We start from the raw sequence: 55,653 nt of genomic DNA, 5'->3' as shown, positions 1-55,653 counted from the left end.
AGCGGCCACCACATCGTCCACCGAGGCCGCCGCAACCTTTGCAATGCCCGCCACGTCGTCCAACAGGGCCAACAGACCACTCATCGCGCTTCCTTTCCATTCATCTGTTCGATCGGACCCTACCTGATCCAACGGCTAGCGCAAGCGTTAGCGCAATCGGCGCAGGTTTGCGCTAACACCTTAAAAATATGCCATTTTTGCCCTTTTGAGATTCAATATTCGCGGCTATATGGCCTGCAACGCAAGCGCATTTTTGGAGACGTCGGATGACCATCAAGGTCGGTATCAATGGTTTTGGCCGCATCGGCCGCTGTACTCTGTCGCACATCGCCGCATCGGCGCGCAACGACATCGAAGTGATCAAGGTCAACGCCACCGGCCCGCTGGAAACCTCGGCGCATCTGTTGAAATACGACAGCATCCATGGACGTTTCCCACGCGACGTCTCGGTCGAAGGCAACACCATGGATCTGGGTCGCGGCCCGATGGAGATGTTCTCAACCTACGATATGAACGAGCTGGACTGGGAAGGCTGCGATGTCGTTCTGGAATGCACCGGTAAATTCAACGACGGCCTGAAAGCCAAAACCCATCTTGAGCGCGGCGCTGGTAAGGTTCTGCTGTCGGCTCCCGGCAAAAATGTCGACAAGACCATCGTATTTGGTGTGAACCACAACAGCCTGACCGCAAACGACAATATGGTGTCGAACGGTTCTTGCACCACCAACTGCCTTGCTCCGCTTGCCAAGGTTCTGGACGAAGGTATCGGCATCGAGCATGGCATCATGACCACGATTCACGCCTATACCGGCGACCAACCGACGCTGGACCGTCGCCACAGCGATCTTTATCGCGCCCGCGCTGCCGCCATGTCGATGATCCCGACGTCCACTGGCGCCGCTGCAGCACTGGGAGAGGTTCTGCCGAACCTCAAAGGGCGCCTGGACGGCTCGGCCATCCGCGTGCCCACTCCAAACGTCTCGGCCGTTGATCTATCATTCCGCGCCTCGCGCGACGTCACTGTCGAAGAAGTTAACGCCATCGTCGAAGAGGCAGCGAAAGGCCCGATGCAGCGCGTTCTAGGGTATGAGCCTGCGCCGCTGGTTTCGACCGATTTTAACCATACCGAAGAAAGCTCGATCTTCGCGCCGGATCAGACCCGTGTGGTCGACAACCGTATGGTGCGCGTGCTGGCGTGGTATGACAACGAATGGGGATTCTCGGTGCGTATGGCGGATGTCGCCGTCGCGATGGGCCGCCTTAACTGACCCTTTGGACATAGCTTGTACCTTTATGCCCGCTCAGGTTATCTGAGCGGGCATTTTCGTTCAGGGCGCAGAAATGACAAATCAAATCGCCATCTGGCTTGGAATCCTAATTCTGGGCGGTCTGATGCTGGACGTGGCACTATTCGGCACCGAACACCTGCTGTTCCTGGGCAAGAAGCTCTACGATTTCCTGGATTGGCTCGCCTTCTGGCGCTGACAGAGGTTTTTCTTGACTTTCGCGCCAATCTGGCTTTGTTAGCGCTAACCATCTATGGACCATGTTCTGACGGAGCGCATTATGACACTCAAGCTGGCAATCAATGGATTTGGACGGATCGGGCGCGGCGTTCTTCGGGCCGTCATGGAATCCGGACGTACTGATGTTGAAATCATCGCAATCAACGATCTGGCAAAGCCCGAAATGAACGCACATCTGTTCGAGTTCGACAGTGTGCATGGACGCTATTCCAAACCCGTAAGTCTGACTGATGCAGGTCTGGATGTGGGTGCTGGGCCCATCCGGCTGACCAGCGAGCGTGATCCCGAAGCACTGGACTGGTCTGATGTGGATGTGGTTCTGGAATGCACCGGTGTTTTCCGGACCCGTGAAGCAGCTGAGCGGCACCTGAAAAACGGATCAAAGAAAGTATTGATCTCGGCCCCTGCCCGTGGCGACGGCGGCGTGAAGACAGTCGTGTTCGGCGTGAACGATCATGAGCTAACCGCCGACGATATCGTTGTTTCCAATGCCTCCTGCACCACCAACTGCCTGTCGCCGGTCGCGGCGGCTTTGGACGCAGGACTGGGCATCAAACACGGCAACATGACCACAGTTCATGCATACACGGCCAGCCAACCGGTTCACGACACTGCGGGTAAAGACCCCTACCTGTCGCGCGCAGCAGCACTGTCGATGATTCCCACGACAACCGGCGCGGCGTCTGCAGTGGGTCTGGTATTGCCGCAGCTTGCTGGTAAGTTGACCGGGCAAGCCATTCGTGTCCCCACGCCCAATGTCTCAGTCGTTGATCTGGTTGCTGAGGTTTCGCGACCGACGGCCGAAGAAGAGGTCAATGCCCTCTTTGTAGAAGCCGCCGCCAAAATCCCCGGTGTGCTGGCGGCCGAGAATCGCCCCTTGATCTCGATCGATTTCAACCACGACTCGCATAGCTCGACGGTTTCACTGGCTGAAACCAAAGTAACTGACGGCACATTGGTTCGTGTGCTTGCATGGTACGACAACGAATGGGGCTTCTCGAACCGGATGCTGGACACAGCCGCCGCGATGGGCGCGCTATCCTAACCGCTCTTTCAAGGCGGAATTGACGCGGGGCGTGACGAATTTTGACACGTCCCCGTTCAATCTGGCGATTTCTTTGACCAGTTTCGACGCAATGGCTTGATGCCGTGCCTCTGCCATCAAGAACACGGTCTCAATCGAGTCGTCCAACGCGCGATTCATCCCAACCATCTGGAATTCATACTCGAAATCCGCAACCGCACGCAGTCCGCGCACGATGATCTGAGCGCCTACATCGCGGGCGCAATCGATCAGCAGGTTTTCAAACGGATGCGCGACAATCTCAGTGCCGGTCTGCTCGGTCAGATGGGCGCATTCGGCCTCGATCATCGCAACACGCTCTTCCAAAGAAAACAGTGGGCCCTTGTCCCGGTTGATAGCAACACCAATGACGAGCTTATCCACCAGCGCAGCCGCGCGGCGAATAATGTCTATATGACCCATGGTGATAGGGTCGAAAGTACCGGGATATAATCCAACCCGCATTGGGCTCTCCAGCGCAACAATATTTCTGCGCAAGCAAACATAACTTTGCCGCAGGTGCAAGAGGCTGAAACAGCCCCCGCGTTCAGTGCCCCATGATCATGCCTTCAAGCGCGTCTTTTTCCATAGCAAGTTCAGCCAGTTGCGCCTTGACCGCATCACCCAGCGTAACGATGCCGACCAGTTTGCCATCTTCCAATACAGGCATGTGGCGAAATCGTCCTTCGGTCATCTGGGACAGGATAGACTCGACCGTATCCTGCTGGCTGGCGGTCACAAGTTGCTTGGTCATATAGTTGCTAACGGGTTTATCCAAGCATCCGCTGCCGCTGGCAGCCAACTCGCGAACAATGTCTCGTTCGGATAAAATGCCCGCTGCCGTCTGCCCCCCATCCTCGGAAATGACCACAGTACCAATCCGCTTTTCCGCAAGAATCTTGGCAGCCTGAGAAACGGATGCCGTTGGCTCGACCGTCTCCACACCGCCGCTGGCCTTTGATTTGAGAATGGCCTGTACAAGCATAAGCGAAAACCTCCGGAATTACGTACTGTTTTCCAAAGCGTTGCCGGAATGTGTGAATGTGTCAAGGTGAAGCTTCGCGCTCAAGCCGCGCTACTTCGTCCCGTATTCCGCGCGTCAACGCCTCGGCAAAGCGGTTCAACCGCTCATTGCGCTGATCGCCCTGATGGCGGACCAGATAGAACCCCCGGGTCAGACTGACCTGATCCGTCAGGATTTTCTGCAATCCCCGATGGAACGGCAATGTGAAATCATGTGCAACGCAGACCCCTGTTCCCAGCGAAACTTGTCGCAGCTGAACGGAAACAGAGTTTGATGCAAGCGCGACACGTTCAACACCAATGTCGTTGAGATAGTCCAGCTCGCGGTCGAAAATCATGTCCGGAATATAGCCTATCATCCGATGCCCTTTTAGATCTTCGATGGATCGAATTTCGGCGTGACGACTCAGGTATTCCTTCGTTGCGACCATATGCAGCCGATAGTCGGATATCTTCTGCACCAGCAGTTTCCCTGCGGTGGGCGCACTGACTGTTACCGCCATGTCGGCCTCTCGCCGGGATAGGTTGATGATGCGCGGCAACGCCAGGATCTGAATGTCGAGATCGGGATTCGCATCGCTGATCTTGGCACAGACCTGCGGCAAAAGGTAATTGGCACTTCCATCCGGTGCTCCAATTCTGATCTGACCACTCAACGACTTGGCGGAACCTGACATAACACCGGTCGCAGCGCGCATAGCCTCTTCTGCCTGCAGCCCATGCTCCATGAGACGCTGCCCCGCAGTCGTCAACACATAGCCCTGCTGTGATTTCGTGAACAAGACCGCGTCCAATGCCGCTTCGAGCCGCGCGATTCTGCGCCCGACTGTCGCCGGGTCTATCTTGAGAACCCGCCCCGCCCCTGAAAGGCTTTCATCGCGCGCGACCGCCAGGAAAACCCGCAAATCATCCCAATTCGGCGTCATGCTCTACCCTTTGCATTTTTGCAAAACTGATTTGAAATATTGCCTCTGTTCAGGTGATTTTCGCAAGTCTATTCTTCGCGCAACTTAATCCGGAGGAGTTTGCAATGCAGAACCTGACCCATTTCACCAACGGCGAAAATATCGCTGGCACATCTGGCCGCTTTGACAATGTATTCAACCCAGCAACGGGTGAAGTGCAGTACCAATGCCCGATGGCCAGTGTCGCCGAGACCACCGCTGCGATCGAAGACGCTGCAGCAGCTCAGGTCGCTTGGGGCGCAACCAACCCGCAGAAGCGCGCGCGCGTTATGATGGCGATGGTTGGCTTGATGAACCGCGACATGGACAAGCTGGCCGAGGCTCTCAGCCGGGAACATGGCAAGACCATTCCCGATGCGAAGGGTGACTTGCAGCGTGGTCTGGAAGTGATAGAATACTGCATCGGCGCGCCACAGATGCTGAAAGGTGAGTTCACCGACAGCGCGGGCCCGGGCATCGATATGTATTCGATGCGTCAGCCACTGGGCGTGGTCGCTTCGATCATGCCATTCAACTTCCCCGCAATGATGCCGCTTTGGCACGTTGGCCCGGCACTGGCCTGCGGCAACGCAGTTGTTCTGAAACCGTCCGAGCGCGACCCTTCTGTTCCATTGATGCTGGCAGAGCTGTTTGTCGAAGCTGGTCTGCCCAAGGGCGTGTTCCAAGTCGTAAACGGTGACAAAGAGGCCGTGGACACCCTGCTGGACAGCGAAATCATTCAGGGCGTGTCGTTCGTGGGTTCAACTCCGATTGCGCAATACATCTATGCTCGTGCAACCGCCAACGGCAAACGGGCGCAGTGTTTCGGTGGTGCCAAGAACCACATGATCGTTATGCCTGACGCCGATCTGGATCAGGCTGCTGATGCGCTGGTCGGTGCAGGTTTCGGCGCGGCTGGCGAACGCTGCATGGCAATCTCGGTGGCCGTGCCTGTGGGCGAAGAAACCGCAGACGCACTGATCGAAAAGCTGATCCCTCGCGTGGAGAAGCTGAAAGTTGGCCCCTACACAGCGGGCGACGACGTAGACATGGGGCCAGTTGTTACTGCCGCCGCGAAAGAGCGTATCCTTGGCCTGATCAACTCGGGTGTTGAGCAAGGCGCTAAGCTGGTTGTCGACAACCGCGACTTCAGCCTGCAGGGCTATGAGGACGGCTTCTTTGTCGGCCCGCACCTGTTCGACAACGTCACACCCGAGATGGATATCTACAAGCAAGAGATCTTTGGCCCGGTCCTGTCAACCGTACGCGCGGGTTCTTATGAAGAGGCGCTGAAGCTGGCGATGGATCATGAATACGGCAACGGCACTGCGATCTTCACCCGCGACGGTGATACGGCGCGTGACTTTGCCAGCCGTGTGAACATCGGCATGGTCGGCATCAACGTTCCGATCCCGGTTCCGCTGGCCTACCACACTTTTGGCGGCTGGAAGAAATCGATGTTCGGCGACCTGAACCAGCACGGTCCGGACAGCTTCAAGTTCTACACCCGCACCAAAACAGTGACATCGCGCTGGCCGTCGGGCATCAAGGAAGGTGGCGAGTTCAACTTCAAAGCGATGGACTGATCATTCAGCTTACAAATCAGGAAACCCGGCCCTACATGGGTCGGGTTTTTTCGTGCATGCGCCAGTTGCTGCCTGATCGCGTACCTCACAAGAAATTCAGAGGTCGCCCTCTGGAAAAAGCAGGCATTCACTAATATTTTATCGGTAATTCAACTATCCGAACAGCTCATAACTCCCTGGAGGCAACCTTGTCCCAAAATCGTTTTACCCGTCGTCACGCCCTTTTGGGCGCTGCATCGCTGATTGCGGCCCCTGCTATCGTGCGTGCTCAAAGCACTGATGCTTTCCCACAGACCGAGGAAGCAATCAGCACGCAGCTTCCAGTACGTCGTAACGTTTCATCGTTCTCGCAACAGAATTGGCAGGATCACTTTGACGAGTTGGGCGTCGGCGCATTGTTGGCCGATATCACCAGCCGGGCTGTTCATTACTGGGGGCCGGATGGAACCTACAAGCTGTACCCCAGTTCTGTCCCGATGAGCGAAGAGCTGACCAAGCGCGGCTATACCAAAGTCACACGCAAGGCGGAGAACCCAAGCTGGACACCAACCCCATCAATGCGCGAGCGCGATCCCTCGTTGCCAATTCGCATGGAGGGTGGTGAACCTGGAAACCCATTGGGAACTCGCGCTATGTATCTTGGCTGGCCTGCCTACCTGGTTCACGGCACCTATGATACCCGCAAGATTGGACGTCAGAGCTCGTCCGGCTGTATCGGTCTTTATAACCAGCACGTTGAAGAGCTGTATCCGCTGGTAAAGGTCGGTACTCAGGTACGTTTGGTCTAAACGGCGAGTTTATACACGAAACACAAAAAAGCCCCGTCCATCAGGAACGGGGCTTTTGTTTTCGTGAAGGTGGTAGATTTATTCGGGAATGATCACTTCGTCGACAACGTGAATGACGCCGTTGCTGGCTTCGATGTCGGCCTGCACAACTTTGGCACCATTAACTTTCACGCCATTTTTTGCGTTCACGCTTAGTCGGTCGCCTTGCACGGTCAAAACCTTCGCGCGCTTCCCTGCAATGTCGCCGGACATCACTTTGGCTGGCACGACATGGTAGGTCAGGATCGACACCAACTGGTCCTTGTTTTCTGGCAGAAGTAGGGTTTCAACGGTGCCTTCAGGCAGAGCTGCAAAAGCTTCATCCGTGGGTGCAAAGACGGTGAAGGGCCCATCGCCTTTCAGCGTATCGACCAGGCCTGCGGCCTGAACGGCAGCAACCAGGGTGTTGAAAGACCCGGCGGCAACTGCGGTATCTACGATATCAGCGGCCTGTGCCTTGACGGGCAGTGCAAGTGCAAATGCGGCAGCAGCGCCCATGAATGTGCGGCGGAACATGGCTGTTAACTCCTCTCCAGCTTGTTATGGAAAGGGTTACGGGCCTGGGTTCGAACCGGATCACACAGAAATCAATTTTCTTTGAGCTGAACCCAGATGCTCTGCGCACGGCCCTCTTCTAGAAACGGCAGCGCTGCGACGGCGTCGGGGCGATCCTGCTGCAGGTAATATCCGGGCCAAAGCATTGAATAGAAACCGGATTGCAGCAAGGCGTGCAACATGTACTGCTCACCCCATCCTGGGCAGTCATAGAAGAACCGTTTGGGATATTCATAAGGCAGAAAAACATCGTGGACATGAATGACAACGCCGGGTTTCAGCGCCGGAATGATCCGACAGAATAGATGGGCGACATCGTTGCTCATCCGAACCACATGGCTTGAATCGATGAACAGAACATCCCCAGCCTCAAGCTGATCGAACAGCGCGGGATCTACTTCTTCCAGTCGCTTCTGCTCAAACTGATCGACGACCTGGGCGATATCTGCGCGCGGGTACGGATCAATTGCCGTGATCGTCGTATCCAAACCACCATCTATGATCGCCTGCCGCGTCACGCGGGTAGAGTTCCCGCAGCCGACCTCGATCACGCGCTTGGGCTGAAAGCGGCGGATCATCAGGTAAAGCGCATCCGCATCCGGGCTATCGTAATATCCATTGCCGGTGTGATACCCAGTCTGATTTCGCGCCGGGTCCTTCAAAGCTGCAAGCGCATCGGCATGGCGCGTATACTCTTCGACAAGTTGCGCGATATCGAATCCGTCCATTCCCGGCGACAGGGCATAAGCGGGCCTGGTCAATCCCCCTGCCCGTTCGAACGCTTCCAGCCGCGCCCGTTCATCCTGTTCCGTAACCTTGTCGATCAGCTTAACGCCCAACTCATCCAGGGCGGCATTGATCTGCGGAAATTTTCTGGGTTTCACGAGGACGGCTCCACATTGCGTTGCGCCCGCTCTTTACCCGTGCACGCAGGACTTCCGCAAGAACCGACAGGCCAAACCCTTGGCAAAACGCTAATTTCCGTATTCACTAACGTGAATTGACCAACGAGGGCCGCCATGCAGCAGGAATTTACGATCGGCATTGAAGAGGAATACCTGCTGGTCGATCAAGACAGCCTGCAGCTCGCCGAGGCGCCCGCAGCATTGATGGAAGCTTGTCAGGCAGATTTCGAAGGCCAGGTCAGCCCGGAATTTCTGCAGTGCCAGATCGAAGTCGGGACCCGCCCACATGCTACGATCAGATCGGCGCGCGAAGATCTAAAGCGCCTGCGTTCTTGTGTATCAAAACGTGCGTCCGAGTATAATCTGGCTCCGATCGCGGTCTCTTGCCATCCGTTTGCGAACTGGAAAGATCAACACCACACACGGAAAGAGCGCTACGACGCCCTGCAGCATGCTTTGGGCGGCGTGGCGCGGCGGATGCTGATCTGCGGAATGCACGTGCATGTGGGCGTCGAAGATCAAGCCTTGCGCGCCGACCTGGTACCCCAGCTTTCTTACTTTCTGCCCCATCTGCTGGCGTTGTCGACCTCGTCTCCTTATTGGAGCGGCGAAGATACCGGGCTTTCCTCCTATAGGCTCACCGTGTTCGACAATCTGCCCCGGACCGGTCTGCCCCCGGTGTTCAGCAGTTGGGGCGAATACGAACGCACCACCGGCGTGCTGGTCGAACTCGGCGTGATCGAGGACACCTCTAAAATCTGGTGGGACCTACGTCCATCTCACCGGTTCCCCACCCTAGAAACACGCATCATGGACGTACAGCCAAGGCTTGAACATACGCTTTCGCTTGCAGCGCTAGTGCAGGCGCTGACCCGGATGCTGTGCCGCCTGAAAGACCGCAATCTTCGTTGGCGGCAATATGATAAGTTTCTGATCGGCGAAAACCGTTGGCGCGCGCAGCGCTACGGTGTGGGCGAAGGTCTGATCGATTTCGGTGATCGCTCAATCAAGCCGATGGCTGAACTGATCGGAGAGCTGATGGGCATGTTGGCCGAAGACACCGAGGCATTGGGCACCATGACCGAACTCGCCCGCCTTCGGCAGATCGCAGAAAATGGCACCTCCGCCACCCGCCAACGCCGTGTTTATGCTGAAGCTTTGGCGCGCGGGGATGATCCGGGCATGGCGGTGGTCAAGCACCTGATCGAGGAATTTCACGCCGACCTTTAAAGTCAAACCGCCGCCAAAATCTCTTTGATCCGGTCCGCTACGGGTTCATACAAATCGCGATCCGTCCAGTATCCGTTATGCGAAAGCGGGTTCCACGACGTAAAGATTTTGCCCGCATTGATCGGCTTATCCTTCAAGGCCCCACTTTGAGCGAGCTGTTCATAGCTTGGCGCGCTTTTGCCCAAAGGAAAACCCAAAACATCATGCTTGTCATAGTAGTTTCGCCACCAGGTCGAAAACTGCAACGCAGGCGGCAGCGCGCGGTTCGGGGCCATGATCGGAAAAATCTCATTCTCGGGATATGCGAACAGAAAAATCGGAATATTGCACCCAAACGTCACGAGGCCAGCAACGGTTTTCATGTTTTCAACATCTGTCGGATGAACCGGTGAACCACCCTGGCGCAGATGTCTTTGCATGTCATAAATATAGTTCGACATTATGTGCCCACCCAGCGAATGCGCCAGGATCAGTACAGGCCCCTGTGGTCCGACCTGGTATTTGACGACCCCCATCACATTCTCGATTTTCTTGTGGATCGCCTCATAGATCTTATCGCCATCATCCGGAGTTGGTCGGTAGGAAGCCGCATCCGACAGATTGCACACTACAAACTCGCGCAGCTTGTCGTATCCAAGGCTGCGGTTGACCTTGCGCAGATATGCCTTCTGCCGCCCTTGCAGGATCTGTGCCCATACCACCTCGTGCCAGATCACATCATCCATATCCGCGCCGACCTGGTTCGAAACGCGTCGTTTCAGCCCTTTGGAAAACGTTGGGGTCGTGGATGGGGGCTGGTTCTGAGGATTGTACTGGCTGCCCATGCCGTGAATCGCGATAACAGCAAGCTTGTGTGACGACATAAGAATACTCCGTAATGATCAAGAAAGCAGAATTCCCGCAGTATACCTCACCGTCCAGAAATCCCCTAAATCGCCGGGTTTGCCGTCATTGAAAAATTTCTGTAAGGATTGAAGAATAAAACGCTCGTTCAATTCTATAGCCATCAGGAAGCACACGTCATGGATTTCGCGCTGACCGAAGAACAAACGGCCATTTTCGACATGGCCTACGCCTTTGGCCAAGACCACATCGCCCCCTTCGCGCGTCAGTGGGAAGCAGACGGAACCATCCCCAAAGAGCTTTGGCCCAAAATCGGCGAACTAGGATTTGGTGGACTTTATGTCTCGGAAGAGGCTGGCGGTTCGGGTTTGACGCGATTGGATGCGACACTGGTGTTCGAAGCGCTATCGATGGCCTGTCCCTCGGTCGCGGCGTTCCTGTCGATTCACAACATGTGCGCCAAAATGCTGGACAGCTTTGGCAGTGACGATCTGAAGTCCCGCATTATGCCAAGTATCCTCAGCCTCGAAACCGTCCTCAGCTACTGCCTGACTGAACCCGGATCGGGATCGGACGCTGCGGCGCTGAAAACGCGCGCTGAAAGGACCAATGAAGGCTACACACTGAATGGCACAAAAGCGTTCATTTCCGGCGGCGGCTATTCGGATGCTTACGTCTGCATGGTGCGTACGGGTCAGGACGGTCCCAAGGGTATCTCGACGGTATATGTCGAAGACGGCACACCCGGCCTGAGCTTTGGTGGTCTGGAGCAGAAAATGGGTTGGAAAAGCCAGCCAACCGCGCAAGTTCAGTTTGACGATTGCAAAATTCCGTCCAGCAATCTGGTCGGGGCTGAAGGCGACGGTTTCAAATACGCGATGATGGGGCTGGACGGTGGCCGCCTGAACATCGCCTCCTGCTCGCTGGGGGCAGCTCAGAACGGTCTGGACATGACGTTGCAGTATATGTCCGAGCGCAAGGCCTTTGGTCAATCGATCGATCAGTTTCAGGCGCTGCAGTTCCGACTAGCAGATATGGAGATTGAGCTACAGGCGGCGCGCACATTCTTGCGTCAGGCAGCGTGGAAACTTGATCAGGGCGCACCGGACGCCACAAAATTCTGTGCGATGGCCAAGAAATTCGTAACAGAAACCGGATCGAAGGTTGTGGATCAGTGTCTGCAATTGCACGGCGGATATGGCTATCTGGCGGATTATGGCATCGAGAAACTGGTGCGGGATCTGCGCGTGCACCAAATTCTGGAAGGCACGAACGAGATCATGCGCGTGATCGTTGCGCGCCAGATGCTCTCCAATCGCTGAGGTCTTTGATGTCCGATATTGACATTCGCACTACAGGCCGTGCCGGGCGCATCACGCTGACACGACCACACGCCCTGAACGCCCTTAGCTATGAGATGTGCATGGCCATCGATACCGCTCTGCGCAACTGGCGTGAGGATGATCAAGTCGATCTGATCATTCTCAATGCCGAAGGCGACAAAGCCTTTTGCGCTGGCGGAGATATTGCCGAGCTTTATGCGACTGGCACCAAGGCGGACTATGCTTATGGCCAAACGTTTTGGCGCGACGAATACCGACTGAATGCCTTGATTTTTGAGCACTCAAAACCAGTGATCAGCTTCCTGCAAGGTTTCACCATGGGTGGCGGGGTTGGCATCGGGTGCCATGGCAGCCATCGAGTGGTTGGAGAAAGCTCAAAGATCGCGATGCCGGAATGCTCAATCGGGCTGGTTCCTGATGTGGGCGGATCGCTGATGTTGGCGCTGGCGCCGGGGCGATTGGGCGAGTATCTGGGCACCACCGGCCACCGCATGGGGCCCGGAGATGCGATCTATGCCGGGTTTGCCGACCATTTCATTCCCCAAGAGCATTGGGCGGGGCTGATAGACCAGTTGGAAGCCTCTGGACGGGCGGAACTGGTGGATGAGCATGCAGTGCCCGCACCGGATAGCCCCTTGGCTGAAATGCAGGGCGAGATCGACAGGCTATTCAGCGGAGAAAGCCTTAGCGATATCCTGAACAGCTTGCGTAACGATGACACAGAATTTTCGACGAAAATTCTCGGCACCCTGCAGCGAAACTCTCCTATCTCCATGGCTTGTGCTGTCGAGATGTTGCATCGGCTGCGCGGAACCGGCCTGACATTGCAAAAAGCGCTGGATCTGGAGTACCGGTTTACTTATCGCGCGATGGAGCATGGCGATTTTCTGGAAGGCATTCGCGCCCAGATCATCGACAAGGATCGCAACCCGAAATGGCAGTTTGCTGATTTGGATGTGCCTGCAGTCGCGGTGTCCAAGATGCTGCAACCGCTCGGTGCTGATGCACTAAGCTTTTCAGAGGAGTAAGGGATGAAAATCGCATTCATAGGGCTTGGCAACATGGGCGGCCCGATGGCGGCCAATCTGGCGCGCGCGGGCCATGACGTCATCGGCTTTGATCAAGTTGATGTCGCCATCGAAGGCGTTTCCATGGCGTCCTCTGGCGCCGGTGCAGCTGCGGAAGCCGACGCCGTCATCACCATGCTTCCCAACGGGCAGATTCTGCGCACTGTGGCCAATGAAGTCGTCCCGGCAATGCAAGACGGTGCGGTTCTGATTGACTGCTCTACGGTCGATGTCGACAGCGCCCGCGCGGTGGCGCAGCAAGCTGCTCAGGCTGGTCTGCTATCAGTCGATGCACCTGTATCCGGCGGGATTGGTGGGGCCGCTGCAGGCACTTTGACCTTTATGGCCGGTGGATCTGACGCAGCTTTTGCCAAGGCGGCTCCGTTATTTGAAATCATGGGGCAAAAAGCGGTTCACTGCGGTGACGCTGGCGCGGGTCAGGCCGCCAAAATCTGCAACAACATGATCCTCGGCGTAACGATGATCGCAACCTGCGAGGCGTTTGCACTTGCCGATAAACTGGGATTGGACCGGCAAAAGATGTTCGATGTGGTCAGCACCTCCTCGGGGTATAGCTGGACAATGAACGCCTACTGTCCTGCCCCCGGTGTTGGCCCCGAAAGCCCATCCGACAATGACTATACCCCCGGTTTCGCGGCCGAGCTGATGTTGAAAGATCTACGCCTCAGCCAACAGGCCGCTGAAAGTGCGGATGCCGATACACCCATGGGACAGGTCGCGACAAAGCTCTATGAACTGTTTGTCGAACACGAAGATGGCTTGGGGCGCGATTTCAGCGCCATGCTGCCGCGATTTGAGAAGCGGTCGCGCGACTGAACCAACCCCATTCGAAGCGTTTCGCCGACGCAAATAGAAGCACCGGAGGAGAAAATTCGCAGAATTTTCTCCGCCCGCCATTTTCCTATTCCGCGGCCACAGCCTGGGCATCCAGCATCGGCTTCAGATAGCGTCCGGTATGGCTGCGCTCGCACTCTGCGACGTCCTCCGGCGTGCCTTTGGCCACAATCTGACCTCCGCCATCGCCCCCCTCCGGGCCAATGTCGATAATCCAATCAGCGGTTTTTACCACGTCCAGATTGTGTTCGATGACAACAACTGTATTTCCCTGATCGACCAGTTCATGCAGGACTTCCAGTAGTTTACGCACATCCTCGAAATGCAGACCCGTTGTGGGTTCGTCCAGAATATACAGCGTTCGACCCGTTGATCGCTTGCTCAGTTCTTTAGAGAGCTTGACACGCTGCGCCTCACCACCGGAGAGCGTGGTCGCCTGTTGACCAACTTTAATGTAGCCGAGCCCAACGCGAGCCAAGGCATCCATCTTGTCACGTATCGATGGCACCGCTTTAAAAAACTCCTGCGCATCTTCCACTGTCATATCAAGTACATCCGCGATGGACTTACCCTTGAATTTGATCTCAAGCGTCTCACGGTTGTATCGCGCGCCTTTACAGGTTTCGCAGGTGACATAAACATCAGGCAGAAAGTGCATCTCGATCTTGATGACGCCATCACCCTGACACGCTTCGCACCGGCCGCCTTTGACGTTAAAGCTGAACCGCCCGGGCTTGTATCCACGCGCTTTGGCTTCTGGCAACCCGGCAAACCAGTCTCGGATCGGGGTGAAAGCCCCGGTGTAAGTCGCTGGATTTGAACGTGGAGTCCGGCCAATGGGTCGCTGATCTATGTCGATCACCTTGTCCAGATGCTCTAGCCCTTTGATCGTTTCACAGGGCGCCGGTGTCTGGCGAGCGCCGTTCAACCGCATCGAGGCGGTTTTGAACAAAGTCTCAATCGTCAGCGTCGATTTTCCACCGCCAGACACACCGGTCACACAAACAAATTTTCCCAGCGGAAATTCGGCCGTAACGTTCTTGAGGTTGTTTCCCGTCGCCTTAACAACGGCTACTTTTTGCTTCTTACCCTTTCGCCGCTCAACCGGCACCGGGATCTCGCGCGTGCCCGAAAGATATTGACCGGTGATCGAGGCCGCATCGCCGGCGATATGCTCGGGCGTACCGTGGCTGACCACCTGTCCCCCATGCACTCCTGCACCGGGACCGATATCAAACACATAATCCGCCTCGCGAATGGCCTCTTCGTCATGTTCAACGACGATGACCGTGTTGCCCTGGTCACGCAAATTCTTAAGCGTTCCCAGCAGACGATCATTGTCGCGTTGGTGCAGACCAATCGATGGCTCGTCGAGTACATACAATACCCCGGTCAGGCCCGAGCCGATCTGGCTCGCCAGACGGATACGCTGACTTTCACCTCCGGACAGGGTACCACTTGAGCGAGACATCGTAAGATACTCTAATCCAACATTATTCAAAAAACCCAACCGCTCGCGAATTTCCTTGAGAATTGCGCGCGCGATCTCGTTCTTTTGTGCGCTCAGATGATTTGGGGCATCCTCGACCCAGGCCAACGCCTCGCGGATCGACATTTCGACGACCTGTCCAACGTGCAAACCCGCAATTTTGACGGCCAGCGCCTCAGCACGTAGACGGTAGCCTTCGCACGTGCCGCAGGGTCGGTTGTTTTGATAGCGTTCGAATTCTTCGCGAATCCAGGCGCTGTCAGTCTCGCGATAGCGGCGCTCCATGTTGGGAATGACGCCTTCAAAGCTTCGGATAACCTGATAGACGCGGCCACCTTCATCATAACGGAACTGGATCTCTTCATCACCAGACCCGCGCAGAAACACTTGCTGGACTTTCTTGGGCAAGTCCTTCCAGGGAGTGTTCTTGTCAAACTCGTAATGTCGCGCGATTGCTTCGATCGTTTGCAGAAAATACGGTGATTTACCCTTCCGCCAGGGCGCAAGTGCCCCGTCATAGAGTTTCAATGTCTGGTCCGGCACGACCAGACGTTCATCAAAGAACAGTTCAACCCCAAGCCCGTCGCAATCGGGGCAAGCCCCAAAGGGCGCGTTGAATGAGAACAGGCGCGGCTCGATCTCGGGGATGGTGAACCCACTGACCGGGCAGGCAAAATTCTCACTGAATGTGATGCGTTCGGGGTCGCCCTCTTTCGGTGCGGTTTCGAGGATTGCGATCCCGTCCGCCAGATCCAGTGCGGTCCTTAGGCTGTCGGCCAGGCGTGTTTCCATGCCCTCTCGTACCACCAGACGATCGACAACGACGTCGATATCGTGGCGGAACTTCTTGTCCAGCGTCGGCGGCTCATCCAATTCATAGAACTCACCATCTACCTTGACGCGTTGAAAACCCTGCTTGCGCAGCTCAAGGAACTCTTTCCGATATTCACCCTTCCGATCACGAACGATGGGGGCCAGCAGATAGCCGCGCGTGCCCTCCTCCATCGTCATGATCCGGTCGACCATGTCCTGCACCTGCTGCGCCTCAATCGGCAATCCTGTGGCCGGGCTGTAAGGCGTACCAGCACGGGCAAAGAGCAAGCGCAGATAGTCGTAGATCTCGGTTACGGTGCCCACGGTCGAACGCGGGTTTTTTGAGGTCGTCTTCTGCTCGATCGAAATCGCGGGGCTTAGTCCGCTGATGTGATCCACATCGGGCTTCTCCATCATGTCGAGGAACTGGCGCGCATAGGCCGACAGGCTTTCGACATAGCGGCGCTGCCCTTCGGCATAGATCGTATCAAATGCCAAAGAAGACTTACCCGAGCCCGACAGGCCAGTGATCACCACCAGCTGATCCCGTGGGATGTCGACATCAATGCTCTTGAGGTTATGCTCGCGCGCACCGCGCACCACGATATTCTTCAGCTCAGCCATTCAGGCCCCCAACAACCAACGTCACTCAGAGATAGGCGAGAGCGGCTGAGTCTCCAACCAAAAAATTAGAACAAAGTAAGAACAGGCGATTTTTCGACACTCGGCTTAAGCACTGGATTTCTTAGCCAGAGCCCATGCGCAGATTGGAAAATCGGGATCGTTCTCCAAATTGTCTGTCTCAGGGTCATAAACAGGAGGCCATTCAAGTTCGAGATTGCGCAAAGCGGCATGCCGATTGCCCCACTGTTCGGCCCGGATGAGATCCGGGTCGAACCCACACTCCGTGAGCAGGTTTTTCAATCCGCGCGCAGACCAGCGCGAACAGTCATGCGGAGCAGCGTGAAACGGAATGAAGAACGGGACGGCCAGCCAGAAATACCCTCCGGGCCTTAACATCTCTAGCACGTTCAGCGTGGCTTCAACCGGGCGATCCAAATGCTCCCACACCTGATTGGCCAAAACCAGATCGACCTTTCGCACCTGCTGTTGTTTGTTCAGAACGGGTCCGGTGCAGATATCATGTTGCTTATGCCAAATCTGTTCATAGCTGCAAAATCCAAATTGCTTACCCCACGAACCAGAAATCTCAATGACATCAAGTGTTTCCGGCTTCAGGCCGCGGACCCACTGCCGGCTGCGCCGTGCCATGATAACTCGATTTAGACTGGTCACTGCTTGCCCCTGATGTTTTGCAGGCAATAAACCATAAGATCAGTAAGATGTCGGCACAAAAAAACGCCCACAAGGGCGTATGACTTTCTAAATCGAAGGAAAATGGCGCGGTTGACGGGGCTCGAACCCGCGACCCCCGGCGTGACAGGCCGGTACTCTAACCAACTGAGCTACAACCGCGCATTTAGGGTCTATGTGCGATCCGTTTGCCCGGATCAAAGGCTGGCAGCGATGGCGCGGTTGACGGGGCTCGAACCCGCGACCCCCGGCGTGACAGGCCGGTACTCTAACCAACTGAGCTACAACCGCCCACTGCCCGTTCATCTCTGAACGTTGGGGTGTATTATGGCTACACCCCGGCATCGTCAAGCGGCGTTTTCAAGTTTTTTGCTCGAACCTGATTTTTTCCGATCTATCCGACTTGGCGGGCAATGTGTGAAAACCGGATTTCGTCTGACGCGCTGCAATTTGAACGCTTTGAACTTGCGGCGAAACACAAGCCGCTGTATCAAACGCCGCTATGGGTGATTAGCTCAGTGGTAGAGCGCTTCGTTCACATCGAAGATGTCAGGAGTTCAAATCTCTTATCACCCACCATATTATTCAAATGCTTATGCGACATAGTTGAAGCGTTTTGGAACCATTTGGTTCAACGCTGCGAGCACAATGCTGTCATCCTCCGACATACACGCCGGATTTAGGACGATAAAAAACCTTTTGGTCATGCAGACGCCCCAGAAGGTCGTGTGCCTTGCGCACAAAGTCTTCACGGGTTTCCCTTTCTTCTACCCTCTCGTCAACAGGGACATTCGATCTGGAAGCTATGGCATGACGCATCGCCTCTTCGATTATATCCATATCTTCGACCGAAAGCTCGAACATATCATTGTACAGAGGCATCCTGGGTTCTCCTACCTTGGCACAGACGACCAGCGTGCCTCATGTTCCGAGTCGATTCCACTTCAAATACCTATTGCCGGCGATCGCGTTTCGAAGAACACGCCCAGCAGGATTTAGAAGATGAATCGGGCAGACCTCGTTCTCGCGAATTTTCCGCATGATATGTGGCACTTGCTATGTTTCCCGTTGCCTGCTTATCCTGATTTCATAGCCACCAATAAGGCACCCCTCTTTGGGCGAGAAATAACATGGCAAAACTGAAGCGGGAAATTGGCCTGGTCGGCCTGACCTTCATTTCGGTTGGAGGAATCATTGGGTCAGGCTGGCTTTTCGGCCCCCTGCTCGCCGTGCAACACGCAGGCCCCGCCGCGGTTCTTTCTTGGATTATTGGCGCCGTTGCGATGTTCATACTGGCAATAACATTCGCCGAGATTTCAGCGATGTTACCTATCCCAGGCGGAATCGCACGCGTCCCTCAGTTCTCACACGGCAACATCGTGTCGATGGCGATGGGATGGACGGCCTGGATTGGCTACAACACCACCGCTCCGATCGAAGTTGAAGCCATGCTTAAATACCTCGCGCCCTACGCGTCATGGCTCCACGCCGCAGATACCGGCGAACTGACCGGCGCTGGTGTTTCGGTCGCCTTGCTGTTCATGTTGCTGTTCGTCGCTGTGAACGCACTGGGCGTGAAATTTTTTGCACAGGTAAATGCAACGCTGACCTGGGCCAAGATTGCCATTCCGATAGTTTTGTCCGTGTTGTTGATCGCGACCCGCTTTGACGTGCAGAATTTCTCCGCCCCTGACGGTTTCGCCCCCTACGGCCTGAAAGGCATCATGGCCGCAGTATCAACCGGTGGGGTGATCTTTTCCTTTATAGGTTTTCGACATGTTGTTGATATGGCAGGAGAAGTTCGAAACCCAAAATTCGACATCCCGGCCGCTCTGGTTCTATCCATTGTATTATGTGCCTTGATCTACCTTGGATTACAGGTGGCCTTTATCGGCGCGCTTGATCCCGCGATGATCCGCAATGGTTGGGCAAGCCTCAACTTTGGCGGACAAGGTCCCTTGGATGGCGTCATAATGTCCGTCGGGATATTGTGGTTCCTCAGCTTGCTGAACGTCGGGTCGGTCATCGGCCCGTTTGGCAATGGGTTGGTTGCAACAGGATCGAACGCCCGTATCGCTCTGGCCCTGTCGCAAAACGGGTTCCTGCCGAAACGTTTGCAGATCTTGTCATCGTTCGGAGTACCGCTTTGGGCCTTGGCTCTCAACTTTCTGATTGGCACTCTGTTTTTACTGACGGTCCCGTTCGCAACCGTAATCGCCCTGAACGGGGCCGCCATTGTGCTTTCATTCGCGGTCGGCCCAATCGCCGTGGTGTGCTTACGCGATTTGATGCCTGACCGCCCGCGCTCAATCCGTATTCCCGCCGTCAATCTTGTCGGGCTCACGGCCTTCGCGATCTCTACCCTGATCGTCTACTGGAGCGGATGGGACACGGTCTGGAGGCTGGGAATTGCACTGCTCATCGGCATGGCACTGCTGCTGATCCGCTTTCACAATCGGCTCGATGAAATGGACGCGACCGAGGCGCTTTGGCTGATGCCCTATTTCTGTGGTTTGGGGCTGATCTCTTACATGGGTCAGTTTGGAGAAGGCGCGCAGAAGCAGATCCCGTTTGGTTGGGACATTGTGCTGTGTGCGGCGTTTTCGGCGGTGATTTTTGCGCTCGCCGTACGCTCGGCGCTGTCAGACAAAAAATTCCAGGCTTACATCGAAAACGAAGAGGTGCTGGACCCGGCCAAACCTGTCATTGGACTTTGAACAAAAAAAGGCGGGGAATGACCCCGCCTTTCTAATTAATCTGTTTCAGGCTTAGTGGGCTGTTGCCGACGGTCCTGCCCCTTCGGCCGCCCTGGCGGCAGCGGCAGCGGCCTCTTCAGCGGCCTCATCCCACTCAATTGAATCGGGCTTACGTATCAACGCTTGCTCCAGTACTTCCGAGACGTGTTTGACCGCGATGATCTCCAGCCCTTCTTTCACGTTGTCGGGGATATCTGCCAGATCCTTTTCATTCTCTTCGGGAATGAGGACGGTCTTGATCCCGCCACGCAGGGCAGCCAGCAGTTTTTCTTTCAGCCCGCCAATCGGCATCGCGTTGCCGCGCAGCGAAACCTCGCCGGTCATGGCGATGTCCTTGCGCACAGGAATACCGGTCAGGACCGAAACAATCGAGGTCACCATAGCCAAGCCCGCAGACGGACCATCCTTTGGCGTCGCACCATCGGGCACGTGCACGTGGATATCGATTTTGTCGAACTGCGGCGGTTTAACCCCGATCTGAGGCGAAATTGATCGGACGTAAGACGACGCCGCGTCGATCGATTCCTTCATCACATCGCCCAGCTTACCAGTGGTCTTCATCCGCCCTTTGCCGGGCAGTTTCAGAGCCTCGATATGCAGCAGATCACCACCGACCGAAGTCCAGGCCAAGCCAGTGACTACACCAACCTGATCGTCCTGTTCAGCCAAGCCATAGCGGAACTTGGGCACTCCAAGAAAATCATCCAGATTGTCGGGCGTCACCTTTACGGTCTCCGCCTCTTTCTTGATGATCTTGGTCAACGATTTCCGCGCCACTTTGGCGATTTCGCGTTCGAGGTTCCGCACACCCGCCTCGCGGGTATAGGTGCGGATGATCGATTGCAGCGCCTCATCGGTCAGCTCAAACTCCTTGGCTTTCAGACCATGGTTTTTGACCTGTTTGTCGATCAGGTGTTGCTTGGCGATCTCGCTCTTTTCCTCTTCGGTGTAACCGGCCAGCGGGATGATCTCCATCCGGTCTAGCAGAGGCCCAGGCATGTTGTAGCTGTTAGACGTGGTCAGGAACATCACGTTGGACAGGTCATATTCGACCTCAAGATAATGATCCATGAACGTGTTGTTCTGTTCCGGGTCCAACACCTCCAGCATCGCCGAGGCTGGATCGCCACGGAAATCCTGCCCCATCTTGTCGATTTCATCGAGCAGGATGAGAGGGTTTGTGGTTTTCGCCTTCTTCAGCGCCTGAATGATCTTGCCGGGCATCGACCCGATATAAGTCCGACGGTGGCCACGAATCTCAGATTCGTCGCGCACACCACCCAGCGAGATGCGAATGAATTCGCGCCCCGTGGCTTTTGCGACCGATTTACCCAGCGAGGTTTTACCCACACCCGGAGGGCCAACAAGGCACAGGATCGGGCCTTTCAGCTTTTTCGAGCGCTGCTGAACCGCCAGATATTCGACGATCCGCTCTTTGACTTTTTCAAGTCCATAATGATCGGCGTCCAGAATGTCCTGCGCGCGACCCAGATCCTTTTTAACGCGAGATTTGGTGCCCCACGGCAGTGACAGGATCCAGTCCAGATAGTTGCGCACAACGGTCGCTTCAGCCGACATGGGCGACATGTTCTTAAGCTTTTTCAGCTCACCTTCGGCCTTTTCGCGCGCCTCTTTCGACAGCTTGGTCTCGTTGATCTTGGCTTCCAGTTCGGCAACTTCGTTGCTGCCGTCCTCACCATCGCCAAGCTCCTTCTGAATGGCTTTCATCTGCTCATTCAGATAGTACTCGCGCTGCGTCTTCTCCATCTGGGATTTGACGCGGGTCTTGATCTTTTTCTCGACCTGCAGAACCGACATTTCGCCCTGCATAAGGCCATAGACCTTCTCAAGCCGCTCGCTCACCGAGAGCGTCTCAAGCAGTTCCTGTTTCTGTTCAACCTCGATGCCCAGATGACCTGACACAAGGTCGGCCAACTTTGCAGGCTCGGTGGTTTCACCAACAGCGGCCAGCGCTTCTTCGGGGATGTTCTTGCGCACTTTGGCATAGCGCTCGAACTCATCGGCGACGGTGCGCAGCAGTGCTTCGGTCGTGGTGACATCGCCCGGAATCTCGGTCAGATACTCGGCGCGCGCTTCGAAAAACTGATCGTTTTCAAGGAATTCTGTGATCTGCACCCGCGCCTGCCCCTCGACAAGCACCTTCACGGTGCCATCGGGCAGTTTCAGCAGTTGCAGCACGTTGGCCAGAACGCCCGAGCGGTAGATACCGTCGATTTCCGGATCATCCTCACCAGGATCAATCTGGCTGGACAACAGAATTTGCTTGTCATCCTGCATCACCTCTTCCAGGGCGCGGACCGATTTGTCACGGCCCACGAACAGCGGCACGATCATATGTGGGAAGACCACGATATCGCGCAGCGGCAGGACGGGGTATGAGGAATTCAGAGGCTCTTGCATGCTCTATCCTTATCATTGGCAAGACGGCGCTGGTCCCTGATTCAGGCAACCTTTGGCCATCTCCTGTCTTGGACGATAAAGGTGGGGCACCTGTTCCCCCATTTCAACCTCATCGTCGTTTGTCGTGATGCAGCATGACCGGATGATTTGGGGACTTCAAGGCATCCGACAGACATATCCACCGATTTTAGCGAACCCAGCATTAAAACGGGCAACAAATCATCCAGCGTGGATCAGAACACCCTCTGCTTAGCTCGCGACAAAAAGAAGCCATGACCGACTTCGTTTCTACATTCCAAGCCCTTTTTCGAGGAATGGCAAACGAACCCGCCAAACTCTCCGGTTACGCCGTAGTCTGCACGGTCAAATCCATCCCGGTTATGGCTGACTGGTTGGCACAGCATGCGGACGGCGCCCGTATTGGTCATGAAAAAATCATGTCCCCAGTCCGACTGACAATCCGCCGGGCGCGGGAACGCAGGCGCACCACTCCGCTCAATTATAGTGCAAGACAGGTCCGAAACACTCGCCCCCTGCCCGACGACACACTGAATATTCTCGGACGGGGTTTCGAAGGTCCAGACATCCGCAAGAGATGTCGATGCGCAAAGAACGATTGCGATAGAAACAATAAAGCGAGGCATTGAATCCTCCTGAACAAAACAAATGAAAATGGTAAATAATGCGCGAACAGTATAGCAAAAAATGCGACGTTTGTCACCGCATGGGTTACAATCTAGAGTGGTTCAATATCGCCTTGTTCCCGTTGCGCGTGGAATTGCGACTGCCACTCAGTAAATGTTCCCTCGGAAATCGCATCCCGCATGACCTGCATGATTTCCTGAAAGTAGTGCAGATTGTGCCAGGTCAGCAGCATGCCCGAGATCATCTCATTCGAGCGGAACACATGATGCAGGTAGGCGCGAGAGTAATTTGAACATGCCGGGCATGTGCAGTTCTCATCCAGCGGGCGCGGGTCGTCGGCATGGCGGGCGTTCTTGATATTAACCACGCCGTAGCGCGTGAACACCTGCCCGGTACGACCGGACCGCGAAGGTAGAACGCAATCCATCATGTCGATCCCGCGCGCGACCGCGCCGACAATGTCATCCGGCTTGCCCACGCCCATAAGGTAGCGCGGCTTATCCTCGGGCAGGAAGTCTGGCGCATAATCAAGGCAGCTGAACATGGCCTCCTGCCCTTCACCCACGGCAAGGCCACCGACGGCGTAACCTTCAAAGCCGATCTGTTTCAGCGCCTCGGCGCTTTCTTCGCGAAGGTCTTGTTCCAACCCGCCTTGCATGATCCCGAACAGGGCGTGGCCGGGGCGGTCGCCGAACGCCTCGCGCGACCGCGCAGCCCACCGCATCGAAAGTCGCATGGACTCGGTGATCCGGTCGCGATCCGCGGGCAGCGCCGGGCATTCATCAAAGCACATGACGATGTCCGAGCCCAAAAGGCGTTGGATTTCCATCGACCGTTCCGGCGTCAATTCGTGCTTCGAGCCATCGACGTGAGATTTAAAGGTCACGCCCTTCTCGGTCAATTTGCGCAGACCCGCCAGCGACATCACTTGAAACCCGCCCGAATCCGTCAGGATGGGGCGGTCCCAGTTCATGAATTTGTGCAGACCTCCCAAACGATCAATGCGCTCGGCCGTGGGGCGCAGCATCAGATGATAGGTGTTGCCCAGCAGAATATCGGCACCTGTGGCCCGCACGCTTTCCGGCATCATCGCCTTGACGGTCGCGGCGGTTCCCACAGGCATGAACGCTGGCGTCCGCACCTCACCGCGCGGCGTGTTGATCACGCCTGTGCGGGCCTTGCCGTCAGTGGCTTTCAGGTCGAAAGAAAATCGCTGGGTCATGTTAACGCCTTGGATCGCTGAACCGGGCAGGCTTTGCCCGATCTGCTGGTTCGATGCAACCCGTCAGGGTAGCGAGGCCACACGATCCGTAAACAGGCGTACCACCCCCGCCCCGTCCACATCTCGGCACACGCGCACAGCGGGTCTATCGGGGGCCGGACGAGTCGCACCGAATTCAGCCCCGTCCAACGCCACCTGCAAACCGGTTTCGACCATCTCGAACATCGGTTCATGGGTGCAGGCGATAACGGCGGTCGAGTCATGCAGCCCGCAACCCTCAAGCCCCCCGACCTCTTTGTAGAACTTCAGATAGAAGCGCGAGATATCACGCAGAAAACCACCCATATCCGGGGAACGTTCAGCCAGCGCCTCGAAATCAGCGGTCTCGTAGAGCGTTTTCAGAGTCACATCCAAGCCTACCAGAACCGTAGGCGGCGGCGCGGCAAAGACTTCGTCTGCAGCTTTGGCGTCGTGATAGATATTCGCCTCGGCATGTTCGGTAATGTTGCCCGGGCAGTACACGGCACCACCCATGATGACGAGCTTGCCAAGATTGTCCGCAAACTCGGGGTCCAATCGCATGGCCTCTGCGATATTGGTCAACGGTCCGATCGCGCAGACGACAAGTTCACCGCGATGCGTGCGCGCCATGTCGACCAGAAACTCGGCGGCAGACAGGGCGTGGTTTTCGCCTATCTCATCAATCTGTGTCAGGTCACCAAATCCTTCGGGGCCATGCACATGTTCCGAAGGTGAATGCGCGCGCTCTCCCAAAGCGAAGGGCGCGCCTTGGGCCACGGAAATGCCCAGCCCCAGTTTGTCCACCAGAAACCGCGCATTGCGGCTGGATTGATGCACATGGGTGTTGCCGAACACGGTGGTCAGGCCGATCAGGTCAATTTCGGAGGCAGCGGCGGCATAGGCAATGGCCATTGCGTCGTCGATGCCGGGGTCTGTATCTATTATCAGTTTCATCCTCGTCCGATAACGCAAACACCAGTGGGATGCAAAGCTGCCACAAAAGGGAATTTCTGGCCGGTATGAACGCTTTCACAGATTTGCATTCCAGCCTGTACAATCCATACCAGAGTTGAAATTGAGCGATTCAATCCCCATATGTATACCATAGTACACAATAAATGAGGACAGTATGATAGAAGACCAGATTATCGGACTGATTACTTCGAACATTATCTACCTGCTGGCAGCGGCGCTTGTCGCCATTGTCATCTTCAAGGGCATCAAGATTGTGCCTCAATCCGAGAAATACGTGGTTGAACGGTTCGGCCGTCTGCATTCGGTGCTTGGGCCAGGGATCAATTTTATCGTTCCTTTTCTGGACGTTGCCCGCCATAAGATATCCATCCTTGAGCGTCAGTTGCCCAACGCAACGCAAGACGCAATCACCAAGGATAACGTTCTGGTGCAGATCGATACCTCGGTGTTCTACCGCATTCTTGAGCCGGAAAAGACGGTTTATCGTATCCGCGACGTCGACGGAGCGATTGCCACGACGGTCGCTGGTATCGTCCGTGCCGAGATCGGTAAAATGGACCTGGATGAGGTACAATCGAACCGCGCGCAACTGATTGAACGTATTCAGGAAAGCGTTGAAACCGCCGTTGACGATTGGGGCATTGAAGTGACCCGCGCCGAGATTCTGGACGTGAACCTCGATCAGGCCACTCGTGACGCGATGCTGCAGCAGTTGAACGCCGAACGTGCCCGCCGCGCGCAGGTGACCGAGGCCGAGGGTCAGAAACGCGCCGTTGAGCTGCAGGCTGATGCCGAACTTTATGCGGCAGAACAAACCGCCAAAGCCCGCCGTATCTCTGCTGAGGCCGAAGCTTATGCGACTCAGGTTGTGGCCAAAGCCATTCAGGATAATGGGTTGGAAGCTGCTCAATATCAGGTTGCGTTGAAACAGGTGGAATCGCTGAACGCCTTGGGTAACGGCACCGGTTCGCAGACCATCGTTGTGCCTGCAAACGCCCTTGAAGCCTTCGGCAATGCCTTTAACATGCTTAAAGGAGGCAAATGATGGCCGATCCTTTCTGGCTGACATGGTGGATATGGCTGGCCGGAGCGCTTGCTCTGGGCATCCTTGAGGTCGCGCTGCCCGGCTTCATCTTCCTGGGCTTCGCTATCGGTGCGGCCGTCACCGGAGTGGTTTTGCTAGTCCCCGGCCTCACGCCATCCCTACCCGTTCTGCTGCTGATCTTTGCGGTTCTGTCGCTGGTCGCATGGCTGGTTCTGCGCCGTATGTTTGCCCTGCCGCACGGTCAGGTCAAAACCTTCAAGCACGACATCAACGACTGATCTGTCGCGGCGCCCAAATCGGGCGCCACGGCACCTCTGGACGCTGACCGGCACTTTCCCTATATAATTTCTCAGGTAACAGACCCGAGGCATCAATGACCCACCCCAGTGAACAGTTTGAAGGCAGCCCCCTGATCGCGCCCTCGACTATCGATCACCCGCTCTACGAACCCGTGGTCGAAGCTTGCCGGACGGTATTTGACCCCGAGATTCCGGTCAATATCTACGACCTCGGCCTGATCTACACGATCGACATTACCGGAGAAAACGCGGTCAAGGTCATCATGACCCTTACCGCGCCAGGCTGCCCCGTCGCCGGTGAAATGCCCGGTTGGATCGTGGAAGCAATCGAACCCGTTGCTGGCGTCAAAGAGGTCGACGTCGAACTGACTTGGGAGCCACCTTGGGGCATGGAAATGATGTCAGATGAAGCCCGGCTTGAGCTGGGTTTCATGTAACTCCCGATTTACTCACAAAAAACATGGCGATGTTACAAAACGGTGTACTGCGTGTTACTTAACCGTTTTCATGTTGTCACAATGCTGGGTCACAAGGACCTCAGGTACTGACCCAGTGATTAAGCATGCTTTTTTCGATCTGCTGGACGTGCTGGCGCAGGATGTTGAGTCGCGGGCGTCTTATCCGATTGCCCCGCTAAATTGACATACTTCGTGAATTGCATGGGCCTCTGACCATAGCCATCCCCCATTCAATGGGCCCATTCCGGGCCGCTCTTGCCCGAGAGCGGCCCTTTTTGTTTGATTATTCTATGTTACAGGTCGATTTGATTTCAGCAGCGCGCGCGTCCAGCTCTTTTATATAGTCGCCTGACAGCATCTTCAGGTGCTTGCTCTCGGTTCCTGTGACGAGACCCAGCAAGGCACCGGCAGGGAGGATCGAGAACACGCTTTCAGCCTGCTGGTCCTCGGCATGTTTCTTTTCAGCTGCGATTGCGCGCAGATCACCAGGTGCGGTAGCACAGTTGACCGGGTGCCGTTTTGTGTCATCTATCGCAAATGCCGCAGACGCGGACGCCAGCAACATAGATGTGGAAATGGCTGCTCCTGCCCAGTTTTGCGCTCTCATCGATCCAACCCTCTCTGGAATGCCTGTCCTTTACTTCAGATACGCTAAAGCTTTGCGCACCATCGTGACAACCCTGCTCGGAGCGTGTATTTGAACAGGCTCTCTCTTGAGCCCGGCGCGTGTCGGCCTTAGATTAGAGATAACGCGCGAATACGGAGCCCACCATGTTTGGCATTCCCGGCAAACAAGCCGTGACCATGACACCTAAAGCTGCTGAACAGATTGTTCGGCTTATGAAATCCGGCGGTCACACCGGATTGCGCATCGGCGTCAAGAAAGGCGGCTGTGCGGGGATGGAATACACCATGGACTACGTCGATGATGCCGACCCGAACGACGAAGTGGTCGAGCAGGATGGCGCGCGTGTAATGATCGCCCCCATGGCACAGATGTTCCTGTTCGGAACCGAGATCGACTACGAGGTTTCACTGCTTGAGGCCGGGTTCAAGTTCCGAAACCCGAATGTAGTCGATGCATGCGGATGCGGAGAATCGATCAAGTTCGACGAAACCTTGGCTGAACAACGCTAACTCGCAGCTTTTAGGTGGACGTAGGTCTCATTAAATCGCCGCGTCAGGTGCTCTCCGGCGCGGATCGTGGCGTATGAACCCGGCGGCGCAACATTTGTGTCGTAAGAAGGATTAAAGAACAACGGAACCGAGATCCTCCCGTTCACGCTGCCTTTGACCCTATGCTCGGTCGCTTTGACTTCTCCTGCGGTCCAAAACTCCAGCATCTCGCCGAAATTGATTATGAATTGTCCCGGTGTGGCGTTTACAGCTTGCCAATCGCCATCAGGCATACGAACTTCCAGACCCGGTGTGCCGTCCGTGGCCAGCAAAGTCAGGCAGCCATAATCCGTATGCGCGCCGATACCAAAGTCCTTTTCTCCTGCCCAATCAGGGCGTTGCGGATAGAAGTTACCGCGCAGCAGCGCCATTGGCGTATCAAAGGCCGCATCAAAACTGTTTGCATCCCTACCGATGGCAATCGCAATCGCGCGCAAAACGCGAATGGCAACTGAGCAGGCGTCTGAATAGTAACTCTGGATCGTTCTCCGAAAGGCGTCGGCCCCGTCTGGCCAGAGATTTGGGGCATACACACTTAATCCCCGCCCCGCATATGGATCATCGGCTGGCAGTTCAAAACCGCTATCAAAGACTTCTTTGAAATCCGGGTTCGCCCTGAGATCCACCTGTTCGGAACGCGGCGCACCCCAACCGCGGTTGGCACCCGTAGCTGCCATATCGACGCTCTGCTTGATCTCATCGGGTTGACGAAAAAAATCGCGATACGCGTCAATCACCAGCTGCACACGGGCGGCATCGAGGCCGGAATTGGAGATTGTTAGAAATCCGATCTGGCGAACAGCATGTCTCAGCTTTTCCATCTCAGCTGGATCACGCAGATCCAATTTGGCGAGATCGAGATCGTCTATCATGCCATCCTCCGCAACAACGCGCGCAATGTGTCCTGACAAGTAGCGCTATGCAACCGGAATTGTCAGCCCCGCCTGCGGGTGATATCCGAGGATTCAAAGCAGAAAACCGGAGGGATCGCGATGCGGCGTAAGTTGGCGGCAGGCAACTGGAAAATGAACGGAACTGGCGTTGCGCTGAGCGAGTTGGAAGCGTTGAAAGCCTCGCACCCATCTTCTGCGGTAGAAATCCTGATATGCCCACCAGCCACTTTGCTTCATCGCGCGGCAAATACGGTTGAAGGTTCGGGCATTACCGTTGGTGGCCAAGACTGCCACGCGGCGCTCTCGGGTGCGCATACCGGGGATCTGAGTGCCGAGATGCTGTTGGATGCAGGGGCAAGCTCAGTGATTCTTGGCCATTCCGAGCGCCGTGAAGATCATGCTGAGCAGAACGAAGACATCCGTGCCAAAGCCCGCACCGCCATGGATGCAGGCCTGAAGACGATCATCTGCGTTGGTGAAAGCCTTGAACAGCGCGAAGCAGCAAATACTCTGGATATCATCGGTGGACAGATGTCGGGTTCGATCCCGGATCAAGCGACAGGCGAGAACCTGATTGTCGCATATGAGCCGATCTGGGCCATCGGCACCGGTAAGGTTCCAACATTGGAAGAGATCGGAGAAGTGCACGATTTCATACGCGCACGTCTGGAACGCCGATTTGGCGAAGGTGTCGGCCGTTCAGTCCGCCTGCTGTATGGCGGATCGGTCAAACCCGGTAATGCTGCCGAGATTTTTGGCGTTTCAAATGTTGACGGAGCGTTGGTGGGTGGCGCCAGTCTGAAAGCAAATGATTTCTCGGGCATCATTCAGGCGCTTGAAAGCGCCTGATCGCCAACCTCATTCGGCAATATCTTCGGCCCAAAGCGCGGGCTTCTCTTCGATAAAACGCTTCATCAATGCAATGCAGTCCGGGTCATTTGCGATGATGACCTCGACACCACGATCGCGCAGGAAGTCCTCATTGCCGCCAAAATTCACGGTGTCTCCGATCACAACGCGCGGGATACCGAACTGTACGATCGTGCCAGAACACATCATGCAAGGCGACAGCGAGGTATAAAGCACAGTATCGCGATAGGTCTTCTGCCGCCCTGCCTTGCGCAGCGCATCCATTTCCCCATGGGCGATCGGGTCGCCCAGTTGGACACGCTGATTACGCCCTTGCGCAACGACCTCACCACCCCGCGCAAGCACTGAACCGATTGGGCAGCCTCCTTCGTCAAATCCAGCTTTCGCCTCATCATAGGCAACGCGCAGCAAGCGTGCATCGGTGTCGGTCAGCATATGCAGGTGTCCTTTGTTCGGAGTTGTTTCGCAAAGCTGCCCGACACCACTACGGCGGTCAACGCTTAGGCCAGTTTCATGATGACCAAACCCGTCACGATTAGAATCGCAGCGCCGATCCGCATGGGCGTCAGCGCTTCACCCAGGAATAGGATGCCAACAGTGAACGCCCCTACTGCGCCGATCCCGGTCCAGATCGTGTAGGCGGTGCCAAGCGGTAGATCCCGCATCGCCATTGCAAGCAGGCCAAATGACCCGATCATCGCAACACCCATGATCGCCGTCGGCCACAGCCGCGTGAAACCAGCGGTCTGCTTCATCGCGACGGCCCAGACGATTTCGAGGAGGCCAGCAAACAACAGTAATATCCAGGGCATAAGAACACCTCACTTTCCGAGATCGGGTCGTCCCGAATAATCGTCCATGATGGTGAGGTCGTCCTCTGATCCACAAATATGTGTTTGGGCATCGGTTTCAAGGCAAAAAAAACCGGGCGGATTACACCGCCCGGTTCATATGTTCGGTGTAACCGATCTAGTTGGTTATAATCTCAGGCCCCATGAATGTGTTGGGCAGGAATGTCGAAATCCACGGGATATACGTAACCATGATTAGGAAGACGAACAGCACGGCCAAGAACGGCAACGCTGCCTTCACAACACTCATCATCGGCATACCCGCTACGCCCGAGGTTACGAACAGGTTCAACCCGACCGGAGGCGTGATCATCCCGATCTCCATGTTCACCACCATGATAATGCCCAGATGGATCGGATCGATACCCAACTCGATGGCAATCGGGAAGACCAGCGGGGCCACAATGACCAGCAGACCTGAGGGCTCCATGAACTGGCCACCGATCAGCAGGATCACGTTGACCACAATCAGGAAAGTCACTGGCCCCAGACCCGCCGATAGCATGGCGCTTGCGATATGCTGAGGCACCTGCTCATCCGTCAGCACATGTTTTAGGATCAGCGCGTTGGCGATCACGAACAGCAGCGTGACAGTCAGCTTGCCCGCCTCGAAAAGTGTATGCTTGGTGTCGGGGTGCACAAAGGCCGTGATCAACGCATAGGGTTTCTTGAGCAGCGAGATGTTCTGCGCATCCCCTTCGGTGCTGAGCGGCCCCATATCCTTGTAGACAAAACTTGCGATCAGGAACGCATAGACGGCAGCAACAGCCGCGGCCTCGGTCGGGGTAAAGATACCTCCGTAGATACCGCCGAGGATGATGACGATCAGGAACAGACCCCAACCGGCCTCGCGCGCCGAGGTGAAAACTTCGCCCCAACCTTTCCAATCGCCTTTGGGAAGGTTCTTGACCTTGGCCATGACGTAAATGGTGATCATCAGCATCAGACCGGCCATCAAACCCGGAATAACGCCTGCAAGGAACATTCGCCCGACCGAAACCTCCACGGCTGCCGCATAGACCACCATCACGATTGATGGCGGAATCAGAATGCCCAGTGTCCCTGCGTTACAGATCACACCGGCGGCGAATTCCTTGGAATAGCCCACCTGACGCATGCCAGCGATGACGATCGATCCGATGGCCACAACTGTCGCCGGAGACGAACCGGACAAGGCCGCAAACAACATACAAGCGAAGACGCCAGCAATTGCCAGACCTCCGGGCAAGTGCCCCACACAAGCGATCGAGAACCGGATGATCCGCCGCGCCACTCCACCTGTGGTCATGAAAGATGACGCGAGAATGAAAAACGGGATAGCCAAGAGGGTGAAATGCCCCTCAAATGCCTCAAACAGCGTGCCCGCGACCGAAGCCAATGAGCTGTCGGAATAGATCAGCAGGAAGAGGGTCGAGCTGAGACCAAGTGCCACCGCGATCGGAACGCCGATCAACAATAGGCCAATGACCATCGAGAAAAGTAGTACGACGTCCATCAGTCATGCTCCCCCTGCTGGGCGCGGACTTCTTCGATCTCGTCCTCAACCTCGTGGCTAGCTACAAGGCGATCAGTTTCACCGCGCCAAATCTGTACTGCGACCTGTGCAAAACGGATCACCAGCAGCAACATCGAAAGAGGCAGAACGAAATACGGAACGACCTTGGGCAGTTTCTCGTAATATTCGCCATAGTTGATCATATCTTCCAGAAACCGCAGCGGCGCGACCATCGGGATATCATCAACTTCATAGAAGCTCTGGCTGCGCGCACTCATGTCAAAGCCGGTCGGAAACCAGCGACCCGAGGTGGGCGGCAGATCGGCAAACACTGCCCAGTAGTCATACGAACCCTTGAGCAGGAGCAGAGAAAACACCAGACAGCAAGCCACGGCTATCAGCGCCAAAACCCGGCGTGGCGCGGGGGCCAGCATGTTCAGGATCGCATCAACACCCAGATGTGCATGCTTTTTCACTGCATAAGACGCACCCAGCAGCACCAACCAACCGAAGGTGAATACTGTCAGTTCCAGCGCCCAAAGAATGTTAGAATTGAATACAAACCGCGCGATCACATTGGCGAAGGTGACAATTGTCATCAGACCCAACAGGCACGCAATCATGGTTTCTTCGAAATGGTCGACCAGCCCGCCTTGGCCGGGTTTCGCACCAGACATCTCTCTGTCCCCGCATTTTTTTGATGAGAGTGGTGGGAGTGTGGCGGGCCACTAAGGCCCGCCCAGCCAATGCGTCCATAACTCCCCAGTCCCCGGACGCGTGGCTTGAACCGGGATCAGAACCCGGCGTTGATCGCCTGTGCGGCGTCGATCTTGTCCTGACCAACGTCACCGGCAAATTTGTCCCAGACTGGCTTCATCGCATCGACCCAGGCCTGGCGCTGCTCGGGGTTCAGTTCCCGGATGATGCCCCCTGCGTCAGTGATCGAAGCCTTGGCAGCTTCGTTTACGGAAAAGGCCTCCTTATTACGGGTCTCGGTCACTTCGGCGAGAATCGTCAGGAATTGATCGCGAACTTCAGGCTCCAGGCTGTCCAGCCAGTCAACTGAGGTTACAACCAGATAATCGATGATACCGTGGTTCGTTTCTGTGATGCCGTCCTGCACCTCGAAGAACTTCTTGCCGTAGATGTTCGACCAGGTGTTTTCCTGCCCGTCAACAACGCCCTGTTGCAGAGCACCGTACACTTCCGAGAACGCCATCTTCTGTGGGCTGCCACCAATTGCTTCCATCTGGGCAACCAATACGTCCGAAGACTGAACGCGGAACTTCAGGCCGTTCGCATCCGAAGGATCTTCCAACGGCTTGTTTGCAGACATCTGCTTCATGCCATTGTGCCAGAATGCCAGCCCTTGAAGGCCGCGGCGCTGCATGCTGTCTTTCATCGCCTGACCATCAGCCGAGGCTTGGAACGCATCCACAGCATCGATGTTCTTGAACATGAACGGCAGATCGAACAGGCGGAATTGCTTTGTAAATTTCTCGAACTTCGACAGCGAGGGCGCGGCCAACTGCACGTCGCCCTGCAGCATCGCTTCAAGAACCTTGTCATCGTTGTAAAGAGTGGAGTTCGGATAAACCTCCATGCACATCACGCCGTTCATCTCGTCATTGACGCGCTGCTCAAGCAGCGAAGCGGCGATGCCCTTGGGGTGTTTGTCCGTATTGGTCACATGCGCAAACTTCACGACGATCTCGCCATCATCGCAAGCTGCTACACCAGCGGTCGCTGTCACGGACAGTGCGATTGCGGTTGCTGCCGTTGTCAGGAATTTCATCAGTCTTATCCTCCCAGACTTCCCTAAAACTTCCATCGAGCGCCCAATCAGCGCCGTATGTTGCGGAGTGAACCGAATCGGCTCCTCACTCTCAACATTTTGTTTAGATGTTGCTGAAATCTGTTTTTTCCAAATAATTTCTTACGGTTAAATGATGTTCGTTATAAATCTGGTGTTTCGGCAGAACTACGCTGTGCGATTTTTCGCACAGGCAGTCAGCACCTTGTGCGAATTTCCGCACAATATCCGAATCGATGCGAGCGAATCGCTCGCTTAAGCCACAGCGCAACCGCAGTTCGCCCTAGCGGAAGTGTTTTGCTAACGACGATAGTCTTCTGGCCTAATGTGGTAGCGGGTCAGCTTGTCATAAAAAGTTTTGCGCGGCAGCTTCAGTGCCTTGGCGGCATCCGCAGCCTTGCCATTGTGGCGCCCAAGGGCTGCAATCAGCAAAGACCTCTCAACACGCGCCAATTGCTCGCTCAACCCCAGATCAGCGGCCTGTGCAACCTCATCCGGCATCCCCAACACAAACCGCATTGCCGCCGACATCAACGATCGGGCATTGCCCGGCCAATCCTGCGCCATCAGCGAGGCCAGATGCTCGGGTGTCACTTCAGGTTCCGCAATCCCGGCCTGCTCAGCGGCCTGCGCCACATAGCGGCGAAAGATGACGGGGATATCCTCGGGCCGTTCTGACAGGGCCGGGATTCGCACCCGCATGACATCCAACCTATAGAACAGATCGGCATTGAACCTTCCCTGTGCAGTAAGGTCCGACAAATCGGCCGTTGCCCCTGCGATGATTCTGGCTTCCGTCCCTTGTTCGATCAGTTCCAGCGCGGCGTATTGCGTGGCATCCGACATCGCCGAGATCTCATCCAGATACAGCGATCCGCCTGCCGCGTCCTTGCAGACACGCAATAAATCATCCGGGTTCAGGCCTGAGGCAGGGCGTTTGACAAATGGCCCCTGTCCAACCGGAGACATCAGATGGACAACTTCAGCAACCTTTGAAACTCCGCTACCCGCTGGCCCGGTAACCAGTACCTCGGCCCGTGTTGGCGCTACGCTCCGCACTCGCTCACGCAAGGCCTCGGCTCGATCTGACAACCCAAACAGCATGCGTGCTGCGGGATCGCCACGCTCAAGTTCGCGCCGTTGCTCGCGTTCCTGCAGAATTTCTGCGCGCGCGGCAAAGGCTCGTTCGAGTACCGCCAATAAATCCGCTGCTGCACAGGGCTTTTCCAGAAAATCAAATGCTCCCTGCCCCATGGCCTGTACTGCCATCGGGATATCGCCTTCACCTGTCAGCAATACCACTGGAAGCTCAGGATCAACCTCGCGCGCGTATGCGAGCAGATGAAACCCATCCCGCCCCGGCATGCGAATATCCGAGATGATCACACCGCCGAAGTCACGATGAATATGATCCTTTGCGGCCACGAAAGATCCCGCGGTGACCGGTTCATACTCGGCCAATTCGAGGGTTTGCGCCAAGGCCTCACGTACGGCGGCATCATCATCGACCAAAAGCACTTTGCGGATCATGCTGCCTCATCTTCTTCAAAGGGTTCCAGTTCAACCGTGAATTCAGCACCCTCGTCCGTGTTGGCACCGCGAATATCCCCCCCGAAGCTCTGAACCAGACCGTAGGATATCGACAGCCCCAGACCCATCCCCTCGGACGTCCCAACTGTTTTTGTGGTGTAGAACGGCTCAAACACGCGGTCGGGGTCCTCGATGCCGGGTCCGGTATCCCGCACAGACACGCGAATAGGCTTCCCCCCTGACAGAGTGACCAATATCCTGCGCGTCGGTCGATCGACCATCGCATCCGCTGCATTATTGATTAGGTTGACAAACACCTGCACAAGACGCACCTCTCCACCCCAAGCATAGACCGCAGTCTTTGGCGGCACCCACTCCAACGCGACATTCTCATCGCGCAGGCGCGCCTCAGTCAATTCGGTGGCAGTGTTCAGAACCTGAACCAGATCAACGCGCCCCATTGGTTCGCTTTCATTTCTCGCAAAAGCCCGCAGGTTCTTGATGATCCGCGCCATGCGTGCGGCCATATCGGAAATACGGCCCAGATTTTCGCCAGCTCTCTGGCCCTTGCCGCGCTCAAGAAAGGCGGACCCGTTGTCGGCGAACTGCTGAATCGCCATCAAGGGCTGGTTCAATTCATGACTGATGCCAGCCGACATCTTGCCCAAAGCGCTCAACTTACCAGCCTGAACCAAATCGGCCTGCGCTTGTTTGAGCGCGGCTTCCGCCTCCTGCCGCTCGGCAACTTCGTGGCGCAAAGCGCTATTAGCCGCCGTCAAGGCGCGCGTGCGTTGCGCGACCCGGCTTTCCAGCACGGTATTTGCCTCTGCAAGTGTCCGACGGCGTTCCGAGGCCAGAAACAACAAAGCACCAAAGGCGAAACAGATCGCCGCAACCGCCGCCGCCTGCAACCCCGCCAACCGGCGCGCCGGGGCGACATCAACCAGCATCTCTGCGGTCATCGCAATCACCGGAAGATCGAGCGTCAGATGCAGGGCGCGACGGGGCAGATAGCGACCCCAATTGAGCTTCCACACTTCATATCCCGCAATCCAGGTTGAGGCGAAATCGACATTCTCACCTTCGGGTGACATCAGGCCCTGCTGCCCTTGCCCGCGGCGCCATAGTAGCAGATCCGATCGGTTCGAGATAAAGACAACCCCATCCGTATCAACGAAAAACACCGCATCGGTGCTACCGCGCCAAGTTTGTTCAACGTCCTGCACATCGGCCAGAACCATCAACGCGCCTTGTATCTGCCCCAATTCCCCAAATGCAGGGGCCGCATATGAATAGATGCGATCGCCGCTTGCGTCTTCGACCCCATGCGCGCTGCCCAAGGCACCTTGCATGGCGCGCTCGAAGGCCGGATGTGCGGACATATCGCGCTGCGTCACCGGTTGGGCCGCGACAAGAACCTGACCCTCCGGATTCAGGTACATAACGTTAACGGCAGCGGTTTTGTCTGCCACATCCAGCAGCACCTTTCGGGCGGCCCGTTGCTGTTCTGATGTTTCTAGCTCCTGCAAAGCAGGATGATCCGCCATCAAGGCGGCCACTTCCTGATAGACCTGCATTTGCGTGCTCAGACGGTCGGCGGCCAGTTCCAAATCAGCCTCGGCCTTCTCGCTCAGTTGCGACAGGGCCTGACGATAGCCATAAGTCCAGACCGCCGCTGACAGCAATCCGACCGCGCATAAGAAACCGGCTATGATCCAAAAACGTTGCATATCTAGGGTCTTGCATTCAGCAGCCGCTATGGCAAGTCTGCACCGCATGAAGACGCTGACCCAATCCCCGACCGACCCGGCATTCGTGCAAAACCCATACCCCTTTTATGACAGCGCACGTCAGTCGGGCGATCTGTTCTACTGGAAAGACTACGGCCTTGTCGCGGCTGTCTCGCACAAAGCGGTGCAAATTCTGCTGCGCGATCGGCGCTTCGGGCGTGAAATCCCGGCGGAACTTGCAAAACCCGGCCCAGAGCATATTGCACCCTGGCTAGAAGTCGAATCCCATTCGATGTTAGAGCTTGAACCCCCGCGTCATACTCAATTGCGTTCTCTGGTACTGCGGGCGTTTACCTCTCGCGCGATCACGGCGCTTGAGGGGTCCACTGAACAGTTGTGCCACGATTTGATCAAGCAGTTCCCCGCTGGCCCCTTCGATCTGCTGGAGGCCTATTGCACCCAGGTCCCCGTGATCACGATCTGCCGTCTGCTTGGTGTGCCGGAAGACATGGCACCGCAACTGTTGCAGTGGTCGCACGCCATGGTGGCCATGTATCAGGCAAACCGGACGCGCCAGACCGAAGACGAAGCCGTCCGTGCCACACAAGCCTTTACCACCTATCTCGAAGAATACATCGAAAAACGCCGCACTGACCCGCGTGACGATCTGATCACCCGGTTGATCGCGGCAGAGGAAGATGGTGAAAAACTCTCGCGCGACGAACTGATCACGACCTGCATTTTGTTGCTGAACGCCGGTCACGAAGCCACCGTGCACGCCATCGGCAATGGCGTGAAGACTATGTTGACGACGGGTACACAGCAGTATGTCCTGACGCCCGGCACCATCGACGGCGCAGTCGAGGAAATCCTGCGTTTCGATCCACCACTGCACATGTTCAGACGCTATGCCTATGAAGACATTGAACTCTTCGGTCACCGCTTTGCGCGTGGTGACGAAGTTGCCTTGCTTCTGGGCGCAGCCAATCGCGACCCTGCTGCTTGGTCCCAACCCGATACATTCGACCCGATGCGAGATGTAAGCGCTAATACTAGCTTTGGCGGTGGCCTTCACTTCTGTGTGGGCGCTCCGCTGGCCCGGCTTGAGATGCGGATCGCCCTGCCCATCCTGTTCCAGCAATGCCCAAAGCTAGAGCTGACGGCAGAGCCGCAATATTCGGACAGCTACCATTTCCACGGGCTGACCAAACTCATGGTAGCGGTCTGACTTAGCATCCTGTCAAGAAACCCGGATCCGTGCTTCATCTGGCCATAAATATCTCGGGGGAGTCGCCTTCGGGCGGCGGGGGCGGCGCCCCCATTCACGCTTCATCCTATCCGACAGACTTCAGTGGTAGCATGGTGGTCGATTTGATCTCTTCCATCGAAAGCAAGGCTGTGACGTTGTGCACCCGTACCTCTGAAATCAAAGCCTGATAAAACGCATCATACGCACGCGCGTTCTTGACGCGCACTTTCAGAATGTAATCGATGTCTCCAGCCAAACGGTGCGCTTCCTGAACCTCTGGACGATCGCGCAACGCTTTCAGGAACTTCTGCTGCCACTCAGCCTCATGTTCCGACGTACGGATCAGCACAAAGAATGTGGCCTCAAAGCCCAACGCTTCGGCATCCAGCAATACGGTCTGCTGGCCAATGACCCCTGCCCCCTTGAGCTTGCGAATGCGATTCCAAACCGGCGTCTTGGAGCTCCCTACACGGGCTGCGATTTCGTCAAGCGACTGGCTGGCATCCCGTTGCAGCTCGGCTAGAATTTTCCGATCCGTGTCGTCTATTCGCACCGACATTCCAATTTCCCTTCCAATTCAGAACAAACCTTCTTCCACTCGCCGCAGATAGAACATATGTTCTTATTTCTTCACGCATATGGCGATTTGGCGGGAATATTTCCTATATTGGCACACAAGTCAATTCAGTCACGAGATGATCCGATGCAGGTCAAACAAACAAATATGCGCATTCACAAACCCGGCGTCGCCCGAGTTGCGCAATACCCGCACAAAGTCTCGGTTTTCAATAAGGAGCTTGCCTGATGGCCCGCGCTTTTACCCCCAAAGTCGTCACCGCCAACGACTTGTTGGAAGGTGATGTGATTTACCAGACCGAAGATGACCGGTGGTCGCGCGAGTTGTCCGATGCCGAACTGATCACGGACGAAGCCCACGCTCAGGTTCGTCTGCTGGATGCCGCGCGTCAGGCCAACAAGATCGTCGGTGCCTATCTTGCCGACGCGGTGGCCGGAGAAAACGGCCCCGAACCCACCCACTTTCGGGAGGATTTCCGCCGGACTGGTCCGTCCAACTATGCCCACGGCAAACAGGAAACCTCCCCGCAGCCTCGGGCCTGATCTCAGGCCATTCTCTCTCCCCTTCAAGGCCCCGGGTCCGGGGCTGCAACTAAGGACAGCTAAACATGTATCGCTACTCCGAGTTCGACACAGCATTTTTGGCAGAACGCAACGCGCAGTTCCGTGCGCAGGTTGAGCGTCGCATTGACGGATCGCTGACTGAAGACGAATTCAAGCCCCTGCGCCTGATGAACGGCCTGTATCTGCAGCTGCACGCCTACATGCTGCGCGTTGCCATTCCTTATGGCACGCTGTCCAGTGCACAGATGCGTCAACTCGCATTGCTCGCCGAGAAGTGGGACAAAGGCTACGGCCATTTCACCACCCGTCAAAACATCCAGTATAACTGGCCAAAACTGAACGACGTGCCGGATATGCTGGACGCACTGGCCGAGGTTGGCATGCACGCCATCCAGACCTCGGGTAACACCATCCGCAACGTGACCGCCGATCATTTCGCCGGTGCCGCCGCGGATGAGGTCGCTGATCCGCGCCCCTATGCCGAACTGCTGCGCCAGTGGTCGACCGACCATCCTGAATTCCAGTTCATGCCCCGCAAATTCAAGATCGCCATCACCGGCAGCGAGAATGACCGCGCCGTGATCAAGGCGCATGACATCGGTCTGCAATTGGTTGAGCGTGATGGCGTTCTGGGTGCCCGCGTCATCGTTGGCGGTGGTCTGGGCCGTACGCCCATGATCGGCAAAGAGCTATCGGAATTCGTCGCCTTTGACGACCTGCTGGCCTATCTTGAGGCCACCGTTTCCGTGTGGAACCAGATCGGCCGTCGCGACAACAAGTACAAGGCGCGCATCAAGATCACCGTGCACGAGCATGGCATCGACGCCATCCGTGCCAAAGTGAACGAGCGATTCCTGAAGGTTCGCCCGCAATTCAAAGGCGCGGATATGAGCCTGCTGGAAGAAATCAAAGGCCACTTTGCGCCTCCAGCCTTCCGTGATGGTTCGGTTGCCTCGTTCGAGAGTGCCTACACCAACGATCCGGTCTTCCGTTCGTGGGTCGACACCAACATCGCGCCGCACAAGAACGCGGACCACGCGATCGTCACGATCTCGATCAAGAAGCACGGCCAGACGCCGGGCGATGCGACTGCCGAGCAGATGCGCGTAATGGCTGATCTGGCCGAAGAGTTTGCCTATGACGAACTGCGTATCAGCCACGAGCAGAACGTAATCCTGCCGCATGTCCACAAATCCGACCTGCCCGCGATCCACGCGACGCTGAAAGAATACGAATTGGCGACCGCCAACATCGGCTTGATCAGCGACATTATCGCCTGTCCCGGTATGGATTACTGCGCACTGGCGACGGCACGTTCGATCCCCGTGGCGCAGGAAATCGCGACCCGGTTCGAAGACCTGAAACTGGAGCATGATATCGGCCACCTGAAGATCAAGATTTCAGGCTGCATCAACGCCTGTGGTCACCACCATGTGGGTCACATCGGCATTCTTGGCCTAGACCGCGCTGGCGTCGAAAACTACCAGATCACTCTGGGTGGTGACGGCACCGAATCCGCCGCCATCGGTGATCGTACTGGCCCGGGCTTCGCCTATGACGAGATCGTTCCGGCGGTCGAGCGCATCGTCGACACGTATCTGGAGCAGCGCGACAGCGCCGAAGAGACCTTCTTGCAGACCTATCGCCGCGTTGGCATGGCACCGTTCAAAGCGGCGCTTTACCCCGAGGCACAGGCCAATGCCGCTTGACCTGATCCAAACGGAACTGGGGACTGACCGCGCCGAACTGACCGAAAAGGTCGAGGCGCTGAACGCCCGCTTCCGCCACCACAGTGCCCATGATGTGATGCATGGCGCATTGGACGAGATCGAGGAGCTTGCTCTGGTCTCCAGCTTTGGCGCGGAATCGGTGGTGTTGCTGCATATGGCTGCAGTGGTCGACAAGATGACCCCAGTGCTGTTCGTGGACACCCAGATGCTGTTTGCCGAAACGCTGGAATACCAGCAGGAGGTCAGCGAGCGTCTGGGCCTGCGCAATGTGCAGATCATCCGCGCCGAGGATGAAGATGTTCAGCGCGACGATCCTTATGGCGCGTTGCGTCTGCGTGACACCGATGCCTGCTGCAACCTGCGCAAGACCTTCCCGCTGCAGAAAGCTCTGACCGGGTATTGTGGCTGGATCACCGGGCGCAAACGGTTTCAGTCCGGCACCCGTGCAGCGCTGGACTTTTTCGAGGTCGAGGACGGAACCGGCCGGATCAAGGTCAACCCCTTGGCCCACTGGGCGCCCAACGATGTGCGCGCCTATATGGAAGAAAACAACCTGCCCCGGCATCCGCTGGTGGCCAAAGGATACCCCTCGATCGGCTGTGCGCCCTGCACTTCGCCGGTCAAAGAAGGCGAAGACCCCCGCGCCGGGCGCTGGCGCGATCAGAACAAGGAAGAATGCGGCATCCATTTTGTTGATGGAAAAATGGTGCGCATCGGAGAGAAAACATGAACGTAATCGTAAACGACGAGGGCTTTGCCCCCGATGATTGGACCGATGGCTATGTCACGCTGGACGATGCAGCGAATGACGTGGTTGCACTGGATATCGCCTCGGACACTGACCCCGATGAACTGTTTGACCGGCTGGGCAGCGCCCAGATGGTGCGCGTGGACTTTCCATCCTCAGCGGATGGGCGCGGCTTTACGATCGCGCGCGTTCTGCGTCTGAAAGGTTATACAGGTCGCCTGCGGGCAAAAGGCCATGTTCTTGCAGACCAATACGCCATGGCGCGTCGTAGCGGCTTTGACGAAGTCGAAATTGATGACACCTTGGCGAACCGGCAGCCCGAAGATCAGTGGTTGGCCCGGGCCAATTGGCAGGACAACAACTACCAGACCCGTCTGCGCGGCTGACCCGCCATCGCCAACCTGTGATACGAAAGGGGCAATCTGCCCCTTTTCCTGACTTGGATCAAAGATTAAACGGAGATGTCGGTTTAGCAGACCGGTAGTGAAACGATGACAGAGATGAAACCCGTGAGTGAAGCAACCGCCGTTAAGGCCCCTGTCCTGCCCGATGCCCAGACCGTGACCGAGGTCAAGCACTGGACCGATCGCCTGTTTTCTTTCAAGGTGTCGCGCCCGGCTTCCTTGCGCTTTCGCTCGGGTGAGTTCGTTATGATCGGCCTACTGGGCGATAATGGCAAACCGCTGTTGCGCGCCTATTCCATCGCCTCGCCTTCATGGGATGAGGAACTGGAATTCTACTCGATCAAAGTGCAAGACGGCCCGCTGACCTCAAAACTGCAGCACATCCAGCCTGGTGATCAGATCATCCTTCGGCCCAAACCCGTCGGCACGCTGGTGCATGACGCATTGCTGCCCGGCAAGCGCATCTGGTTCTTCGCCACCGGCACAGGCTTTGCGCCCTTCGCGTCGCTGCTGCGTGAACCGCAGACCTATGAGGATTATGACGAGGTTATCATCACCCATACCTGCCGCGACGTAGCTGAACTGGATTACGGTCGCGAGTTGATCGAGGGCGTCAAACAGGACGAGTTGCTGGCCGAACTGATTGGTGACGGTTTCGCCGACAAGATCCGCTATTATCCCACCACCACGCGGGAAGAGAGCCCAAAGATGGGCCGTATAACCGAGCTGTTAAAAGACGGCACCGTATTTGCCGATCTGGGCATCGAAGGTGGTATCAAGCCAGATACTGATCGCGCGATGGTTTGTGGCAGCCTTGCCTTCAACCATGACATCAAAGCAATTCTGGAAGAGTTCGGCTTGCGAGAAGGTGCAAATTCCGAACCCAAGGAATTCGTGATTGAAAAGGCATTTGTGGGCTAATGGGGTTTGCCGGTGGAGTTATCGACACCCTAAACCGGCAAAAACTCACGAAATTCATGGAAAATTCATGCGGCTTGCAATTTATGCCGCTTGAAACACCTCTCAGCCCGGTCTAAATTCCGGGCTCGAAATTCTGCAATCATCAAAGGAATGAACCCATAGCCCGCAGACCTCACAACGCGCCGCCACAGCGAGATACCGGCCCGCGCGTCAATGACAAGATCCGTGCTCCCGAAATTCGCCTGATTGGCGCCGAAGGTGAAAATGTCGGGGTGGTTCATCCCGCAAAGGCCATGCAGATGGCCGCCGATGTCGGCCTCGATCTGGTTGAGATTTCGCCCAACGCGAACCCGCCGGTCTGCAAAATCATGGATTTCGGCAAGTTCAAGTACGAACAGCAGAAACGCGAAAGCGAAGCCCGCAAGAAGCAAAAGATCATTGAGGTGAAAGAGGTCAAGTTCCGGCCCAACACCGACACGCATGACTATGACGTCAAGATGCGCAACGTGTTCAAGTTTCTTGAGAACGGCGACAAGGTCAAAGTCACCCTGCGTTTCCGGGGCCGCGAGATGGCGCACCAGAACCTGGGGCGTGAGCTGCTGGAACGTGTGGCCGAAGACGTCAAGGATCTGGGCAAGATCGAGAACATGCCCAAGATGGAAGGCCGTCAGATGATCATGATGATTGGCCCGCTGCCACAGAAGTAGGTTTTCTTTTTGTAGAATGACAAAAGCCCCTCCGAAATCGGAGGGGCTTCTTTGTTTTCTGGCTTCTCGCCTAAATCAGATCACCGAGGATATCGCCCGATCCAGCTTGTCTACAAGCTCGACCAGTTGGTCATCTTCGATGACAAAGGGCGGTGCTAGGAGGATATGATCTCCGTTGCGTCCATCACGCGTTCCCGACATCGGGTAACAGATCAATCCCTCGGCCATGGCGGCCTTCTTGATCTTGGCCGCTAGGCCGCGCGACGGATCAAACGGAGTTTTCGTATCCCGATCCTCGACCAACTCAATTCCTCGGAATAAGCCGCGGCCCCGTATGTCCCCGACATTCGGGTGTTGGCCAAACTTGTTTTCCAACATGCTCTGCAATTTGCCCCCCATTACGCCGGCCCGCGCTGGCAGTTCACGAGAAGTAAGTTCCTGTACAACGGCAAGCGCAGCCGCAGTCGCAACCGGATGACCGATATAGGTGTGGCCATGCTGGAAGAAGCCCGATCCATCCCGGATCGCATCATAGATTCGACCCGAACACAGCATCGCTCCGATAGGCTGATACCCAGCCCCCAACCCTTTGGCGATACAAAGAATATCCGGCGTGACATCGTCATGATCACAGGCAAACAAATGCCCGGTACGCCCCATGCCGCACATTACTTCGTCGAGGATCAGAAGAACGCCGTGTTGATCGCAAATTTCACGGATTCGCTTGTAGTACCCCTCGACTGCCGGAACAGCCCCAAGCGTCGCACCAACCACCGGCTCCGCCATGAAAGCCATGACCGTTTCAGGCCCAAGGCGCAGGATTTCTGCCTCCAGCTCATTCGCAACGCGCTGACCATATTCAAAACTGCTCTCATCCTCAGGCTTTTCGGCGTACTCATAGCAAGGAGCGATATGAGTCATCTCGATCAGCATCGGTGCAAACTGCGCCCGCCGCCATTCATTGCCACCCGCCGAAAGTGCCCCCAAAGTGTTGCCGTGATAGCTTTGTCGGCGCGCTATGACATGACGGCGTTCAGGCTGGCCGGTTTCCAGATAATACTGCCGCGCCAGTTTGATAGCAGCCTCGGTCGCCTCTGACCCGCCCGAGACAAAATAGACCCGGTCCAGTTCGCCGGGGGAGTGTTTAATCAGCAGATCGGCCAGTGCCTCGGCCGGTGCCGAGGTCATAAAGCCCGTATGCGCAAACGCAATCTGCGCCACCTGATCCTGCACCGCTTTGACCACAGCGGCGTTGGAATGGCCGAGGCATGAAACGGCAGCATCACCACAATCCAGATAGCGACGGCCGGTTGAGTCGATGAGATAACAGCCGTCACCACCAGCGGCCTCAGGCAGTTCCGACTTTGTATGGCGTGGAAATACGTGACTCATGTCGACGTCCTTTTCAGAAGATCAATCAGCGCCGCGACGGATGCGGCATTGTCAGCCCAGGTTTGTCCATCCGGACCGGCAAGGCTGTTCTCAAAACCCACGCGCACATCGCCACCCAACTGCGCGGCCTTTTGCAGGCACGCATGCTCCTGCCCTCCAAAGGCACAGACCATCCATGGATCAGCGCTGTGCGGAAACACATCCAGATCATTCGGACTCGATTCCTGCGCCGTGGCATAGCGACCAAGGACAAGCAGACGGTCGACCTGATCCGATTTTACCACCCCTTCAGCCTGCCAATGGGTCAGTAACTCGACGTCAGCGACATCATAGAGGATATGCTGAACACGAGTCCCTTGTTCCGCGCATAGTGCGTAGACCTTTGGCGCAAGTTCGGGCGACCGTGCAATCTCGCGCACCGAAATCGAAGCCCAGTCCGGGCGCACATTTTGCAAACAAGCAAGTTGTGCTTGAACGCCGAAAACGCCAGCAGCTTCTGTCGTAATCTGGATGTCCATGTCAGGGGCCGCAGCACGCAGTTCAGCAATGGTTTCGCGATACAAACCCGCATCTAGTGAATGGTTACCTGACTGATCGCGAATATGCAGATGCAGACCTTGCGCACCTGCCCTATGGCACGTTTTCGCGACCTTGACGATTTCATCAGTCTTGATCGGCAGGGCAGGATGATCTCCATGCCCTTGTCGCGCCCCGTTCGGAGCCACCAACACATATGGCCTTCTCGTCATCCTCAAACCAGTCCCAGACATTCCGTCACCTGTTTTTTACGATCCCGAATTAGACACCTCGCTCACGTTTTCAATTTGCAATCTTCATAACATTTGTTTTTTCTTACCAAATGCAACACACCTCATCCCAACTGACCGAGCAGCTTCGGCACGAAATCGACACCCTGCCTCAGCAAATGCAAGCCGCAGCGAAATACATCATCGACCACCCTGGCGATTTCGGGCTCGACCCGGTTCGGCTTACCGCCGAGAAAATCGGTGTCAGTTCAAACGTTCTGGTTCGGTTGGCACAACGTATGGGGTTCGACAGTTTTGATGCGTTCAGACGGCCCTTTCGCCAGACCCTTGTCACAGACCGGGAAGATCGGCTGGGTCAAGGCTGGCTGGATCGCATGAAATCGGGGGGCCAATTCAGCGCCGCGCAAGCTGGGTTTGCGCAAAACGAACTGAACGTCGTAGCCCGCTCCCTGCGACTGGCCGATCCTGATTTGATGCAACAGGTCACGGAGTACATGATTGCAGCTAATCGCTGTTTCATAACCGCGACCCGGGCCAGCTATGCTTTGGCCTATTATCTCCACTATGCGGGTCGGATGGCACACCCAGGATTTCAGCTTATCCCGCGACATATGGGATCAGCCATCGATGATTTGCTCGAGGCCGATGAAGCGGACTGCCTTTTCGCTATTACCGTTCACCCCTATTCCTCTGACACCATACAATCCATGCGTTTTGCGCGTAAACGCGGCATGCGCATCGTGCTATTGTCGGATAGCGACGTCATCGCCCCTGGTGTTAACCCTGACATCGTGCTGCCTGTAAGTACCCGCGCGCAACATCACTTTTCCAGCTTCTCCGGAGCGATGGCAGTGCTTGAATGCCTGCTAGGTCATCTCTTTGCCGCCGGGGGATCAGCCGCGCGTGACCGCGTGGAACGCTATCAGACGGCACGAGAAGACACCGGCGCCTACTGGCGCCCCGCCAAGCCCCCAAGAGTTCGGAAAGAATAAAGAGCCCCGGCTTTCACCGAGGCTCTCAAAGCTGATTAACAATCAGATCAGCTGCAAGCTTCGACAGCCCGTTTCGTCATAACAGTGACCAGATGCGCCCGATACGTTTTGCTCCCGTGCAGATCACCAATCATGTTCATCGGATTGATGTGCAGCCCCATCAAAGCGTCCGCGCGGAACTCTTTGTTCAGGGCCTCCTCAGCCTCTGCCCAGCGGAAAACTCCGTCCTCGCTTGCGCCGGTTACTGCAACCCGAACGCCATTGGCGAACCGAGCGAGATAAACCCCGACCAACGCAAACCGAGACGCGGGCTGCAAAAACTTCTGATAACTCGCCGCCTGAGGCACAGGGAAACGCACCGAAGTGATAATCTCGCCCTCTTCCAGAGCTGTCGTGAACATGCCCTGAAAGAAGTCATCCGCCGCTATCTGGCGATTATTGGTGACAATGGTCGCGCCTGAACCCAGCACTCCCGCCGGATAACAGGCCGCTGGATCATTGTTGGCAATCGAACCGCCAATAGTGCCACGATTACGCACCGCAGGATCACCGATCTGGCCGGCCAGCGCTGCCAGCGCCGGATAGTTACCAGCAGCTTCAGCGGCCACATTTGCGTGGGTTGTCGCACCGCCTATCGCTACCGAGCCATCATCCTCGACGCAGACCCCTTTCATTTCAGCGATTCCATTGACCGAAACCAGCTTGGATGGCGCGGCCAACCGCTGCTTCATTGTGGGGATCAGGGTTTGCCCACCCCCCAATGCCTGTGCATCCTCAACTCCCAACGCAGTAACCGCGTCAGCGATGGTCGAGGGTTTCTCAAACTCGAAATTGTACATTTCGTTCTTCCTTTCCGAAAAGCGCGGATCCGCCCTTCATCTGGCTATAAATATCTCGGGGAGCGCGAGGGGCTGGCCCCTCGCACCCGAACCTCTCAACCATGCATTGCTGTCCAAACACGCGACGGGCTCATCGGCATGTCAATGTGATCAACAGCCTTTCCACCCGAGTTCAGCGCATCCAGAACCGCGTTGACTACCGCAGGCGGCGAGCCAATCGCACCAGCTTCACCGCAGCCCTTCACACCCAACGGGTTGTGCGTACACGGCGTCTGGCTGGAATGGTCGACCGCATAGAACGGCAGATCATCGGCGCGTGGCATCGCGTAATCCATGAAGGATGCGCTCAGCAACTGGCCATTCTCGTCATAGGCGCAGTTTTCCAACAAAGCCTGACCGATACCCTGACCGATACCGCCATGTACCTGACCATCCACAATCATCGGGTTAACGATGTTGCCAAAGTCATCCGCAGCGGTGAACGCTTCGATGGTCACCTGTCCAGTCTCGGGATCCACCTCAACCTCGCAGGCATATGCCCCCGCTGGGAAGGTGAAGTTGGCCGGGTCATAAAATGCGGTCTCCTCCAGCCCCGGCTCAACCTCCAATGGGAAGTTGTGCGGTACATAGGCTGTCAGAGTCACATCACCCCAGGCCACCGACTTGTCAGTGCCCGCGACGCTGAACTGACCGTCCTTCAGCTCGATATCGGCCTCGGACGCCTCGAGCAGGTGGGCCGCGATCTTCTTGGCTTTGTCGATGACCTTTTCGGTCGCCTTAACCATGGCCGAACCACAGACCGCCAGCGAGCGTGAGCCATAAGTGCCCATGCCGAACGGGATCTTCGAGGTGTCGCCATGCACAATCTCGACCATCGACTCGTCGATGCCGATCATGTCGGCCACTACCTGCGGGAAAGCAGTCTCATGCCCCTGCCCGTGGCTATGTGCACCAACCATGACACTGATAGAACCGGTGGCGTTTACCCGAACCGTAGCTGCATCATAGAGTCCTGCCCGGGCCCCCAGCATACCGACGATGTTCGAGGGCGCGATGCCGCAGGCCTCGATATAGCAATTGACGCCTAGACCACGCAGCTTGCCATTGGCCTCGCTTTCCGCCCGCCGCGCGGCAAAGCCAGCCAAATCAGCAGCAGCCTCAAGCTTATCCATCGTCCCGTTGTAATCCCCGGTGTCGTAGGTCAGCGCCACCGGTGTGTCATACGGAAACTGGGTGATGAAATTCTGGCGACGCAGGGCGATCGGATCGACACCCAGTTCACGCGCTGCCTTGTCGATGACGCGCTCCAACTGATAGGTTGCCTCTGGCCGACCCGCACCGCGATAAGCGTCCACCGGCACTGTGTTGGTGAACATTGCCTTCACATTCACCTGAATGACCGGCGTTTTGTAGTTGCCCGCCATCAGAGTGCCATGCAGCCAAGTCGGAACCGAGCTTGAGAAGGTCGACAGATACGCGCCCAGATTGGCGTAGGTGTTAGTGCGAAGGCCTGTGAAGTTATTGTCCGCGTCCAACGCGAGCTCAATCGTGCTGACGTGGTCGCGGCCCTGCGCATCCGACATAAACGCCTCGGACCGGCTGGCGGTCCATTTGACCGGACGGTTGCAGGCCTTGGCAGCGAATGTACAGAACGCCTCTTCCGCGTAGTGGAAAATCTTCGTGCCAAATCCACCACCAACATCAGGCGCTACAACACGCACTTTGTGTTCAGGCAAGCCCAGAACAAATGCGCACATCAGCAAGCGGATCACATGCGGGTTCTGCGAAGTGGTGTAGAGCGTGTACTCATCCGTACCCCGGCTGTATTCGGCCACCGCAACGCGCGGCTCCATCGGATTCGCAACCAGACGGTTATTGATCAGGTCCAGAGTGGTGACATGGGCCGCGTTGGCAAAAACCTCATTGACCTTGTCATTGTCTTCTTCGCCTAGATGCCAGTCATAGCAGATGTTGTTCTTCAAATCCTCATGGATAAGCGTCGCGCCATCCTGCGCTGCGGCTTTCATATCCAGCACGGCAGGGAGCTCTTCGATATCCACTTCAATCGCTTCCGCCGCATCTCGGGCGAGTTCAAGGCTGTCCGCGACAACGGCAGCGATGGGATCGCCTACATGTCGGACCTTGCCTTGCGCCAGAATGGGATGCGGTGGTTCTTGCATCGGGGCGCCATGACGGTCGGTTACTTCCCAGCCGCAGGGCATTCCGCCCACGCCTTCAAAGTCCTTGCCGGTGAACACCTTCACAACCCCCGGCAAACCCTCGGCGGCAGATGTGTCAATGTTGGTGATCCGGCCATGCGCGATGTCGGACCGTAGGAAATGCACATAGGCCTGGCCATGTACGTTGATGTCGTCGGTGTAATTGCCTGCTCCGGTCAGAAAGCGTACGTCCTCGCGCCGCTTGGAACTGGCTCCGATGCCACTGTCTTTGGGCATTGCTTGTTCTCCTCCGTGGAAAAGAATTTTCGTCGAAAATTCTTAACCGCCTCACTCGGCGGCGATGCTGGAAACGTCTTGACCCGATGCGGCCATGATTGCCTTGACGATGTTGTGGTAGCCTGTGCACCGGCATAGGTTACCCTCAAGGTACTTGCGAATTTCGCCTTCGGTCGGGCGCGGGTTATCCTTGAGCAATGCTGCAGCGCTCATCACCATGCCCGGAGTGCAAAATCCACATTGCAGCCCGTGATGATCCTGAAAGGCCTGTTGGATCAAGTTCAGCGTGCCATCTTCGGCCGCCTGCCCCTCGATCGTGCCCACATCCGCGCCGTCTGCTTCCAGCGCCAGCATGTTGCAGGATTTGACCGCCTCACCATTCACGTGCACCACGCACGCGCCACATTGAGCCGTGTCGCAGCCAATATGTGTGCCTGTCAAATTCAGGTGGTCGCGTAGAAATCCGGACAATAGAGTCCGCCCTTCAACATCACCGCTGACGGCAACGCCGTTCACGGTCATTGAGACCTTGGTCATAAGATCCTCCCCTTTTTTTGGCTTATTTGCTAAGCCAGAGTTAAACACGGTAAATTTCGTTTGAGAACAAAAATATTTGCCTGATTTTTCCGCAGTTTCGCTGATCAGCCTTCTAACAATGATGCGTCCACCAAACAGGGCAAAATTGCCGTTGCGTCATTTACTCTTGGCAGCGCGGGGCTGTGGCCGCGTCGGGATTTCTTTTAACAGCCCACCGACACCCATCCCTGCGATGTCCGCGCCCGTCGTTTCGATTCCGCAAGCAACGCGGGACAAGACCCAATCCGCCCCGTTCAATGCTGGTGAGCGCGCGCATCCGGGCAAACCGATAATGGGGCGCCCGCCGGAAGATCCCAAAAACAACAGGTTCCCCGGATCGACCGGCATTCCAAACCGGTCGACGATACCCCCCGCTGCCCGCACAGAAGCAGGCGCCACATCATCTTTATCCGACGTGGCCGATCCGGTCAGGATCATGACGATCTCACCCCGAATGGTCGAAATCGATGCTGTTAAGTCGCCCATCCGATGCGGCACCACCTGAACATCTGACAGATTCATACCCAAAGCCTCAACCCGGCTACGAATAGCAGCGATACCTTTTTCATTAGATGGCCCGCCAGCAATGTCGGTAACGATGAGACCCGCATTTTCGTATTTGGGCACCGATAAGCGAATAGCGTCCTGCGCATGACGGGCCGCACTCTCAACGTCGGATCGAGGTACGGCATAAGAAATCACCTTGATCGTCGCGACCATACCGCCAGCCGTCATCTGCTGATATTGTGGCACCGTCGCAACCGTGATCATCGGGTTGACCTGATTGAACTTTTGCAAGGCATCGGTATCCAGCACCGCGACGCCTGGTCCATTTGCTAAAAGGTTGACCCGGCCTGTAAAGGCTTCGGTGACACGCAGATTTGCCTGTGTGGGACTTGGTGCAAGCGCTTCTGCCAGCAGCGCTGCGGCTTCGTCCTCATGGCAATCACCTTGCTCCAGTCTGGCGACTGTGACCTCGGTCAGACCGACTTGTTGCAACTCGGCTATGTGCTCGGACGAAAGCGTTATACCTTTCCTAAGCTTGCGGTTTCCCGCTTTGACGGAATGGGCTAATATCGCGCCGTCGGCGTCGGAAACGGGTACCGGACCAAACTTCACGCTCTGCCTCGCAGGACCGCCGTCATCTGCGCCAGAATCGCAACGGCTATCTCAGACGGTCCAGCCGCCCCGATATCAAGCCCAACAGGTCCGTGAATCAGTGAAATCTGGTCATCGTTGAACCCGGCCTGCTTCATCCGCTCCACGCGTTTGGCATGTGTGCGCTTAGATCCGAGTGCGCCGATGTAGAACACATCGGCCGCCAAACCGGCCTGAAGCGCGGGGTCATCAAGTTTGGGGTCGTGGGTCAGCAACACAAGCGCCGTGCGCGAGTCGAGACCAAGCTTTGACACAGCCTCATCCGGCCAATCCGTCAGGATGGTTTCTCCGGGAAAACGTGCGTCCGATGCGAAGGCCTCGCGCGGATCTATAATCGTCGGGTCATAGCCCGCGATCCGGGCCATCGGCACCAGAGCTTGGGCGATGTGCACCGCTCCCACCACTATCAACCGTAGCGGTGGGTTGTGGACAGCGACAAAGGTTTGCCCATCCTCTTCGAACCCGGACCTGTCCATACGCAAGCGTTCGGAATAGGCATTACGGCGCAACGCGCGCTGGCCCGTCTCGACATTGACTTCATAGGCCAAGGATTCGCGCCGCGCCCGTGCCGCGACCAGTTCGGCCAGCATTGGTTCGGGCAGGACCTTGCCGACCGGTTCAACCAAAACCCTGATCGTACCGCCGCAGGCCAGACCGACGGCAAACGCATCCTCGTCGCTTACACCGAACTCTAGCAGCCTTGCCTCGCCTTCCTCTATGGCTTCCAGCGCTTCGACGATCACGGCACCTTCGACGCAACCACCAGAAACCGAGCCTTCGATCCGACCATCGCCCGCAATGACCAACTGCGCGCCTACACGGCGCGGCGCGCTGCCCCAGGTCTCAACCACAGTGGCCAAAGCAGCGCCCTTCCCGGCGCGATACCATTTTAGTGCGGTTTCCGGGCTGCTATCGAATCGTTCCATTTAGACCTCCGGCCGTGCTTGGGTTCAACATAGTCAGCTTTGGAGCAATGAAAAGCGCTCAGCGGGTCGATCTTGTGGCGCTAACAAGCCGATTTTGAACTCACATTCACAAATTGTTGAATGTTGGAAGGCGTCATTCTAGCCTGCATGCGATTCCGGGGCCTATTCGGGATCGTCCCAACATATTTCATAGCGGAGACAAACAGTTGAAACGCATTCTTACACTCGGAGCAGCGATCGGCCTGTTGACTGCCAGCACCGGCTGGGCTGACACATTTCTGAAATACGGTGAGGTCGAAGGCTGGAAGGTTTTCATCGATCAGGACAAGAAATCCTGCCTTATCGAAGCGGTTGATGACGCTGCAAATGTCGTGCAGATGGGCCTGACCGAAGATCGCGGCGTTGGCTATGTTGGTGTCTTCACCAAGGCCAAAACCAACATCAAGAAAGGCGAGAAAGAGGCTGTTGCCATCCTTATAGGCGACAATATTTATGTCGGAGAAGCCACCGGTATGAAGGGGAACATCACCAAGGGCTATTCGGGCGGGTATGTTCTGTCGGACGACCCTCAGTTCGCGGATGACCTTGCCAAGAAGAAGGTGATGGTCGTGTTCCCGGAAAAAGAGTTCGCCTTCACAGTCGATCTGACCGGCACTTACAAAGCCATGGAGATGGCGCGAAAGTGCAATGAAGAACAGCTGTCTTAATATCTAGTCAGAAAGCGCGGCCATCAGCCGCGCTTTCTGACCCTGATCGTCAGGCTGAGATATCACGGCGGCCAGATCTTCCAGCGACGCAATCGAATGCCCGGCGCGGAAGCTGTCGACATGTGGAAGCATTGTCGCAACGCCCTGAGCCTTTGGCGCGAACCCATCCCAGCGCAGCAATGGGTTCAGCCAGATCAAGCGTCGCGACGACAGGTGCAAACGCTCGATTTCCTTTTCCAGCATCTCAGGATCGCCACGCTCCAACCCGTCGGTGATCAACAACACGACCGCCCCCTGCCCCATGACACGCCGCGACCAGTCGCGGTTGAACTGATGCAGGCATTCTCCGATCCGTGTTCCGCCTTCCCAGTCCTGCGCCTCGGCCCCGGCAGCGGCCAGAGCTGCATCGACATCACGTTGATGCAGATGGCGGGTGATGTTGGTCAGGCGTGTGCCAAACGTGAAGGCGTGCACTTTGGCCCAACCTGCGCCTTTGGCATTCGAAACCGCGTGTAGAAAGTGCAGAATGATCCGACTGTATTGGCTCATCGACCCGGAGATATCGCACAACGCAACCAAATTCGGCCACCGAGGTTTGGGTTGCAAGTGCGCGATATCGCGTAGTTCGCCACCCTGCCGCATCGCTGACCTAAGTGTCCGAGCGCGATCAATGCGGTGACCGAGGTGACTGGCCTGACCTCGGCGAGACTCGATGGGTTTGACCGGTAAGTTCAGGCGCGACAGCATGCGTTTGGCCCGGGCGATCTCGGATGTACTCATCTGTTCGAAATCAAGGTTGCGCAAGCGTTCTTCGGATGACGCGGTTTGGGTTGCGTCGATCTCGATCTCGCTTTCCTCTTGTTGCTCGGTTGATTCTGGCAAGTCGCGTTCGACGCCATCCAACAAGGCCTCAGCCGCCCGCTTTTCAGCCGCATCCGCTTTGCGCTCCTCCTGAACACCGCGAATGGCGGGCAGCATCATGGACATCATATGTTCTAGATACCGCGGATCGCGCCAATAGAGGCGGAAGACTTGCGCAAAAACCGTTCGATGTTCCGGCCGGTTCACGAAACAGGCATGCAGCGTCCAGTAGAAATCTCGTTTCTCGGTGAACCCCGCAGCCTGCACGGCGCGGATCGCGTCAACCACGCGCCCAGTTCCTATCGGCAGTCCGGCCTTGCGCAAAGCGCGCGCAAAATGGGTGATGTTCTGGGCCAGTTTGGGGTTGTCCGGGATATCGAGTGGGAGTTGTTCGGCCATCAAACCCTCAAAGTATTTTCGAGCATATGAAGCATCAAGCTGGTTCGAGATCGGCTTTCGCCTGATCCAGAATGCGTTTGGCCTCGGACCCCTGCAAC

The 55,653-nt window shown here is 56.3% G+C and carries 57 protein-coding genes and 3 tRNA genes (2 of these 60 only partly in view); 25 read left to right on the top strand and 35 right to left on the bottom strand.

Annotated elements, in window-relative coordinates:
- A protein-coding gene (locus ACR0AY_RS01970) for a DUF808 domain-containing protein (RefSeq protein ID WP_170510106.1) crosses the window boundary here: on the bottom strand, window positions 1-84 show its 5' portion. Its footprint begins 888 nt before the window's first position; only the first 84 of its 972 coding nucleotides appear in the window; its start codon is at window positions 82-84; its stop codon lies off the left edge, out of view.
- A 182-nt stretch (window positions 85-266) separates the two neighbouring features.
- On the opposite strand from ACR0AY_RS01970, the gene gap (ACR0AY_RS01965) reads away from it, so the two are divergent.
- From gap (ACR0AY_RS01965) to gap (ACR0AY_RS01955), 3 genes are all read left to right on the top strand, one after another.
- On the top strand, window positions 267-1,268 hold the full coding sequence (gene gap / locus ACR0AY_RS01965) for a type I glyceraldehyde-3-phosphate dehydrogenase (protein ID WP_170393188.1): 1,002 nt from the start codon (window positions 267-269) through the stop codon (window positions 1,266-1,268).
- Between the two features lie 73 nt (window positions 1,269-1,341).
- Window positions 1,342-1,485 carry a hypothetical protein gene (locus tag ACR0AY_RS01960; RefSeq protein ID WP_010439846.1) on the top strand — a complete coding sequence of 48 codons (144 nt, stop codon included), beginning with the start codon at window positions 1,342-1,344 and terminating at the stop codon, window positions 1,483-1,485.
- Window positions 1,486-1,566: 81 nt separating this feature from the next.
- On the top strand, window positions 1,567-2,571 hold the full coding sequence (gap, locus tag ACR0AY_RS01955) for a type I glyceraldehyde-3-phosphate dehydrogenase (protein WP_170510109.1): 1,005 nt from the start codon (window positions 1,567-1,569) through the stop codon (window positions 2,569-2,571).
- Here the strand turns inward: gap (ACR0AY_RS01955) and coaD are convergent.
- The 3 genes from coaD to ACR0AY_RS01940 all read right to left on the bottom strand — a co-directional run bounded on the left by coaD (window position 2,563) and on the right by ACR0AY_RS01940 (window position 4,538).
- Window positions 2,563-3,054 (bottom strand): pantetheine-phosphate adenylyltransferase, encoded by a 492-nt coding sequence (coaD, locus tag ACR0AY_RS01950; protein ID WP_170393190.1) that lies wholly within the window; start codon window positions 3,052-3,054, stop codon window positions 2,563-2,565. The genes gap (ACR0AY_RS01955) and coaD overlap by 9 nt on opposite strands.
- Before the next feature lie 82 nt (window positions 3,055-3,136).
- Window positions 3,137-3,574 carry a CBS domain-containing protein gene (locus ACR0AY_RS01945; protein ID WP_170510112.1) on the bottom strand — a complete coding sequence of 146 codons (438 nt, stop codon included), beginning with the start codon at window positions 3,572-3,574 and terminating at the stop codon, window positions 3,137-3,139.
- A gap of 61 nt (window positions 3,575-3,635) precedes the next feature.
- On the bottom strand, window positions 3,636-4,538 hold the full coding sequence (locus ACR0AY_RS01940; protein ID WP_170405527.1) for a LysR family transcriptional regulator: 903 nt from the start codon (window positions 4,536-4,538) through the stop codon (window positions 3,636-3,638).
- Between the two features lie 104 nt (window positions 4,539-4,642).
- Between ACR0AY_RS01940 and ACR0AY_RS01935 the strand changes: the two genes are divergently transcribed.
- The gene (locus ACR0AY_RS01935) at window positions 4,643-6,142 is read left to right on the top strand and encodes a CoA-acylating methylmalonate-semialdehyde dehydrogenase (protein WP_170510115.1); all 1,500 of its coding nucleotides are present in this window, start codon (window positions 4,643-4,645) and stop codon (window positions 6,140-6,142) included.
- Between the two features lie 188 nt (window positions 6,143-6,330).
- Window positions 6,331-6,930: a L,D-transpeptidase gene (locus ACR0AY_RS01930; protein WP_170393194.1), complete on the top strand. Its 600-nt coding sequence runs from the start codon at window positions 6,331-6,333 to the stop codon at window positions 6,928-6,930.
- Between the two features lie 78 nt (window positions 6,931-7,008).
- Here ACR0AY_RS01930 and ACR0AY_RS01925 read toward each other — a convergent pair whose 3' ends face one another.
- Together ACR0AY_RS01925 and ACR0AY_RS01920 are read right to left on the bottom strand one after the other, a co-directional pair.
- A complete protein-coding gene (locus tag ACR0AY_RS01925) occupies window positions 7,009-7,485 on the bottom strand; it encodes a fasciclin domain-containing protein (protein WP_170393195.1) in 477 nt (158 codons plus the stop codon).
- Between the two features lie 71 nt (window positions 7,486-7,556).
- Window positions 7,557-8,408: a class I SAM-dependent methyltransferase gene (locus ACR0AY_RS01920; RefSeq protein WP_170510118.1), complete on the bottom strand. Its 852-nt coding sequence runs from the start codon at window positions 8,406-8,408 to the stop codon at window positions 7,557-7,559.
- 135 nt (window positions 8,409-8,543) lie between these two features.
- Here ACR0AY_RS01920 and ACR0AY_RS01915 point away from each other — a divergent pair, with 135 nt between their 5' ends.
- On the top strand, window positions 8,544-9,659 hold the full coding sequence (locus ACR0AY_RS01915) for a carboxylate-amine ligase (RefSeq protein WP_170510121.1): 1,116 nt from the start codon (window positions 8,544-8,546) through the stop codon (window positions 9,657-9,659).
- Between the two features lie 2 nt (window positions 9,660-9,661).
- Here ACR0AY_RS01915 and ACR0AY_RS01910 read toward each other — a convergent pair whose 3' ends face one another.
- On the bottom strand, window positions 9,662-10,522 hold the full coding sequence (locus tag ACR0AY_RS01910; protein ID WP_170510124.1) for a hypothetical protein: 861 nt from the start codon (window positions 10,520-10,522) through the stop codon (window positions 9,662-9,664).
- A gap of 159 nt (window positions 10,523-10,681) precedes the next feature.
- Between ACR0AY_RS01910 and ACR0AY_RS01905 the strand changes: the two genes are divergently transcribed.
- The 3 genes from ACR0AY_RS01905 to mmsB are packed head-to-tail and all read left to right on the top strand — an operon-like array spanning window position 10,682 to window position 13,749.
- A complete protein-coding gene (locus ACR0AY_RS01905; protein ID WP_170510127.1) occupies window positions 10,682-11,824 on the top strand; it encodes an acyl-CoA dehydrogenase family protein in 1,143 nt (380 codons plus the stop codon).
- An 8-nt stretch (window positions 11,825-11,832) separates the two neighbouring features.
- A complete protein-coding gene (locus tag ACR0AY_RS01900; protein ID WP_170510129.1) occupies window positions 11,833-12,873 on the top strand; it encodes an enoyl-CoA hydratase/isomerase family protein in 1,041 nt (346 codons plus the stop codon).
- A 3-nt stretch (window positions 12,874-12,876) separates the two neighbouring features.
- Window positions 12,877-13,749, top strand: a complete 873-nt coding sequence (gene mmsB / locus ACR0AY_RS01895) for a 3-hydroxyisobutyrate dehydrogenase (protein WP_170510132.1) — start codon at window positions 12,877-12,879, stop codon at window positions 13,747-13,749.
- Window positions 13,750-13,834: 85 nt separating this feature from the next.
- Here the strand turns inward: mmsB and uvrA are convergent, their stop codons facing one another.
- From uvrA to ACR0AY_RS01875, 4 genes are all read right to left on the bottom strand, one after another.
- Entirely contained in the window at window positions 13,835-16,693 is a 2,859-nt protein-coding gene (gene uvrA / locus ACR0AY_RS01890; RefSeq protein WP_170510135.1) for an excinuclease ABC subunit UvrA, read from the bottom strand.
- A gap of 105 nt (window positions 16,694-16,798) precedes the next feature.
- Window positions 16,799-17,341, bottom strand: a complete 543-nt coding sequence (locus tag ACR0AY_RS01885) for a methyltransferase domain-containing protein (protein WP_480453664.1) — start codon at window positions 17,339-17,341, stop codon at window positions 16,799-16,801.
- A 127-nt stretch (window positions 17,342-17,468) separates the two neighbouring features.
- A tRNA-Asp gene (locus ACR0AY_RS01880) sits at window positions 17,469-17,545 on the bottom strand.
- 52 nt (window positions 17,546-17,597) lie between these two features.
- Window positions 17,598-17,674 (bottom strand) — tRNA-Asp (locus ACR0AY_RS01875).
- A 213-nt stretch (window positions 17,675-17,887) separates the two neighbouring features.
- Between ACR0AY_RS01875 and ACR0AY_RS01870 the strand changes: the two genes are divergently transcribed.
- A tRNA-Val gene (locus tag ACR0AY_RS01870) sits at window positions 17,888-17,962 on the top strand.
- 75 nt (window positions 17,963-18,037) lie between these two features.
- Here the strand turns inward: ACR0AY_RS01870 and ACR0AY_RS01865 are convergent.
- Window positions 18,038-18,265 carry a hypothetical protein gene (locus tag ACR0AY_RS01865; protein WP_170405503.1) on the bottom strand — a complete coding sequence of 76 codons (228 nt, stop codon included), beginning with the start codon at window positions 18,263-18,265 and terminating at the stop codon, window positions 18,038-18,040.
- Window positions 18,266-18,513: 248 nt separating this feature from the next.
- Here ACR0AY_RS01865 and ACR0AY_RS01860 point away from each other — a divergent pair, with 248 nt between their 5' ends.
- The gene (locus ACR0AY_RS01860) at window positions 18,514-20,100 is read left to right on the top strand and encodes an APC family permease (RefSeq protein WP_170510140.1); all 1,587 of its coding nucleotides are present in this window, start codon (window positions 18,514-18,516) and stop codon (window positions 20,098-20,100) included.
- A gap of 51 nt (window positions 20,101-20,151) precedes the next feature.
- Here the strand turns inward: ACR0AY_RS01860 and lon are convergent, their stop codons facing one another.
- The 4 genes from lon to ACR0AY_RS01840 all read right to left on the bottom strand — a co-directional run bounded on the left by lon (window position 20,152) and on the right by ACR0AY_RS01840 (window position 25,402).
- On the bottom strand, window positions 20,152-22,560 hold the full coding sequence (gene lon / locus ACR0AY_RS01855) for an endopeptidase La (RefSeq protein ID WP_170510143.1): 2,409 nt from the start codon (window positions 22,558-22,560) through the stop codon (window positions 20,152-20,154).
- Between the two features lie 233 nt (window positions 22,561-22,793).
- Window positions 22,794-23,204 carry a DUF6636 domain-containing protein gene (locus ACR0AY_RS01850; RefSeq protein ID WP_170405494.1) on the bottom strand — a complete coding sequence of 137 codons (411 nt, stop codon included), beginning with the start codon at window positions 23,202-23,204 and terminating at the stop codon, window positions 22,794-22,796.
- Between the two features lie 92 nt (window positions 23,205-23,296).
- Window positions 23,297-24,427, bottom strand: a complete 1,131-nt coding sequence (gene tgt / locus ACR0AY_RS01845) for a tRNA guanosine(34) transglycosylase Tgt (RefSeq protein WP_170510146.1) — start codon at window positions 24,425-24,427, stop codon at window positions 23,297-23,299.
- Between the two features lie 63 nt (window positions 24,428-24,490).
- Complete coding sequence (locus ACR0AY_RS01840) at window positions 24,491-25,402, bottom strand: nucleoside hydrolase (protein WP_170510149.1); 912 nt, start codon at window positions 25,400-25,402, stop codon at window positions 24,491-24,493.
- A gap of 175 nt (window positions 25,403-25,577) precedes the next feature.
- Here ACR0AY_RS01840 and ACR0AY_RS01835 point away from each other — a divergent pair, with 175 nt between their 5' ends.
- The 3 genes from ACR0AY_RS01835 (at window position 25,578) to ACR0AY_RS01825 (ending at window position 27,204) form a co-directional block, all read left to right on the top strand.
- Window positions 25,578-26,468: an SPFH domain-containing protein gene (locus tag ACR0AY_RS01835; RefSeq protein WP_170510151.1), complete on the top strand. Its 891-nt coding sequence runs from the start codon at window positions 25,578-25,580 to the stop codon at window positions 26,466-26,468.
- Window positions 26,468-26,746: an NfeD family protein gene (locus ACR0AY_RS01830; protein WP_170510154.1), complete on the top strand. Its 279-nt coding sequence runs from the start codon at window positions 26,468-26,470 to the stop codon at window positions 26,744-26,746. The genes ACR0AY_RS01835 and ACR0AY_RS01830 overlap by 1 nt, the downstream gene beginning before the upstream one ends.
- A 95-nt stretch (window positions 26,747-26,841) precedes the next feature.
- A complete protein-coding gene (locus ACR0AY_RS01825; RefSeq protein ID WP_170393211.1) occupies window positions 26,842-27,204 on the top strand; it encodes an SUF system Fe-S cluster assembly protein in 363 nt (120 codons plus the stop codon).
- Window positions 27,205-27,508: 304 nt separating this feature from the next.
- Here the strand turns inward: ACR0AY_RS01825 and ACR0AY_RS01820 are convergent, their stop codons facing one another.
- Window positions 27,509-27,790, bottom strand: coding sequence for a hypothetical protein (locus tag ACR0AY_RS01820; RefSeq protein WP_480453662.1), 282 nt, complete (start codon window positions 27,788-27,790; stop codon window positions 27,509-27,511).
- A gap of 206 nt (window positions 27,791-27,996) precedes the next feature.
- On the opposite strand from ACR0AY_RS01820, the gene ACR0AY_RS01815 reads away from it, so the two are divergent.
- Window positions 27,997-28,362, top strand: a complete 366-nt coding sequence (locus ACR0AY_RS01815; protein ID WP_170465407.1) for a HesB/IscA family protein — start codon at window positions 27,997-27,999, stop codon at window positions 28,360-28,362.
- On the opposite strand, the gene ACR0AY_RS01810 is transcribed toward ACR0AY_RS01815, so the two are convergent.
- A complete protein-coding gene (locus ACR0AY_RS01810) occupies window positions 28,359-29,273 on the bottom strand; it encodes an isopenicillin N synthase family oxygenase (RefSeq protein ID WP_170510160.1) in 915 nt (304 codons plus the stop codon). The genes ACR0AY_RS01815 and ACR0AY_RS01810 overlap by 4 nt on opposite strands.
- Before the next feature lie 120 nt (window positions 29,274-29,393).
- Between ACR0AY_RS01810 and tpiA the strand changes: the two genes are divergently transcribed.
- Window positions 29,394-30,143 (top strand): triose-phosphate isomerase, encoded by a 750-nt coding sequence (tpiA, locus tag ACR0AY_RS01805; RefSeq protein ID WP_170510163.1) that lies wholly within the window; start codon window positions 29,394-29,396, stop codon window positions 30,141-30,143.
- 9 nt (window positions 30,144-30,152) lie between these two features.
- Here tpiA and ACR0AY_RS01800 read toward each other — a convergent pair whose 3' ends face one another.
- The 7 genes from ACR0AY_RS01800 to ACR0AY_RS01770 all read right to left on the bottom strand — a co-directional run bounded on the left by ACR0AY_RS01800 (window position 30,153) and on the right by ACR0AY_RS01770 (window position 37,583).
- The gene (locus ACR0AY_RS01800) at window positions 30,153-30,599 is read right to left on the bottom strand and encodes a nucleoside deaminase (RefSeq protein WP_170510166.1); all 447 of its coding nucleotides are present in this window, start codon (window positions 30,597-30,599) and stop codon (window positions 30,153-30,155) included.
- 65 nt (window positions 30,600-30,664) lie between these two features.
- Window positions 30,665-30,976: a DMT family transporter gene (locus tag ACR0AY_RS01795; protein WP_170510169.1), complete on the bottom strand. Its 312-nt coding sequence runs from the start codon at window positions 30,974-30,976 to the stop codon at window positions 30,665-30,667.
- Between the two features lie 157 nt (window positions 30,977-31,133).
- Window positions 31,134-32,510, bottom strand: a complete 1,377-nt coding sequence (locus tag ACR0AY_RS01790; RefSeq protein ID WP_170393218.1) for a TRAP transporter large permease — start codon at window positions 32,508-32,510, stop codon at window positions 31,134-31,136.
- Complete coding sequence (locus ACR0AY_RS01785; RefSeq protein WP_170510171.1) at window positions 32,510-33,187, bottom strand: TRAP transporter small permease; 678 nt, start codon at window positions 33,185-33,187, stop codon at window positions 32,510-32,512. The genes ACR0AY_RS01790 and ACR0AY_RS01785 overlap by 1 nt, the downstream gene beginning before the upstream one ends.
- A 116-nt stretch (window positions 33,188-33,303) precedes the next feature.
- Window positions 33,304-34,305, bottom strand: coding sequence for a DctP family TRAP transporter solute-binding subunit (locus tag ACR0AY_RS01780; protein ID WP_480438504.1), 1,002 nt, complete (start codon window positions 34,303-34,305; stop codon window positions 33,304-33,306).
- 318 nt (window positions 34,306-34,623) lie between these two features.
- A complete protein-coding gene (locus ACR0AY_RS01775) occupies window positions 34,624-35,853 on the bottom strand; it encodes a sigma-54-dependent transcriptional regulator (protein WP_170510174.1) in 1,230 nt (409 codons plus the stop codon).
- Window positions 35,850-37,583: an ATP-binding protein gene (locus ACR0AY_RS01770; RefSeq protein WP_170421367.1), complete on the bottom strand. Its 1,734-nt coding sequence runs from the start codon at window positions 37,581-37,583 to the stop codon at window positions 35,850-35,852. The genes ACR0AY_RS01775 and ACR0AY_RS01770 overlap by 4 nt, the downstream gene beginning before the upstream one ends.
- A gap of 46 nt (window positions 37,584-37,629) precedes the next feature.
- Between ACR0AY_RS01770 and ACR0AY_RS01765 the strand changes: the two genes are divergently transcribed.
- Entirely contained in the window at window positions 37,630-38,811 is a 1,182-nt protein-coding gene (locus ACR0AY_RS01765) for a cytochrome P450 (RefSeq protein WP_170510802.1), read from the top strand.
- A 106-nt stretch (window positions 38,812-38,917) separates the two neighbouring features.
- Here ACR0AY_RS01765 and ACR0AY_RS01760 read toward each other — a convergent pair whose 3' ends face one another.
- Window positions 38,918-39,391, bottom strand: coding sequence for an Lrp/AsnC family transcriptional regulator (locus ACR0AY_RS01760; RefSeq protein WP_010439761.1), 474 nt, complete (start codon window positions 39,389-39,391; stop codon window positions 38,918-38,920).
- A gap of 245 nt (window positions 39,392-39,636) precedes the next feature.
- Here ACR0AY_RS01760 and ACR0AY_RS01755 point away from each other — a divergent pair, with 245 nt between their 5' ends.
- The 6 genes from ACR0AY_RS01755 (at window position 39,637) to infC (ending at window position 44,482) form a co-directional block, all read left to right on the top strand.
- Window positions 39,637-39,951, top strand: a complete 315-nt coding sequence (locus tag ACR0AY_RS01755) for a DUF2849 domain-containing protein (protein WP_170393224.1) — start codon at window positions 39,637-39,639, stop codon at window positions 39,949-39,951.
- Window positions 39,952-40,016: 65 nt separating this feature from the next.
- Window positions 40,017-41,681 carry a nitrite/sulfite reductase gene (locus ACR0AY_RS01750; RefSeq protein ID WP_170510178.1) on the top strand — a complete coding sequence of 555 codons (1,665 nt, stop codon included), beginning with the start codon at window positions 40,017-40,019 and terminating at the stop codon, window positions 41,679-41,681.
- Window positions 41,671-42,432, top strand: a complete 762-nt coding sequence (locus ACR0AY_RS01745; protein WP_170510181.1) for a phosphoadenylyl-sulfate reductase — start codon at window positions 41,671-41,673, stop codon at window positions 42,430-42,432. The genes ACR0AY_RS01750 and ACR0AY_RS01745 overlap by 11 nt, the downstream gene beginning before the upstream one ends.
- On the top strand, window positions 42,429-42,836 hold the full coding sequence (locus ACR0AY_RS01740; protein ID WP_170510184.1) for a DUF934 domain-containing protein: 408 nt from the start codon (window positions 42,429-42,431) through the stop codon (window positions 42,834-42,836). The genes ACR0AY_RS01745 and ACR0AY_RS01740 overlap by 4 nt, the downstream gene beginning before the upstream one ends.
- 105 nt (window positions 42,837-42,941) lie before the next feature.
- Entirely contained in the window at window positions 42,942-43,775 is an 834-nt protein-coding gene (locus tag ACR0AY_RS01735; RefSeq protein WP_170510187.1) for a ferredoxin--NADP reductase, read from the top strand.
- Between the two features lie 116 nt (window positions 43,776-43,891).
- A complete protein-coding gene (infC, locus tag ACR0AY_RS01730) occupies window positions 43,892-44,482 on the top strand; it encodes a translation initiation factor IF-3 (RefSeq protein WP_310793657.1) in 591 nt (196 codons plus the stop codon).
- A 75-nt stretch (window positions 44,483-44,557) separates the two neighbouring features.
- On the opposite strand, the gene ACR0AY_RS01725 is transcribed toward infC, so the two are convergent.
- Both ACR0AY_RS01725 and ACR0AY_RS01720 read right to left on the bottom strand, forming a co-directional pair.
- Window positions 44,558-45,874, bottom strand: coding sequence for an aspartate aminotransferase family protein (locus tag ACR0AY_RS01725; protein ID WP_170510190.1), 1,317 nt, complete (start codon window positions 45,872-45,874; stop codon window positions 44,558-44,560).
- Window positions 45,871-46,623, bottom strand: coding sequence for a beta-keto acid cleavage family enzyme (locus tag ACR0AY_RS01720; protein WP_480453658.1), 753 nt, complete (start codon window positions 46,621-46,623; stop codon window positions 45,871-45,873). Before ACR0AY_RS01720 ends, ACR0AY_RS01725 begins: the two co-directional genes overlap by 4 nt.
- 110 nt (window positions 46,624-46,733) lie before the next feature.
- Between ACR0AY_RS01720 and ACR0AY_RS01715 the strand changes: the two genes are divergently transcribed.
- Window positions 46,734-47,633 carry a MurR/RpiR family transcriptional regulator gene (locus tag ACR0AY_RS01715; protein WP_170510196.1) on the top strand — a complete coding sequence of 300 codons (900 nt, stop codon included), beginning with the start codon at window positions 46,734-46,736 and terminating at the stop codon, window positions 47,631-47,633.
- A 47-nt stretch (window positions 47,634-47,680) separates the two neighbouring features.
- Here the strand turns inward: ACR0AY_RS01715 and ACR0AY_RS01710 are convergent, their stop codons facing one another.
- The 5 genes from ACR0AY_RS01710 to ACR0AY_RS01690 all read right to left on the bottom strand — a co-directional run bounded on the left by ACR0AY_RS01710 (window position 47,681) and on the right by ACR0AY_RS01690 (window position 53,588).
- Complete coding sequence (locus tag ACR0AY_RS01710; RefSeq protein ID WP_170510198.1) at window positions 47,681-48,472, bottom strand: FAD binding domain-containing protein; 792 nt, start codon at window positions 48,470-48,472, stop codon at window positions 47,681-47,683.
- Window positions 48,473-48,567: 95 nt separating this feature from the next.
- Entirely contained in the window at window positions 48,568-50,928 is a 2,361-nt protein-coding gene (locus ACR0AY_RS01705) for a xanthine dehydrogenase family protein molybdopterin-binding subunit (protein ID WP_170510202.1), read from the bottom strand.
- 51 nt (window positions 50,929-50,979) lie between these two features.
- Complete coding sequence (locus ACR0AY_RS01700; protein WP_170510205.1) at window positions 50,980-51,465, bottom strand: (2Fe-2S)-binding protein; 486 nt, start codon at window positions 51,463-51,465, stop codon at window positions 50,980-50,982.
- 156 nt (window positions 51,466-51,621) lie between these two features.
- Window positions 51,622-52,623, bottom strand: a complete 1,002-nt coding sequence (locus ACR0AY_RS01695; protein WP_170510208.1) for a molybdopterin-binding protein — start codon at window positions 52,621-52,623, stop codon at window positions 51,622-51,624.
- On the bottom strand, window positions 52,620-53,588 hold the full coding sequence (locus ACR0AY_RS01690; RefSeq protein WP_170510211.1) for an XdhC family protein: 969 nt from the start codon (window positions 53,586-53,588) through the stop codon (window positions 52,620-52,622). Before ACR0AY_RS01690 ends, ACR0AY_RS01695 begins: the two co-directional genes overlap by 4 nt.
- A 206-nt stretch (window positions 53,589-53,794) precedes the next feature.
- On the opposite strand from ACR0AY_RS01690, the gene ACR0AY_RS01685 reads away from it, so the two are divergent.
- Complete coding sequence (locus ACR0AY_RS01685) at window positions 53,795-54,295, top strand: hypothetical protein (RefSeq protein ID WP_170510214.1); 501 nt, start codon at window positions 53,795-53,797, stop codon at window positions 54,293-54,295.
- 3 nt (window positions 54,296-54,298) lie between these two features.
- On the opposite strand, the gene ACR0AY_RS01680 is transcribed toward ACR0AY_RS01685, so the two are convergent.
- Window positions 54,299-55,555: a vWA domain-containing protein gene (locus ACR0AY_RS01680; protein WP_170510216.1), complete on the bottom strand. Its 1,257-nt coding sequence runs from the start codon at window positions 55,553-55,555 to the stop codon at window positions 54,299-54,301.
- A gap of 34 nt (window positions 55,556-55,589) precedes the next feature.
- Window positions 55,590-55,653, bottom strand: the final stretch of a protein-coding gene (locus tag ACR0AY_RS01675) for an AAA family ATPase (protein WP_170510219.1). The gene runs 845 nt beyond the window's last position; 64 of the gene's 909 nt are visible here — the last part of the coding sequence; the start codon falls outside the window, past its right edge; its stop codon occupies window positions 55,590-55,592.

It is taken from the genome of Ruegeria sp. A5 (assembly GCF_056543005.1).
This window is presented reverse-complemented; position numbering and strand designations above follow the sequence as displayed.

Excerpts from the sequence above, each read along its gene's own strand:
- ACR0AY_RS01740 (WP_170510184.1), top strand. The coding sequence starts at position 42,429 with ATGAACGTAATCGTAAACGACGAGGGCTTTGCCCCCGATGATTGGACC.
- ACR0AY_RS01745 (WP_170510181.1), top strand. The coding sequence starts at position 41,671 with ATGCCGCTTGACCTGATCCAAACGGAACTGGGGACTGACCGCGCCGAA.
- ACR0AY_RS01770 (WP_170421367.1), bottom strand. The coding sequence starts at position 37,583 with ATGCAACGTTTTTGGATCATAGCCGGTTTCTTATGCGCGGTCGGATTG.
- ACR0AY_RS01790 (WP_170393218.1), bottom strand. The coding sequence starts at position 32,510 with ATGGACGTCGTACTACTTTTCTCGATGGTCATTGGCCTATTGTTGATC.
- ACR0AY_RS01800 (WP_170510166.1), bottom strand. The coding sequence starts at position 30,599 with ATGCTGACCGACACCGATGCACGCTTGCTGCGCGTTGCCTATGATGAG.
- ACR0AY_RS01905 (WP_170510127.1), top strand. The coding sequence starts at position 10,682 with ATGGATTTCGCGCTGACCGAAGAACAAACGGCCATTTTCGACATGGCC.
- ACR0AY_RS01840 (WP_170510149.1), bottom strand. The coding sequence starts at position 25,402 with ATGAAACTGATAATAGATACAGACCCCGGCATCGACGACGCAATGGCC.
- ACR0AY_RS01775 (WP_170510174.1), bottom strand. The coding sequence starts at position 35,853 with ATGATCCGCAAAGTGCTTTTGGTCGATGATGATGCCGCCGTACGTGAG.
- ACR0AY_RS01925 (WP_170393195.1), bottom strand. The coding sequence starts at position 7,485 with ATGTTCCGCCGCACATTCATGGGCGCTGCTGCCGCATTTGCACTTGCA.
- gap (WP_170393188.1), top strand. The coding sequence starts at position 267 with ATGACCATCAAGGTCGGTATCAATGGTTTTGGCCGCATCGGCCGCTGT.
- ACR0AY_RS01820 (WP_480453662.1), bottom strand. The coding sequence starts at position 27,790 with ATGTTGCTGGCGTCCGCGTCTGCGGCATTTGCGATAGATGACACAAAA.
- ACR0AY_RS01780 (WP_480438504.1), bottom strand. The coding sequence starts at position 34,305 with ATGAAATTCCTGACAACGGCAGCAACCGCAATCGCACTGTCCGTGACA.
- ACR0AY_RS01850 (WP_170405494.1), bottom strand. The coding sequence starts at position 23,204 with ATGCCTCGCTTTATTGTTTCTATCGCAATCGTTCTTTGCGCATCGACA.
- ACR0AY_RS01815 (WP_170465407.1), top strand. The coding sequence starts at position 27,997 with ATGTTTGGCATTCCCGGCAAACAAGCCGTGACCATGACACCTAAAGCT.
- ACR0AY_RS01885 (WP_480453664.1), bottom strand. The coding sequence starts at position 17,341 with ATGGCACGGCGCAGCCGGCAGTGGGTCCGCGGCCTGAAGCCGGAAACA.
- coaD (WP_170393190.1), bottom strand. The coding sequence starts at position 3,054 with ATGCGGGTTGGATTATATCCCGGTACTTTCGACCCTATCACCATGGGT.
- gap (WP_170510109.1), top strand. The coding sequence starts at position 1,567 with ATGACACTCAAGCTGGCAATCAATGGATTTGGACGGATCGGGCGCGGC.
- ACR0AY_RS01700 (WP_170510205.1), bottom strand. The coding sequence starts at position 51,465 with ATGACCAAGGTCTCAATGACCGTGAACGGCGTTGCCGTCAGCGGTGAT.
- ACR0AY_RS01785 (WP_170510171.1), bottom strand. The coding sequence starts at position 33,187 with ATGTCTGGTGCGAAACCCGGCCAAGGCGGGCTGGTCGACCATTTCGAA.
- ACR0AY_RS01960 (WP_010439846.1), top strand. The coding sequence starts at position 1,342 with ATGACAAATCAAATCGCCATCTGGCTTGGAATCCTAATTCTGGGCGGT.
- ACR0AY_RS01690 (WP_170510211.1), bottom strand. The coding sequence starts at position 53,588 with ATGGAACGATTCGATAGCAGCCCGGAAACCGCACTAAAATGGTATCGC.
- ACR0AY_RS01860 (WP_170510140.1), top strand. The coding sequence starts at position 18,514 with ATGGCAAAACTGAAGCGGGAAATTGGCCTGGTCGGCCTGACCTTCATT.
- ACR0AY_RS01810 (WP_170510160.1), bottom strand. The coding sequence starts at position 29,273 with ATGATAGACGATCTCGATCTCGCCAAATTGGATCTGCGTGATCCAGCT.
- ACR0AY_RS01720 (WP_480453658.1), bottom strand. The coding sequence starts at position 46,623 with ATGACGAGAAGGCCATATGTGTTGGTGGCTCCGAACGGGGCGCGACAA.
- ACR0AY_RS01795 (WP_170510169.1), bottom strand. The coding sequence starts at position 30,976 with ATGCCCTGGATATTACTGTTGTTTGCTGGCCTCCTCGAAATCGTCTGG.
- uvrA (WP_170510135.1), bottom strand. The coding sequence starts at position 16,693 with ATGGCTGAGCTGAAGAATATCGTGGTGCGCGGTGCGCGCGAGCATAAC.
- ACR0AY_RS01715 (WP_170510196.1), top strand. The coding sequence starts at position 46,734 with ATGCAACACACCTCATCCCAACTGACCGAGCAGCTTCGGCACGAAATC.
- ACR0AY_RS01910 (WP_170510124.1), bottom strand. The coding sequence starts at position 10,522 with ATGTCGTCACACAAGCTTGCTGTTATCGCGATTCACGGCATGGGCAGC.
- ACR0AY_RS01760 (WP_010439761.1), bottom strand. The coding sequence starts at position 39,391 with ATGTCGGTGCGAATAGACGACACGGATCGGAAAATTCTAGCCGAGCTG.
- ACR0AY_RS01915 (WP_170510121.1), top strand. The coding sequence starts at position 8,544 with ATGCAGCAGGAATTTACGATCGGCATTGAAGAGGAATACCTGCTGGTC.
- ACR0AY_RS01830 (WP_170510154.1), top strand. The coding sequence starts at position 26,468 with ATGGCCGATCCTTTCTGGCTGACATGGTGGATATGGCTGGCCGGAGCG.
- tgt (WP_170510146.1), bottom strand. The coding sequence starts at position 24,427 with ATGACCCAGCGATTTTCTTTCGACCTGAAAGCCACTGACGGCAAGGCC.
- ACR0AY_RS01900 (WP_170510129.1), top strand. The coding sequence starts at position 11,833 with ATGTCCGATATTGACATTCGCACTACAGGCCGTGCCGGGCGCATCACG.
- tpiA (WP_170510163.1), top strand. The coding sequence starts at position 29,394 with ATGCGGCGTAAGTTGGCGGCAGGCAACTGGAAAATGAACGGAACTGGC.
- mmsB (WP_170510132.1), top strand. The coding sequence starts at position 12,877 with ATGAAAATCGCATTCATAGGGCTTGGCAACATGGGCGGCCCGATGGCG.
- ACR0AY_RS01825 (WP_170393211.1), top strand. The coding sequence starts at position 26,842 with ATGACCCACCCCAGTGAACAGTTTGAAGGCAGCCCCCTGATCGCGCCC.
- ACR0AY_RS01765 (WP_170510802.1), top strand. The coding sequence starts at position 37,630 with ATGAAGACGCTGACCCAATCCCCGACCGACCCGGCATTCGTGCAAAAC.
- ACR0AY_RS01935 (WP_170510115.1), top strand. The coding sequence starts at position 4,643 with ATGCAGAACCTGACCCATTTCACCAACGGCGAAAATATCGCTGGCACA.
- ACR0AY_RS01940 (WP_170405527.1), bottom strand. The coding sequence starts at position 4,538 with ATGACGCCGAATTGGGATGATTTGCGGGTTTTCCTGGCGGTCGCGCGC.
- ACR0AY_RS01680 (WP_170510216.1), bottom strand. The coding sequence starts at position 55,555 with ATGGCCGAACAACTCCCACTCGATATCCCGGACAACCCCAAACTGGCC.
- ACR0AY_RS01725 (WP_170510190.1), bottom strand. The coding sequence starts at position 45,874 with ATGAGTCACGTATTTCCACGCCATACAAAGTCGGAACTGCCTGAGGCC.
- ACR0AY_RS01835 (WP_170510151.1), top strand. The coding sequence starts at position 25,578 with ATGATAGAAGACCAGATTATCGGACTGATTACTTCGAACATTATCTAC.
- lon (WP_170510143.1), bottom strand. The coding sequence starts at position 22,560 with ATGCAAGAGCCTCTGAATTCCTCATACCCCGTCCTGCCGCTGCGCGAT.
- ACR0AY_RS01865 (WP_170405503.1), bottom strand. The coding sequence starts at position 18,265 with ATGCCTCTGTACAATGATATGTTCGAGCTTTCGGTCGAAGATATGGAT.
- ACR0AY_RS01705 (WP_170510202.1), bottom strand. The coding sequence starts at position 50,928 with ATGCCCAAAGACAGTGGCATCGGAGCCAGTTCCAAGCGGCGCGAGGAC.
- ACR0AY_RS01945 (WP_170510112.1), bottom strand. The coding sequence starts at position 3,574 with ATGCTTGTACAGGCCATTCTCAAATCAAAGGCCAGCGGCGGTGTGGAG.
- ACR0AY_RS01755 (WP_170393224.1), top strand. The coding sequence starts at position 39,637 with ATGGCCCGCGCTTTTACCCCCAAAGTCGTCACCGCCAACGACTTGTTG.
- ACR0AY_RS01735 (WP_170510187.1), top strand. The coding sequence starts at position 42,942 with ATGACAGAGATGAAACCCGTGAGTGAAGCAACCGCCGTTAAGGCCCCT.
- ACR0AY_RS01710 (WP_170510198.1), bottom strand. The coding sequence starts at position 48,472 with ATGTACAATTTCGAGTTTGAGAAACCCTCGACCATCGCTGACGCGGTT.
- ACR0AY_RS01750 (WP_170510178.1), top strand. The coding sequence starts at position 40,017 with ATGTATCGCTACTCCGAGTTCGACACAGCATTTTTGGCAGAACGCAAC.